Source organism: Streptomyces sp. NPDC005722 (genome assembly GCF_040630935.1).
In the GTDB taxonomy this organism is placed as follows: domain Bacteria; phylum Actinomycetota; class Actinomycetes; order Streptomycetales; family Streptomycetaceae; genus Actinacidiphila.
This window is the reverse complement of sequence record NZ_JBEXYN010000012.1, coordinates 1-57,671: the sequence shown is the minus strand read 5'-3', so window position 1 is coordinate 57,671 and position 57,671 is coordinate 1. Positions and strand designations below refer to the sequence as shown.

Here is a 57,671-nt window from a genome sequence, read left to right as displayed (position 1 = left end):
CGCAGCAGGTGCTCCTCCAGCTCGGCGAAGCGCGGCCGCAGGTCGCCGATCTCCACCCCGACCGCGTCGCCGTGCAGCGCGGCCTCCTCCTCGGCGGGCGGCGCCTCCGGGTCCTCCGTCGTGTCGGGCCGCTCGGCGCGGGCGTCCCACTGGAAGACGTGGTCGGAGGAGCGGTCGACCAGGACGAGTTCCACGCCCGGGGTGTCCAGCGCGTAGGCGATCGCCTGGTACTCCGCCGAGGCCTCGGTGATCGGCGCGACCACCGACAGTGGGGCCCAGTCGGCGGGGAAGCCGTCGACCTCGCTCGCGTACGCCTGGACCGCGACCGGGAGCCGGCAGTTGCGCAGCTCGGTGAGCAGCGGCGTCATGTCCTCGCACAGCTCCAGGTACACGACCTTGGGCTGCTTCTCGCGCAGGCGGCGCGCCATGGCGACCGCCGAGGCCGGCGAGTGGTGGCAGACCGGGAAGACCTCCAGCGGCTCGCGCACCGCGCGGTCGACGTCGTCGACCATGCCCAGGAGGATGCCCTCCAGGGCGTCGGGGCCGTCGGCGAACGTCGTGGCCGCTTCGCGGAGCTGGGTGCGCAGCGCCTCGAAAGTGCCCTCGTGGGGGCCCTGGGTGGCGCTCATGACAGGGTGGCGATCGCGTCGCGGCCGCCCTCCAGGAACTCCGGCCAGGCGCCGCCCTCGTCCTTGCTGCGCGGCTCTACGACGCCGTGCAGGTACTTGTTGAGGATCGCCAGGTCCTCGGGCTCGCGCCGGGCCAGCGAGCCGACGAGCGAGGAGGCCAGGGTGCGGGCGGTCAGGGCGCGCTCGCCGAAGAAGTTGCTGTGCAGGATGGAGTCCTCCAGGACGCCGATCTGCTCGGCGGTGGACAGGGCGGACTCCAGCTTCTCGTCGTCGCTGCCGGCCGCGGCGGCCGAGGCGCGCAGGTCGGCGAAGCTCTGCAGCAGCACGTCCAGGAGGGTGGGCGGCACGTCCAGCTCTATCTGGTGGCGGCGCAGCAGCTCCTCGGTGCGGAAGCGGACGATCTCCGCCTCGCTCTTCTTGTTCGTCACGACGGGGATGCGGACGAAGTTGAAGCGGCGCTTGAGCGCGGAGGAGAGGTCGTTGACCCCGCGGTCGCGGCTGTTGGCGGTGGCGATGATCGAGAAGCCGGGCTTGGCGAAGACGATGTTGTCGCTGTCGCCGTCGAGTTCGGGAACCGAGATGTACTTCTCGGAGAGGATGGAGATCAGGGCGTCCTGGACGTCGCTGGTGGAGCGGGTGAGCTCCTCGAAGCGGCCGATGGCGCCGGTCTCCATGGCGGTCATGATCGGCGAGGGGATCATCGACTCCCGCGACTGGCCCTTGGCGATGACCATGGACACGTTCCAGGAGTACTTGATGTGGTCCTCGGTGGTGCCGGCCGTGCCCTGGACGACGAGGGTGGAGTTGCGGGAGATCGCGGCGGACAGCAGCTCGGCGAGCCAGCTCTTGCCGGTGCCGGGGTCGCCGATGAGGAGCAGGCCGCGGTCGGAGGCGAGGGTGACGATGGAGCGCTCGACGAAGCTGCGGTCGCCGAACCACTTCTGCGCGATCTCGCGGTCCAGGCCGTCGGAGGGCTCGGAGCCCAGGACGAACAGCCGGACCATCTTGGGCGACAGCCGCCAGGAGAACGGCTTGGGGTTGTCGTCGACCGACTCCAGCCAGTCGAGTTCCTCGGCGTACTTGGTCTCGGCGGGGGCGCGCAACAGGTCGGACATGAGGGGCCTTTCGGGCGTGGTGGGTTGTTCGGGTTACCTGGGTTGCCTTGCGGTGTCTTTGAGTGCCCGGCGGCGCTCAGGCCAGGAACGTCTTCAGCTCGTTGACGAGCTTGCGTATGTGGCCGGAGATCACCGGTGTGCCGAGGTCCTTGAAGCGCTCGCGGAACCACGGGTTGACGCTGCCGCGGCCGGAGCTCGTCACCGAGCCGACGGGGATGAACTTGACGCCCGAGCGGTGGAGGGCGGCCATGCTCTCGAACAGCGGCTCGGTGCGCCACTCGTAGAAGTCGGAGATCCACACCACGACGGTGTTGCGGGGCTCGGCGACCTTCGGCTGCGCGAGCGCCATGGCGACCGTGCCGTCGGTGCCGCCGCCGAGCTTGGTGCGCAGCAGTGTCTCGAAGGGGTCGTGGACCCAGGGCGTGAGGTCGAGTGCCTGCGTGTCGTACGCGATCAGGTGGACGTCCACCTTCGGCAGGCCCGCGAAGATCGAGGCGAGGATGGTGCAGTTCACCATGGAGTCGACCATCGAGCCGGACTGGTCGACGACGACGATCAGCCGCTGGGGCGTCGTCTTGCGCGCGGTGTGCCGGTAGTAGAGGCGGTCGACGTAGAGCCGCTGCTCCTCCGGGCTCCAGTTGGTGAGGTTCTTCCAGATCGTGCGGTCGAGGTCGAGGTTGCGGAACACCCGCTTGGGCGGGACGGAGCGGTCGATCGCGCCGACCGTGGCCTTCTCGACCTGGGTGCGCAGCACTTCGCCGACCTCGTCGACGAAGCGGCGGATCAGGGACTTGGCGTTGGCGAGGGCGACGCCCGAGAGGTTGTTCTTGTCCCGCAGCAGTTGCTCGATCAGCGACATGCTCGGGGTGAGCTGCGCGGCGAGCTTGGGGTCGGCCAGCACCTCGCGCAGGTGCATGCGCTTGACGAGGTCTGCCTCGATCGCGCCGAGTTCGGGGCCGATCGCCGGGATCAGACGGCTGAGGTCGGGGGTGGTGCCCCCGCCGCCGGTGCCGGTGGGGCTGACGCCTGGTCCAGCCATGCGTCCCCCGGCGCGGCCGCCGCGCAGCTCACCGGGCCGGCAGCCGAGCGCGCGTTCCAGCCAGCCCGCGTCGGCCTGCCAGCGTGCCAGCTGCCCGGCGGTGACGGTGCCGGAGCCGGAGGCGAAGACGTTGAGCAGCACCTTCGAGACGAGCGCGGCACGGCGGACTTCGGCGGCCCGGTCGCGTGCGCCGTCCTCGGCATCGGGCTCGGGTGCCATCAGGCCGTCGAACTCGGCTGCCAGCTCCGGGTGGCGCTGCACGATGGAGTCGACGGAGGTCTGCGGGTCCAGCAGGGCGGGCGGCAGGCCGATGTCCTCGACGACGGCGAGGCTCGCCGATTCCAGGCCGGCCTGCTCCTCGTGGTCGAAGAGCCGGGCGAGCAGGCGCCAGTACAGGACCTGACGGCGGTTGTCGTGGGGGTCGGCCACGGGAGACCCGTCCGTGACGTCGGTCTTCGCGGTGGTTCCCTCGGTGGTCTCGGTCATTTGCGCAGCAGCCTTCCCGCGCGTTCCCGCAGGACCTGCACGGCGTCGGTGGCGGCCTTCTCGGCCTTGACGCCGTTCTTGTCGGTCGTCCCGCCCGCCCACGCCCCGGCGTGGACGGTGACGGCCTTCTTCCGCACGGTCGTCTCGACCGCCAGCGGCTGGACCCGGTACGCGCCGTCGTCCCAGCGGAGCAGCGCGATGCAGGCGCCCGACGCCGTGACGGCCTCCGGGGTGAGTGGTCCGGCGGCCGGCACGCGGTCGGTGCCGACGGCGAGGGTCTGACCGGCGACGGTGAACGTCACCGTGTCGTCGGCGATGGCGGCGGCGTAGCCCTCCAGGAAGACGGGTACGGCGATGCGCGCCGGGTGGCGGTCCAGCGGGGCGACGACCGGGTCGGCGGCGGTGGGCAGCGCGACGCGGGCGGTGACGAAGGCGTCGGCGGGCTCGCCCGCCTGGGCGTGCGCGTCGTTCCAGAGCAGATCGCCCTCGGCGGTGACCGGCATGCCGGCGAGGTCCATGGAGCGGCCTTCGCTGACGGCCGCGAGCAGGGACATGTGCGGGCGGAGCAGTTGCCACAGTCCGGCGCCGACGACGGTGTCCGGCTTCGGCACCGACACGCTCGCGCGCACCAGGTGGGCCGCCCCGCCGTCCGCGGGTTCGAGTACGGCGTGGACCTGGGCCTGTACGGCGGTGGCGTGCTCCTGCACGTCGACGCCGAGGGGCAGGAGGCGGCCGGTCGCCGTCCCGGTGCCGGAAGCACCGATCGCGCCGGGCAGCGTCAGCAGCATCCCGCGCGACCACAGGTCGGCCCAGCGGCGTACCGGGAACCCTTCCATGGTGGCGCCCGGGCAGGAGGCGGCGAGTTCGGCGGCGAAGCCGTCGAGGAGCGTGGCCAGCCGGCGCAGTCCCGGCTCGGGCAGCATCGCGGAGACGATCTGCGCCGCACCCGACACCAGGTCGTGGTCGATGCCCTGCCAGCCGGCGCGGGCCAGGTCGGACAGCCAGGACCGGGCGGCGGCCAGCACGTTCGGGGCCTGTGCGTCCTCGGGCTCCGGGACGGTACCGTCACCGCGGGTCCGGCCGGTGGCCTCCTGGATCCGGGACGTCAGCGCGTCGTGGACGGAGCCGAGCAGCGCGGTACGGGCGGCGGCCAGGACCACCAGGTGGTCCTCGCTCGCGGCGCCGGCGGCCGCCTTCTCGGCCGCCTCGGCGACCCTCGCGGCCAGCGGGGTCCCCGCGACGGCGTGGACGAGTTCCGTCAGGCCGGCCGCCTGGGCGGGCTGCGGGCGCAGGAGTCCGCCGACGAGCGTCGCGTCGAAGGCGTCGACGGCCGCGAGGGCCTCTTCGAGGCCGGGGACGTCCTCCGTGAGCAGGTCGATGCGCATCACGCCACCGCCCTGGTCGGCGGGAACCACTGCATCTCGGGCAGGGGGGCCGTGGTGGGGGCGAGTTCCAGGTAGGCGAGGTGGCGCAGGAACCGGCTGAAGACCGGCGCCGCCGCCTGCTTGTCGCCCGGTGACGGGCGCGCGCTCGTCATGGCGGCCGTGACGCTCTGCGCGTCCGACTCGCCGGACGCGCTCTCCACCTTGACGTAGCGGGCGACGCGCTCGGCGCCGTACTGCAGCACGGCCTCGACGATCAGGGCCCTTATGTGGTTGCAGAAGCCGCCCCGTGCGCCGCCGCAGGGGCGGTTGTTGTTGGTGCTGCAGGTGTAGGCGTAGCTGCCGGCGGCGACCGACGAGACGTAGACGCGCTCGATGTCCGAGCCGCTGGACACCACGCCCTGCAAGCGTCCGTCGGCGAGTTCGACGAACGGAACCTTGGCGAGCTTGCGCGGCCGCGCGGGTGCCGTCACCCGGGCCGTGCTCGACCTCTCCCAATCTGACAACGCGCCATCTCCTGTGCAGCAGGGGGTATTCCGCGCCGGATCGGCGGGACGTCATTGAACATATCCGCGATCACTGACAATGCCGTCCGGTCGTGCACAGGCCCAGGTCAGGGGCACGAGGGCGCTCGGTGTGGGTGTTCCGCGGTGGATCGCGGCAGGGCCGCGCGGCGCCGCCTCCGCGGGCCCCGGACCGCGTCACCGCGGCAGCCTGAACCCGCCCCGTTCCGGCAGTGGCGCGGTGAACCCCCAGCCGCGGGCGAGCAGGGCGTCGACGGCCGCCACGGCCGTCTTCAGCCGCTGCTCGTGCGGTCCGGTGAGCACCTCGTACGGCAGGCCGCGGCGGGTGAGTTCGGTGCGGAAGCGGCCCGTCATCCAGGAACGCAGGTGCTCTCCGTCGCGCAGCCCGTCGTCTTCGAAGGGCACGCCGGCGTCGTCGGTGAGCAGCCACAGGTGCTGCCGGCCCCGGGCGGCGACGGCCTCGACGCGTGGGGCGGGGCCGCCCATGTAGCGCTCGTGCCAGATCGTCGTGGCCATGGCGTCGGTGTCGCAGAACAGGACGGGCGACCCGGTGCGTGCGGCCGCGTCCTCGTCCGCGGCCTGGCGTTCGGCGATGAGCTCGAACTCGTCCGAGTCCCACTCCACTTCGTCGAACGTGGCGTCCGGACGGGTCGCCAGCAGCCGGGCGTACTTCTCCTCGCTGAGGGTGCGCCCGTACTCGGGCACCCACCGCGTCTCCTCCCAGACGCCTCCGCGCGCCCGGTAGTGCTCCGCGAGGGCGCGGGCCATGGTGGTGGTGCCGGTGGACTCGGCGCCGACGACCACCACCCGGCGGGCCAGGCCCGCCCGTACCGGCGCGGCCAGGTGGGGCCAGCAGGCGACGGGGTCCGCGCGGACGGCGGTGCCGGAGACCGGGTGTGCCGTGCGGTGCAGGTCGACCGTCACCGGCACCGCGCCGAAGCGGCGGGCGAGTTCGTCCCCGTACGGCTCGGAGGTGAAGACGGCGTCGACGGGATCCGGTACGGCGGCCTTGAAGACGGCCAGGTGGGCGTCCCAGACGGCCGGGTCGGTGTAGTCGACGTGGATGTCGTCCACGGCGCCGACGACGTCGACGCCCGCCTCCGGGTGCTCCTCGCGCATCCAGGCGACGCGGTCCTCGAGCGGGACCGACTCCACGGCGGAGGCACAGACCAGCACCGTGAGCCGGCGGCACCGCGCGGCGGCGCTGCGGACGAGGTGGTGGTGGCCGGCGTGCGGCGGGTAGAACTTGCCGAGCACGAGACCGTGGTCGAACTCGCTCACGCCACGACCTCCACCCGGGTCTCCGTGCCCTCCGCACGGGAGGCCGCCTCCGCCCGCCAGCCGCGCAGGCCGGCCAGGCACAGCAGCAGGAAGCCGGCGTAGAGGAGCGAGGTGAGGTGGAGGCCCTTGTAGGCGTACAGCGGGATGTAGACGAGGTCGGCGGCGATCCACAGGTACCAGGACTCGATCTTCTTCCGGCACTGTCCGTAGGTGGCGGCCAGTGACAGCGCGGTGGTGAGCGCGTCCCAGAAGGGCACCGTGGAGTCGGTGAACCGGTCGAGCACGACGGTCAGCAGCACGGTGGCGACGGCCGTGGCCGGGGCCAGCAGCGCCCAGGTGCGACGGTCGGTGCGGCTGATCGCGAGCCGCCCGGCGGCGGGGCCGGCGGCCGCCCAGGACCACCATCCGTACACCGCGAGCACCACGTAGACGACCTGCAGCGCGGCGTCCGCGTAGAGCCCGGCGCCGCCGAACAGCAGGATGAAGAAGAGGTTGTTGGCGATGCCGACGGGCCAGTTGGCGATGTGCCGGCGGGCCACGAGCCACACACACAGCGCACCGCTGCCGAAGCCCAGCACCTCCACCCAGCTGACGGGGGTGTCCAGCAGGGTGAACAGCGGCTGCTGGAGCGGGGCGAACAAGTCCGCGAGAGCCACGCGGCGACCTCCTGTAAACGTCATATTGACGATAACGAGGTCACCGGGGGGTCGCAAGAGGTTTTCCACGAGACGCCGTACGCCGTCGACCAGCGGACGTGGCCCTTGCTTCCCGTCCCGCCCACGCCCGCGGCGCGCTCCGGGCGTCCGGCACAATGCCCACGTGCTCCTCCTCTCCCGAACCCGTGAACGTGCCCCCGACCCGGTACGGATCCGTCTGGCGGCGGCCGCGGCCTCGGTGGTCACCGTCGGCGCGGGGCTGGCGCTCAGGGCGGTGGCCGACGGGAACGTCGCCAAGTACGGCGGCGACGCGCTGTACACCGTTCTGGTCCTCGCGCTCGTCGTCCTGCTGGCCCCGCGGGTCACGCCCCTGACGGCCGCCGTGAGCGCGCTGGCGTTCAGTTGCGCTGTCGAGTTCCTGCAGCTCAGCGACATCCCGGCCGAACTCTCCCGGCGCAGCGGCATCGCCCGCCTCGTGCTCGGTTCCACCTTCAACGCGCCGGATCTGCTCGGGTACGCCGCCGGCGCCGCGGCGGGCTGGCTCATCCACACGGCCCTGCGGATCCTGCTCTCACTCCGCTGACCTGGCTTCGCTGATGCCGTGCTCCGACCGGCGCGCATCACCATGAGCCGCCTCCGAACCTCGGGCACAACCAACGGCAGCCCGCTTGGCCGGGGGCGAGGAAGCAACAGTCGTGACGCCAGTGTGTTACTCCGCAGGAACCCCGCCGCTCCCAGTGCCGTCAGGTGGCTACTGCGAGGTGCCCTCACCGGCGGGCTCCGAGTGGGCTGCGATCCTGCGGTACTCCGTCCGTAGGTCATCGATCAGGACGGGCCCTGCCGGCAAGTGCGCCAACCAGAATGTCCAACCGTTGACTTTCCAGCCGACAGCGGCAGCAGCGGGTGAGGGGGAATCGTAGGACCCTCCCTCGACAACGATGCAGCCGTCGACGCTCAAGGTTCCCTCTGCTTCGACGCCCGTCGGCTTAGGGGTGAGTCGCGTGCCGGGCGCGAGGAGACCCTGTTCCAGGAGGTCGGTCAGGCGGATCCAGGGCACTGCCTGCCGGGCCGCCGGCAGGGTGGGCGGGCCGGACGGCGTCGGAGGGCGGTAATCCGAGTCGCCGAGTTCGACAAAGGCGTCGCGCACAACTGTCGCGATGAGTGAGCGGCGGGCCGCGAGGAAGTCGTCGTACTCCATCCGCTCCCAGTTGGTTGGGAGCGCGTGCCAGTACCCCTGTCGAGCGATGCGGTCGGCAGACAGCCGCTTGGCCGCCACCTGCTCGTGCCAGTAATCGGTTGGCGCCTTGTCGGAGATGGCGATGTTGTCGCTCCACTCCACCAGGGCCATGTTGGCGATCTGGTTGATCCGCTGGGTCTCCGGAATGCCTCGGTTCTTGAGGTGGTTCTTCGGGAAGAGATGGTGGCGTTCGATGCCCTTCTTCACGATGACCGCGGGATCAAGGCGGGCCCGGACCTTCCCGGTGGACAGCAGGGCGTCGGCGTCCAGGATGTTGAGGGCCGCGATGTACGCCATGAGCGCCGGCGATTTGGCTGCTGCCGTGTCCAGGGCATTGGGCAGGGTGATGGACCAGTAATCCTGGGTGAGAGTGTCGTCGATGACCTTGTTCAGGGTGGCGAGGTACGCCTCGGCGTCGCCCGCCGCGACACTGCCCAGCCGGCCGAGATCCTGTTCGACGCGTGTCTCGAAGGACCCCGAATAGCGGCTGGTGGTATGGGCCATGAAAAACCATCGCGCGATGGTCTCGCGTAGCCTGTCCAGCGAGACTTGGTAGTCGACGCGCCCGACCAACCAGAGCGCGTAACTGTAGATCACCGCGTTCTCGGAGCTGATCATCTTGCTGCCGCGGAATCCGGCCCGCTCGAGGCACTGCAGGAACTCATGCCAGTGGGTCAGATCCAGCACATGTTTCTGTGCCGCTTGGAGCCGGCCGAACTGCTCCTCACGTACGTCGGCAGATGATCTTCCGGAGTCTGCGTCCCGGCCGCGCAGCACGGCATAGACCTGTTTGAGGACCGCGCGGCGGAGGGCGAGTACTGCGGTGACGCGCAGCAACTGCGCCGGGTCGGGTTGGATGTGCCAGTTGAAGGGGGACGGCCCACCGGAGCTGGGACTGCGGGACTCGCGACAGAAGTCCTCCAGAGCGCAGCGGCCTTCCTCCCAGTAGACGGAGAGAAGCGTGAGGATGAAGTCGGCCTGGTTGAGGGTGACACCGTTGCTGTTGATCCGGACGAAGATCTCGGCGACTTCCTCCTCCTCGATACTCTCGGCCAGTTCGACGATCTTGAAGGGATAGCTCTCGAGGTTGTAGAGGTCGTCGAGCGCGGTGTCCAGTCTGTCCTTCTCGGCCTCGTCCAAGTCACGCTTGAGTGAGAGCCGTTCGAGGAAGCCGCGAACGGCCCGCTTGCGATTGCCGGGTTCCCAGAGGGTGCTGATGTCCGACAGGTACTCCGGGTCTTTCTCAACGGCGGCGTCGGTGACGGCGAACGTGGCGTCGGTGGGCCGGAAGGCGATCCTGATACGACGGTGGGTGAAATCGTTCGCCAGCACATGGGATGCAGTGATCACCGCGTAAAGCGAGGTCAAGCGCTGTTGCCCATCGACGATGAGATGCTGAGGAACGGCTGTGTGCTTGGCGTCGGTGCCGATGCGGCGGGCGCCGGGTTCTGCCCCGGTCTTCCAGAACAACAGGTTCCCGACGGGAAAGCCCTTGTACATGGAATCGAAGAGGTCGCGCGCCTTTGCGGCGGGCCAGACGTACGGGCGCTGCAGCTCGGGCAATGCCAAGGCACCGCACTCAATGGCGTGCACCAGATGGGACACAGCAAGCGTCGTGTCGCTGTAGAGAGGCTTGGCCATGGAAGAGTCCCCCCGGAACAACAGAAAGAGTCGCAACAGATCGACACTATAGAGCCGGACCCGCCATTCGACGTCGAAAAGCTCAGCAACCCGCAGCTTGGGGAGCAGACGTGGCCTCGGGCCCAACACCGTTCCACGCGCAGGCACTTCGTGAATCCCAAGACGGAACGGACCACCAGGGAGGCCACAGCGGGCAGCGACCTGCATGGCTTCTCGCCGCCACCCGGACGGGTGAACCTTGCGGGCCCCGCCACCCCGGGACCGGCGGCCGCCCCAGGCTCAGCGCCCCGCCGTCAGCAACGCCGCCATCTCCCGTGCCGAGGACGGGACTCCGCGCACCGGCTCGCCGTACTGCGGATGTGCCTGGTCGAGCGTGGGCACCATCGGCCGCGACCGCTCCTCCGGTACGCGTTCCAGCACGGTCGTGCCGGTCTCCGCCTCCAGGGCCGGGGCGTAGCCGGCGGCGCGCAGGGCGGCGAGCGTCTCGTCCGGCGCCGCCGTGGAGATCAGCACCGTCGGCGCGATCTTCCGCAGCCCCAGTCCGGCCAGACCCCGCGCCCGGGCGACCTCCTCGACCAGGGCCGTGTCCTCGGAGCGGATGCAGCACGCCGAGCGCACCACGCGCAGCCGCCCGTGGCTCCGGGCGACGTCCTTGACCGTGTACGTCAGCGGCTGCGGCAGCCCGGTTCCCTGGTGTGCCACGGCGGTCAGGCGCCCGAGGATCCCGTCGGCGTCCCATCCCGCGTCGAAGGCGCGGCGCAGCGAGGCGGGCGTGATGCGCCAGACCACGGCGTGCCCCTCGGACTCGATGTCGCCGACCGCGGACAGCAGTGCCGCCAGCTCGGGCGCCGGGGTGCCGGTGACTGTCGCCGTGGAGTCGGCCTGGAACCGGGCCGTGGTGCTGGGTGCGGGCAGCGTCGAGCGCAGGGCTTCGCGCAGCGCGGCCACCGCCTTGGCAAGGGCCGGGCGTTCGGCCAGGCCCTCCCCCAGCCGGTCGGTGCCCTCGGCCGCCGGGTCGGCGTCCGCGCCGGGAACGGCCGGGTAGTGGCGGGCGGCCCCGGCGTCCAGGAGGCCGGCGACCGCCCGGCCGACGTCGGTGAGCGCGCCGTGGGCCACCAGGCCGAGCAGCTCCGCCTCGGCCAGCGTGGCCTCGAGCCACCCTTCCAGGTCCTCGTCGTCGTAGGGCGCCATCAGCGCCGGCCGGAACCAGACGGCCCCTTCGAGGAGTTCGCCGTGCCCGTCGTCCCCGGCGGTCAGCCCTGACCCGTCCGGCAGGGTGGCCAGCGCCTTCAGTACGCCGTGCCGCAGTGGCACCGCGTACGGGTCCTGAGGGCTGACCAGGGCGACCGGGGTCTCGTCGTCGTCCGGCCAGTAGGTGAACACCAGCGGGACGACGGCCCAGGCCGCTGCCAGCGGCAGCAGCTTCCCGGCGGGGGTGGCCGCGGCCCACGCGTCGTAGCGCTCGCTCGGCAGCAGCCGGGCCGGCCGCGGCGGAGCGGCGGGTCGCCGGCGCCCCCGGCCGCGAGCGGCGGGTTTCTCCTCCTCGGCCTGAGGAGCGGCAAGCCCCGCGTTCACCGCCAGGTCGAGCCACAAGCGGGTGTGTTCCTCGCTCGTCCCGGCCGCTTTGGCAAGCCTCCTGGTGTCGCGCACCGCGATGCCCCCCGCCTTGCGCACCGCGACCGGATGCGCGGCGAGTTCGCGCATCACCAGTTCCGCGCGCCATGCGGCGGCCCCTGCCGCCGCCGCGCCCCGGTCCGCCCAGTCGCGGGGCAGCGGCGCGACGGAGGTCAGCGGTTCCGGGTCCAGGCTCGGCGCGGGGGCGGGCTGCTCGCCGCGCAGTGCGTGGCCCACCTCGTACGGCAGTTCCACCAGATCCGTGCCGACCGGCACGACCATGCCGTGTTCCGCGAGCCAGTCGGTGCCCTCGTCGCCGCTGCCCCCCTCCCGGAACGTGTACTTGCGGTCCGGCCCGCCGTAGCCGCCGGACCGGGAGACGAAGCAGTGCGTACGCAGCAGCGGCGGTCCCTGCAGCATGTGCTCGAGCAGCTCGTGGGACGCCGCCGGGGCAGTGGCCACCAGTTCCCTGACCCGGCCGGTGTCCTGGAGCACGGCGCCGATCGCCGTCTGCGCGTCCGCGCGGGTGCGGTGCTCGATACCGAGGGCGGCGGCGATCCGTTTGATCTCCGGCGCGTTGTAGGCCTGTGTGAACAGCAGGTCGGCCGGCCTGCCGTAGCCGTCCATGCGGGCCGCCGACGCGTGCAGGATCGACGGCAGCGCCAACTGGCCGCGCGGCGCGGGGAGCAGCAGCGCCCGGTCCCGCAGCCGTTCCAGCGCTCGAACGATCGACTCGCGCGGCGTGCCGCCCTGTTCGAGCCAGTCAAGCACCTCCGCCTCGGGCACGAGCCGGGTGTAGGGGTCCACCGGCGGTGGCGCGGGGCGCCAGGTGTACGTCTGCTGCTCGGCCGCGGGCACCGGCCCGTACGTCTCCAGCGCCCGGGCCGCCACGCACGCCAGCAGCTGCGCGTCGCCTCCCGTCCCCGCGGCGACGGCCCGGTCCACGGAGTCGTCGGTGAGGAGGTGCTCCGCGAGCTGCCGGAGCGTGGTGAGCGGCGTGTAGCCGGCGGCACGCGGCAGTTCGCGCTCTTCCAACAGGACGGTCAGGCGCTCGACGGAGAGTCCCGCGAGCCAGTTCTCCAGGGCGGTACGCACATGCACCCTGCCGAGCCTAGAACACAGCGAGTCGGCCCCTGTGGCGCCCGGAGCGATCCCAGGCCCGGCGGGTGGACGAGAGGGTGCGGCCCTGCGGTACGGCGCCGGGCCGTGTCGTGGAGCCGCGCCCCCCAAAAGGGTGGGTCAGAAGCCCAGGTTCCAGGTGTCGAGGTAGCCGGGGAGGACATGGAAGTTGCCCGGGGTGTTGTCCCTGACCCGCAGCTTCCGGGTGCCGTTCGCCGGGACCGCGGAGGCGTCGACGGTGAACGTCTCGTGGAGCTCCGGGATCGCGACGGGGCCCTGCGGCCAGTCCCGCTTTCTGCGATCGGGCGCTCCGCGCCACGTGGTTTCCCGGTCCGGTTTCGCAAGCGCCCCGCCTGCCGCTTCCAGCACGGGACGCCCGACACCCGATATGCTTGACTAGTCAACGACCCGCCGGGAAGTCCGGAGTTGACCTCACTTTGGCGTTCCCCAGTGCTGCGACATCCCCTTCACCCGGGACGTTCGAGCACTGCCTACCATGGGAGAAAAATTGACGTATAAGGTCATCCAGTGGGGTGCCGGCGACAACGGGCAGGCCCTCATCCGCGCCGTGGCTCGCCATCGTGATCTCGAACTGGTCGGCTGCAAGGTCTGGAGTCCCGCGAAGGACGGCGTCGACGCCGGCGTCATCGCGGGCATCGAGCCGATCGGCGTCCTCGCGACCACCGACCGCGAGGAACTGCTCCGCACGGACGCGGACGTCGTCCTCTTCTGCACCCGGCTGCGCCCGGACGAGATGGACGCCAACGACCAGGACATCGCCGACCTCCTCCGGTCGGGCAAGAACGTCATCTCCGTGACGGGCCAGCACTCGATGCCGTCCGCGATACCCGGTTACGCGGAGAAGTTCGAGGAGGCGTGCCGCGAAGGCGGTTCGACCTTCACCGGCGCCGGCCTCAACCCCAACTTCATCGCCTCGCGGCTGGCCCCGACCATCACGGGCCTGTGCGCGGACGTGGAGTCCCTCCACATCCGCGAGACCTACTCCGTGGCCGACGACGGGCCGGAGATCGTCTTCACCGCGGTCAACTTCGGCGCGAAGCTGGAGGACTGGCACGAGGGCACAGCCCTCAAGCAGCAACTCGACCACCTCTTCGTCCAGTTGACCCACAATGTGGCGCACTCCCTGGACATGGAACTGAAGACCGTCGAGATGAGCACGGAGCTCACGCCCGCGCACCGCGACATCGAGATCGCGGCAGGGCTCATCGCCGAGGGCACCGTGGCCGTGGTCACGCTCACCTACGCGGGTGTCCCGGTCGACCCCGACCAGATCCGGATCACCGTGCAGGTGCGCTGGGCCGTGTCCGACGACATCCCGGGCGTCCCGATCACCTCAGGGTGGCGCGTCAAGGTCGAGGGCAAGCCCAGTCTGGTGATGGAGATGCGCCCGGATCCGGCGGAGGACCGGACCTACCACCCCGAGACGATGGTCGGTTCCGCGATCCCCGTCATTCCCGAGGTGATCAACGCGGAGCCCGGTCTCCTGCTGCCGCGCGTCTACGGCGCGTACAAGCGTCGTTTCGTCGGGGCCTGATCACTGAGGCGGCGGGCGCGTCGCGCCGGGGGACGACGGGGCGAACCCGGCGCTCCCCCGGCGCGACGCGGCCGCCGCCGCCGCCGGAACGACCGGCGCACCGCCGCACGGCCGGTTCACGACGTCAGCTCAGATGGGCGTTCTTGGCCGCCATGACCGCCTTGGCGCTGTTCCAGCCGACCACGCCGACGGCGCGCCCGTCCTTCTCCGCCAGCATGACGAACTTCCGGGATTCCACGGTGCCCTCGATCAGCCGCATCTCCGCGTCATCGGGCAACGTGCCGAAGACCTGGATCCTGACGTCGTACTGGTCCGTCCAGAAGTACGGGACGGACCGGTAGGCGTCCTGGCCGCCGGTGATGTCCCCCGCGACGAACACGGCCTGCTGCACGGCATTGGCCCGGTTCTCCAGGCGGGTGCCGACGCCGTTCCGCCCGTCCGACCAGCGGGCCACGTCCCCGACGGCGTGGACGTCGGCCGCGGCGCGACCGCGTTCGTCGCAGACGATGCCGTCGTCCAGGACGAGGCCGCTGCCGACGAGCCAGGCGGTCGCGGGAAGGGAGCCGATGGTCACCACCACCGCATCGGCGGGAACCGTCCCGCCGCCCTCCGTAGTCACGCCGGCGACCCGTCCGTGGTCGTCGAGCAGCCCGTTGACGCGGGTGTCCATCAGCAGCCGTACACCGCGCTCGGCGTGCAGCCGGGACAGCTCCCGGCCGACGGCCGCACCTGTCTGTCGCCACATCGGAGCCGGGTTCGGGTCGACCAAGGTGACGTTCAAGCCCATCTCCCGGGCAGTCGCGGCGACCTCGCACCCCAGCACTCCCGCCCCGATGACCGCCGCATCGCGGGCCTCGAGCAACTGCGCGCGCAGCCCGGCGGAGTCCTCCAGGGTCCGCAGGACCCACGTACCCCGCAGCGCGCCGGTGCCCGGCAAGGCACGCGGTGTCAGGCCGGTCGCGATGACGAGCCGGCCGTAGTCCAGCTCGCGGCCGTCCTCCAGGACGACGGTGTGCGCCCCGACGTCCAGGCGCACGGCTCGGCGGCCCAGCAGGAATTCGGCGTCCAGCCGGTCCAGTTCCCGTCGGTCGCGCAGGCGTACCTGTTCCTCTCCCCAGGCCCCCGAGAGGACCTTCTTGGAGAGCGGCGGCCGGTCGTAGGGGAGGTGGGTCTCCGCCCCCACGACCTGGACCGTGCCGCGGAAGCCTCTGCTGCGCAGCGCCTCCACGGTCGTCAGCCCGCCGACCGACGCGCCGATCACCAGCACGTCGGCGGTCACGGGTGCAGTCGCTCCGCCAGCCGGATGGCGGCGGCGGGGCAGATCGTCGCCGCCGTCCGCACCCGCTCGAACTCCTGCGCGGGAGGTCTTTCCTGAAGCAGGACCACGACCCCGTCGTCGTCCCGCTGGTCGAAGACCTCAGGTGCGGCCACGACGCACTGGCCGCCGGCGACGCACTTGTCCTCTTCCACGGTAATGATCATGAATCATCCTTCGAGAATGCGTACCGAGGACTCACCAGGCGACAGGCAGGGCGTCCAGGGCGTAGACGTTCGGGCCGAAGCGGTGGAAGGAGAGCTCCTCGGCGGGAACCGCGAGCCGCAGCCCGGGGAACCTGCGGAAGAGGGGGGCCAACGCCACCTGAAGTTCCGCTCGGGCCAGGTGCTGTCCCGGGCACTGGTGGATCCCGGAACCGAAGGTCATGATCTGGATCGGTTCCCGGGTCAGGTCGAGGGTGTTCGGGTCCCCGGAGACCACCTCCGGATCGCGGTTGGCGTTGAGCGGTGAGGCCAGGACCCACTCGCCCGCCTTCACGACGTGGTCGCCGATGGTGACGTCCTCGGTCGACATGCGGGGGAAGCCGCCCGAGACGCTCATGTAGCGGAGCAGTTCCTCGGCGGCGTCGGCCGTGGAGTGGGCGTCGTCGAGCAGGACGGCGAGCTGCTCGGGCTGCTGCATCAGCGCCAGGGCACTGAGCGCGATCGTCGCCGCGGACGTCTCGTGCCCCGCGAGAACCAGTGCGCTGACCATGCCGACGATCTCCTCGTCGGTGACCTCACCGTGGCGCTGGGCCACCAGGGCGCCGATCAGGCCGTCGGTCGGATTCCGGTGGTTCTGCGCCACCAGGTCGCCGACGTAGTCGTTCAGGCGCATGAAGTTCTTGAAGGCCTCCTCCGGCGGCAGCGAGAAGTCGACGATGCCCGCGCACAGCCGGTTGAAGTCCCGGTGCTCGGAGCCGGGGATGCCGAGTATCTCGCCGATCACGATGGAGGGCAGCGGGAGGGCGTAGGCCTCGAACAGGTCGACGCCGGGGCCGGCTTCCTCCACCTCGTCCAGCAGTTCCGAGACGATGGCCTCGATCCTGGGCCGCAGCTGCTCGACCCGCTTGGGCGTGAAGGAGCCGGCCACCATGCGGCGCAGACGGGCGTGGTCCGCACCGTGGTAGCGCGGGAAGAAACCGGGCAGCGCGCTGTCCATGGCTCCGTCCGGCGTGGGGATGAAGCTGTGGTCGAGACGCGGCTCGTTGTACAGCGCCCGGACGTCGGCATAACGCGAGAACATCAGCACGTCGACCTCGCCGTACTCCCGCTCGACCATCCGGAGCCGGGTGGGCCCTTCACGCCGCGCCATCTCCGCGAGCCGCTCGGAGGGGTCGAACGGACACCGGGCATCACGGTCCGTGACGGCGAACCCACGCGTCAGTTTTTCAGGCATGTCGAGCTCCAAGGAGGTGCAGACCGGACGTATGCGGGCGCCCACGTCCCCCGGCCGCGGTCGCACGCTGGGACACGTGGCCGAACGGGTCGTGGATGTGGGGCCCATGGCTTTCGGCCCGGCGAGGGAAGCCGCACGCCGAACCGGCATGCCCCAGGCCCCATTTGCCGGGATCCGGAGTCATTCAAACACAAATTTGCTTGACGCGACAAGTGAATTCGGAGGCTGCACCCGATGCCGGAGAGGGAGGGGCGACAGTATCCTGCATACGATCAGTCCAACGGCTCGACACCGGAGGCGACATGGAGCATCTGGACCCCGAGGTAGTGCTCGGCATGACGGCGCAGGCACCCGACGGCGTGGTCATCATCGATCGTGAAGGGCTCATCCGTTACTGGAACCACGGCGCCGAGCGGATCTTCGGGTTCTCCGCCGCCGAGGTCGACGGCCGCAGCCTGGACGTGATCATCCCGGAACGGCACCGGCAGCGGCACTGGGACGGCTTCGACAAGTCCATGGCGAGCGGCACCACCAAGTACGGGGACGACGACCTGCTGGCCGTCCCCGCCGTGGGCGCCGGCGGCCGGAAGCTGTCGATCGAGTTCAGCGTGGTGCTGCTGAACGACGCCGAGGGGCGCCCGGGTTACGTCGGCGCGGTCATCCGCGACGTCACCGAACGGCGCGCCCACGAGAAGGAGCTCTACCAGCAACTGGCGGCCGCCAAGGCCGCCGCCAGAACGCCCAGCTGACCTCCACCCCTACAGGGCGAAACTCCTGGCCCGGAGAAGACAGTGCGGGTAGGTCCGACCGTGCTCCTGAAGGCGAGTCCGGCGATCCGAGTGCTGCGCTGCACGGGCCGGTAGCGCAAGAGGTGCGCGGCGAACCGTATCCGCGCCTGCTCGCCCGCAGGTGCCACCGGACGGCCCCACCCCGTCCGGCCTGGGACCGCGCATCGCCAAGACGCCGTTCGCGATGGCGAGATGAGAGGCGGCAATCCCTCATGGAATCCTGCGACGCATGCGGATGTCTCCCACCCGAAAACCGCTGCAGTCAAGGAGGAGGGGCGAGTCCGCCTCCTCGTCCCTTCCCTCCGCAGGTGCGGTCAGAACGGGCAGTCATCATCGAAACCATCAACGGTATCGACAATGGAATCGCGGTCGACGCGCTGGCCGTTGAAGTGCCCAGCGACCCATTCGACGCACTCCGGCCGATCACCTGTGCCAACCCGGCAGAACTCTTCTACCGCCTCACGCACCAGGCGGATCGGCAGGGCACTACTACGGTCATGGAATAGTGGATAACCAGGATCCGAGACCAACACGGGGTCAAAGTTCGGAGGTTCCGGGTTGTCAGAGATCCACACCGAATCATATATCCCACCCTTTCTGGGGCTTCGCATCGTCAGCCCCCACACAAGAGCCCCAAACCCGGTCGAAGCGTTGATCGCAACCCGCAGATGATTATCCGCCACTGGATTTGTATCGGTGTGAGGCTGCTCCGACAAACAAAACCACACATTCACTCCGACGGAACCGGTCTCCTCGACACCGCCCCCCAATTCTTCGCCGTCAAACACTCTGGCAACAAGGCGCGCAGCTTCGTCCATATTCGTGCCATGGTGCCACTCGCCATCGAAGTGAACGCTAAGAATTGCCAAAACCCTCTCCCTTCAGGGATTTACACACAGTAGCAAAAGGAGTCGGGGGCCGCCCTCGCGGACGAGCCCCCGACCTTCTTGCGTCGATTCCTCAGCGGCGTCCCCTCAGCGGGAACATCGTCATTGCGCCATCTGCACCACGGTAGTGGACCCTCAACTCATAGCCTTGCGGCAGAATGAGCGGAACTGCGGTTTGACACGAGTACGGACCCGAACACGGTCCGCCGCGATGGTTGATCACGATGTCCAACGATGTCACGCCCTTCAGATCCATATACCAGGCGATCTTCGTTTCCACGTGCGTGGCAGCATCGAACGGCCCGGATCGCGGATAGTCTTCAGCAGCGCCCTGGAGAAACCCGTCGATCATATCAGCGAGATTTCCACCACCGCTTCTCATCCTGTGACCGACCGGCGTAGCCGTGCCGTCTTCGGCGATGCTCACTACCTGACCCACCGTCGGATCGTGATCACCACGCACCGGCAGGCCGGCTTCGATGTCTCCAACGCCGCAGTTGTGAACGAGTACAGACACACTCGCTGACACGACATAGTACGTATGGACATCGGAGACGGTCAGGTTGTGGACCGTGGCGCCCTGACTGGTCCAACGCTTGACCGCCGCGATCTGGACGTACGTGCCCGCGCTGGTCTGCAGCCACTGACCGGACTTCAGGTCGGTGGCGTCGACCCACTTGCCGAGCTCCGCCACCCAGAAGGGGTGCCCGTCGGTCGCGGTGACCTGGGCCGTCCTCGAACCCGCCTTGCCGTCGACGTCGATCGTCAGCCTGACCAGGTGCTTGAGGCCCTCGCCCTTGATCGCGGCACTGACCGTCTCGACCCGGGTCTCGCCCGTCCTCGGGTCGGTCACCTTGACCTTGTCACCTGGCTTGACCTGCTCGATCGGCATGATCGAGCCGTCGGCCATCAGAACCTTCGTACCGGGGACGAAGCTGTTGCCGACCGGGCAGGAACCGCCCTCCCCGGCCTTGCCGGAGCCCGAGCCGCCGCTGCTGCCTCCGTGGCTGCGCGAGGAGCCGCCGGACTTGCCGCCGCCTCCGCCGCCACCGCCGCCCTTGCCCCCACCGGAGTGCGAGGAGGACTTGGGTGCGGCCTTGGCCTGGGACTGCTTCTGGACGGGGTTACCCGTCTTCCGCTTCGCGGCAGCCGCTACATCGGCTCTTCTCTTGGCTGCCTCGGCCGCCTTCTTCTTGGCCCTTTGCGCGGCTTCCTTCTTCGCTCTCTCGATGGCCAGCTTCTTGGCCCTGAGCGCGGCCGACTCGGCTGCCTTGGCCGCCTTGAGCACCGCCTCGGCGGCCCGCTTGGCGACCTTGAACGCCTTGATGGCGTCGATGGTGCGGTTGACCGCCTTGATCACGGCCGGGATCTTGCCGAGCTTGGCCCACGGGATGGCGTCGACCGCGATGCTGACGCAGGACCACATGTCGCCGCCGAAGCAGGCTATGGCGTCGTTGATGCCGATGAAGTCCTTCAGCGTCTCCCACGCGACCGCCAGGATGACGGAGGTGAGGGACTTGCCCTGCATGGACTGTGCTTGCGCGACCTGCGCCGCGGACAGACCCGCGCCGGCAAGGGCCGCGGCCTTCTCCGAAGCGGTCAGGACGATCGACTCACCGGTCGGGTCGGAGTACGTGACCGGGTTGTTCTGCGCGTACCCGTACCCGTTGGACTGCAGCGGGTCGTTCAGGTCGAGCAGCGGGTCGACGGACAGGAAGCGTCCGACCACCGGGTCGTAGAGACGGACACCGAGCGGCTGGTAGCCGGAGGAGTCGTCCCGGGTCTGGCCCAGGAAGCCCCTGTGGCTCTGCCGGCCCGCATTGGCGGTGCCGCGTTCGTTGCCGAACGGGTCCTGCTTGCGGACGCGCACCGGCATGGAGCCGTAGAGACCGACCTCGGTGTACGCGCTGCCCTGGTGGTCCGTGGTCTGGGCCACCAGGACGTCCGCGCCGGTGCCGTAGGCGTAGCGCACGACGGAACCACCGGGGACGCCGTAGGTGCGCTCGGTCTTGACCAGGACGCCGCCCTTCTGGACGGTGACCTCCGCGTCGCCCAGGTGCAGCGTGGCCTGCTTGCCCTGGATGGTGAGCAAGCGGGAACCGTCGGGGCCGTAGATGTGACGGGTGTCGTTCTGCGGCTCCCACAGTTGCGCCGCGGAGGAGCCGTCACAGGTCGCCAGCACGACCGGGGTGGAGTTGGCGTTGACGGCGCCCTGGACCGCGAGGCACAAGCTGGGGGTGCCGGCCAGCATGAGCTGCCCGACGGCGTTGCGCTGCAGATCCTGCGCGGCGGAACCGTCGCACTTGCGGATCTGGAGCGCCGCCCCGATCGACGCCGCGGTGGGCTGCAGGCACCAGGTGTCCTGCGTCGAGAGGGTGCCCCGGTTGGAGTTGGTCTGCCCCGGCGTGGGGGTGAACTTGAAGTTCTGCGCGCCCGACAGGTTGCACGAGTAGAGCTGGATCACCTGGTTGGCCGACGGAATCCCGCCCTTGAGGTCGAGGCACTTCTGCCCCAGGCCCACGTACGGGGTCTTGCCGCCGCTGCCCTGGCCGGTGATCCGGTCGACCTGACCGTCGTAGGTCCAGGTCAGCTCCTGCTTGTCGCCGTTCTGGATCGAGGTGACGGTCTTGGTCTCACCGGTCAGCTCGTACAGTCGCGTGGCCTCGGCCGTGACCTGCGCACCCGCCGGGGTCTTGTACGTCTTCGACACCTTGGTCAGCGTGTGCGGCTGGTCCTTGGCGGCGTTCTTGCCGTACGCGTAGCTGGTGACGGCGTTCTTGGCGGTGTCGCCGGTGAGGTCGTTCTCGGTCAGTTCGGTGCGGTTGCCGAGCAGGTCGTACTCGTACTCCTGCCAGTAGCCGGAGGCGTCCGCGCCCGCGGCGACCGGGAGCGTGCCGTCCGCGTTCTTGTTGAGCGAGCCGTCGGGGTTCCTCGGGTTGACGCAGGCCGCCTGGTCCTTGGCGGTCCAGGCCGACTTCAGCTGGCCCATCGGGTCGTAGACGAAGCACTGGCGCTCCGCGATCCCGTCGGACTTCTCCTGGATCGAGGTGACGTTGCCGGCCGGGTCGTAGGTGTACGCCCGGTTGGACACCAGGTTGTCGCCGACGACGTTCTTGTCGTCCGTCTTCTCGCGGTAGACCGACTGCTCGGTGAGCTCGCCGCTGCCCTCGTCGTAGGCGTTCTGCGTCCACACACGGTACGGCTGGGCGCCGAGCGTGGAGCGGAGCACCTGGCCGTAGGCGTCGTAGGCGGTCTCGGAGCCGTACCAGTCCTTGCCGGAGATCGAGAGCGGATTGCCGTCCTTGTTGTAGCGGACGACCAGCTTCTCCGCATCGAAGTTGCCCACCGCCGGGACGGTGGACTCGTCCAGCATGCCGTTGTCGTTGTACGTGTAGTCGTACCTGTATTCCTTCTTCAGGCCCCAGGTGTCGACGATGGACTGCGGCAGGGACAGCGTGGTCGAGGTCGGCTGGTAGTCCTGCGTGTAGCCGTTGACCGTCTGCGTGTACGCGAGGCCGTCGGTGTACCGGGTGGCGGTGGCGGGCATGCCCTTGCCGCCCGTGGCGGAGTCGTACGTGAACTCCGAGAGCAGGGTGCCGGCGGCGTCGTTGAGACGCTGCTGCTTGGGCCGCGACAGCTCGTCGTAGCTGTTCCAGACCTTGACACCGCGGTCGTTCGTGGTCGTCTGAGGCCGGCCGAAGGCGTCGTACGTCGTACGGGTCGTCCCCGAGTCGGGGTCGGTCGCCGTCTCCACCTGGCCGCTGTGGTTGTACGTCCACGACCACGGGTGCGACTCGTCCGCCGAGGCGGTCGCCGTCTTGACCTGGCCGCGAGCGTCGTACTCGTAGTCAGTCGACGTGAACCCGCCCGGAGCCTCCGGGTTGATGGTGTCCGTCCGGACGGTGCGGCCGAGCGCGTCGGTCCAGACCCGGTAGGTCGAGTCGCCCTGCGGCTGGATGACCTTTGACCAGTCCTCGCCGTACTCGTAGCGGACGGCCCGGTCCTCGTACGCCTTGGAGAAGGACTCCTTGGTGTTCGGGTCGACCCACTTGAGGTACGGCGTCTCCTTCAGAACGCGGCCGAGGCCGTCGTAGGTGTAGCGCGTGATGTTGGGGACGGCCGTGTCGGCGAGCGGGCTGAAGAGCTCGCCGGGCTTCGCCTCCTGCGTCAGGTAGGCGTTGTTGGTCTGGTAGACCTCGCCGGAGGGGTTGTACAGGGTGTCGGTGATCAGCCAGCCGGCGCCGTTGTCGGCCTCCTCCTGCGTCTGCCGCTCACGGCCGAGGCCGTCGTAGAGGGTGACGGACTTCTCGATCCGGTCCTCGTAGCCACGCGCGTACGTGGTGACGTACGGAGGCTTGCGGATCTTGATCTTCGGGTCGGTGGGGTCGGTCTCCTCCGCCGGAACCGTGTAGACCGCACGGAAGTCCGCCACGCCGGAGCTGGGGGTGCGGCCCGGCGCCCAGGCCTCGGCGAGCCGGCCCAGGGGGTCGTACACGGCCTCGCTGACCTGGAGGTTGGCGTCGGTCGTCTTGACGGTGACCGAGCGGCCCGGCTCCAGTTCCTGGATCTGGCTGTGCCCGAGGACATTGGTCGTGGTGATCTTGAAGACCTGGCCGGTGGCCGGCCCCATGGACTCGTAGGCGATCGTGGCGGACTTCGGGGTCTGCTGGGTCAGCTGATCCGCCGGAGTCTGCTTGACCACGCGTCCGACGTCGTCGAACTCCGTCCTGCCGGTGGTCTGGAAGCCGGTGCCAGCGCCGTTGAGCGTCCACGACTCGGTGGCCAGCCCACGGGTGGTGGCACCGGGCTCCGTGCCGTAGGACGTGCCGTCGTACGCGGTGCGCTGGCCGCCGCTGAGCGTCGACAGGTCCGACCAGTCGGCGTTCTCGCAGGTCGTCGGTGAGACCAGGACCTGCTTGGACAGACCGATGAGGTTCTTGTCGGTCCGGTGCAGGTACTCCAACTTGGTGCACGACTCGTCACCGGTCTTGTTGGCGGCGGTGTCGCCCAGGGACTCGACCAGGGTCGGCAGCCCGTAGGTGGAGTCGTACGTCGTGGCCGTCTTGACCGTGCGCAGGGTGCGTGGGTCCTCGGTGTTGGTGCCGGACGACCTGGTGTACGCGATCTCCTCGGGCTCCGTGACCCGCCAGGCCCGCAGCGGGGTCAGGCCGTCGTCGCGGTCGCGCTTGCCGAGTTCGGTGGCCTCGGGCTTGGTGACCGAGCGGGACAGCCATTCGGAGTCGGCCTTGGTGGAGTCGGTGTACGTGATCTCCTCGGCGATCCGGCCGGCGAACGGCTCCTCGTCCTTGGCGATCTCGGCGCCGGTGATGTCCTTGACGGACACACTGCCGCCGAGGCCCCGGAAGAACCGGGTGACGGACTTGGAGCGCTGGTCGGCGGTGTCCGGGGTGTCCTCGACGACCGGGCCCGTCAGGACCGTGGTCTGCTCGACGCCCGCGAACTGCGAATAGGTGCGCTGGGACTTCTTGGTGAACTCGGCCTCGGCGAGCTTCCAGGCCGGGTTCTTGTACCGGTACTCCGTCCTGGTGGTGAAGTTGCCGTCGATGTTGGGCAGTTCCTCGACGGTGTCCACGACGTACTTGTGGAACCAGTCGATGTCCTCGACCTCGGGGTCGGGGTTCCAGAACGACGGGAAGCAGAGCCGGTCGTTCACCTTGAGCTGGGCCTGCAGCCGGGCCATGGCCGTGGCCCTGTCCTCGCCGGGCCGCTGGTCGAGCACGGGAAGGTCGCCGGTGGCGCAGTCGCCCTCGATCGGCTTGTACGTGACGATGGTCTCGCCGCCGTACTCGTTGACGACACGGCCGATGCGCAGCCGGGAGAAGCCGGGGCGCGTGGGGTGGACCTCCTTGACACGGTTCGGCATGTCCTCGGCGTTGGGCTCGAACCGCACCGTGTTGAGCTTCACGCTCGCGTCGGTGGTGCCCTTGCGGGCGTAGCCGGTGCGCTGGACGGACTCCAGCCACAGGGCCGTGTTCGGGCCGGTCACCAGCCTGGCGAAGCTCTGCTTCAGCTGGTACTCGTCGACGACCTGGCGGGCGACGGTGTCGGTGCGCCGCTGGGCCGAGGTCGTGATCTTGTCGAGGCGCTTGCGGGTCCAGAAGGACGGACCGGCGTTCCAGCACTTCTTGCCCTCATCGCAGCGCAGGTCGACCGGGGTGTCGAACCAGGGCCGGTAGTTCCGAGGGTCCTTGGAGATGAAGTTGTCGTTGGAGCAGGTGACGTCGTCGACGGTGTAGCAGCGCTCCTCCACCTTGAAGCCGACCCGGGCCGGTGCCTCCGCCGTGAAGATGGTGTTGCTGCGCTGGCCGTAGTCGATGTGGTCGAGCCAGCCGTCGCGGTCGTAGGGGACCGGGGCCTTGAAGTTGAAGTTGCGGGCGTAGTGGTTCGGGGCGTCCTTCTTCCACCACAGCGACATGGCGTTGCCGTGGACGTCCTCGATGTAGTCGAGGCCCCAGCGCCAGCCCTGCGTGCACCAGGAGTTCGTCCAGTCGGTGGTCGTCGGGCCCTTGTAGCAGTCCTCGTCCGCGTGGTTGCCGTAGACCGGGACCGTGAGCACCGAGTCGGTGGTCGGGTCGTCGGCGGCGGTGCCGTGGTCGGACCAGCCGGGGAGCTTGTTCTTGCCGAAGTGGTACTTCGTGCCGTCCTTGGTGGTGACGACCCAGTACTCGCCTTCCCTGGCGCCGTTTCCGGTGGCCTCGCCCTTGACCAGCCGGATGGTGGAGCCGTCGCCGTTGGCCGTGAACCACTTGCCCTTGGTCTTGTCCCAGACCAGCTCGGTGGTCATGCCGCCGAGGGAGAGGGTGGCGTTCTCCGAACCCCAGCACAGGTCGGCGGTGCGGTGGGTGGCGTTGTTGGAGCCGGCCTTCTTGGAGTCCTGGCGGCAGTTGGCGTACGTGCGGGTGATGGACCCCGCGTTGTAGTCCCAGCCGTCGCCGATCCAGGAGGCCTGGTTGTTCGTCGAGGACGTGCGGCCGTCGACGGACTGCGAGGAGTACGCCAGGTTGACCTTCGGCATCAGGCCGCCTGCGGTCTCCGGGACCTGGATGTCGTACGAGTAGGTGAAGGCGCCGGAGGAGGAGCCCGACGACCAGGAGCCGGAGGACAGCAGCGGCGAGGCCGTGAAGTCACCGGTCGCCGACGAGCCGGTGTCCAGGCCGCCGATGGCGGCGCCGCCGCCTGCGGAGACCGCGGGCTGGACGCCCTCCCGGTAGGAGGCCTTGGTCGCCCCGGAGGGGACGGAGTCCTCGTCGACGAGGCTGGAGACCGGGACGGTGCCGCTGAGTATCTTGTGGGTGGGGACGTACTTCGCCGTCTTGGCCTTGGTCGGCGCGTCCTCGGCGGCCACGGTCGTCACCGTGCTGCGCAGGCGCTGGAAGTTCTTCTTGCCGTTCTTGACGTTCTTGTCCCCGTCGGAGAGGGACATCGTGCTCGCGCCGCCGCCCTCGGCGCAGTCGCCCGCATTCGGGTCGGAGTAGACGCACTCGGGCAGCAGCATCAGGCCGAAGCGCTCGACGGCCTGCGGTCCGTACAGGTCGGCGAAGCCCGCGGTGTCGATGCTGACCGCCACTTCGGCGGCCGGATCGACGGTTGCCGGCGGGGTGAGCTTCATGATGATGCCGGACACGCCCGCGGTCTGCGAGGTCGTCTGCGGGGCGACGCCCACGGTCCATTCACCGGCGAGGGCGGCGGCGTCGCCGCCCTCGGGGACGCCGATGGCGACGGGCAGGTCCTCGACCGGCTTGGTGGTACCGGGTTCGCTGGTCGCGTCGAGCGTGACCGGACGGGTCCCGGAGGTCCACGGCGCGGTGGCGGTGGGGGTGTACGACGTGACCGGGTTCTCGGGCGCGAGGGTCAGGGTCTTGTCGGCAAGTTCGTCGCCCTCGACCTCGGTGGCCTCCGGCAGATCCGGGAGGTCGACCTCGGCAATCGACTTCTCGCGGTTCATGCCGGGTCCGGGAACGGCGAGCGCCTCACTGCCCAGGCTGGTCATCGTCAGTGTCGAGGACAACAGGAGTACGACCCCCGTACGGCTTCGCCGCCGGCGCCATCGTTGTGACTCCGTCATGGCTGGGCGTCCCCGCCACAGCCATGACAGCCGACCTGAAGCACGCATACGCGTCGACTCCCACCCTGGCAATTCAGACAACGGACGAGGTGCGGAAACACCGAAAGGCACACCCCTGGCTCAGGCGCATGCGTGTGCACCTTCTGTCATGTCCGCCGCATACGCAAGATCGACGCGGGGCGGCAAAGGCCCGCGGAAGTGATCTGGGACACGGGCCGTAACGGATCAGATCGCTTCAGTAACGGCCAATCAGAAGGATGGCGAAAATCCAGTGATCACCACCAATGCGGCCCCAGAAAAGCCCTGAACCGGACTCAGCCAACAGCCGGTCAAGTGCGCTCCACACCCAGGTAACGGATTCATAAAATCTTCACCCGTGGACGTAAATGCTTCACATGTGTGATCGTGTGCGCGCCTTCTGCCCCGCGGCCTGCCGACCGGGGCTGTCTGTGCTGTCCTCAATCCGCTTGGTTCCCACGGGAGTAGACCGCCGTGACCGCGCCGCCTCGCTTTCTCAGCCCATTCGTGCGCACGCGCACGCGGCTGTCCCTGACCCTCGGCCTCATGCTGGCTGCCCTGACCGCCGCCCTGTTGCCCTCGTGGCAGCAGGACGCCACTGCCCCGACCGTCGCCGGCGGCCGCACCACCGACGTCACCCCCGCCTCCACCGGCCCGCGCGACGAGGCCGCCGCGATGGCCCAGGCGCGGCGCACGCACAAGCAGGTACGCGTCGACACGGCGACCAGCGCCACCACGCTGACATGGGCGCTGCCCGACGGCCACTTCAAGACCCGGATCACGGCCGCACCGACCCGGGCGAAGAACGCCGAAGGAGAATGGGCCCCGATCGACAACACCCTGAAGCGAACGAGCAAGGCTCCCAAGGGCCTTGGCATCTCACCCGCGAACCCGGCCGTTCCCGTCCGCTTCGCGAGCGGCGAAGCCGGGAAGACGCGCGCCGACCGCTCGTTCGCCCGCACCGAGACGCCGGGTGAGACAGTGCTCGCCGAGGTCGAACTCGACGGCCACACCGTCGCGTACACCTGGCCGGGCGCGCTGCCCGAGCCGGTCCTCGACGGGCCGCGCGCCCTGTACTCCGAGGTCCTCCCAGGCGTCGACCTGCTGCTCGTCGCCCGCGAGGAGGGCGGCATGGCACAGGTCCTGATCGTCAAGACGCCTGAGGCCGCGCGGCAGGAAGCGCTCAGGACCGTCTCGTACGGCCTGCGCTCCGCCACGGCCGTGTTCCGGCAGGACCGCAGGGCCAGCCGGGTCCAGGTCCTGGACAAGGGCGGCAACGAGGTCGGCACGATCCCGACGCCGTTCGCGTGGGACTCCAGCGGCCGTGACCCCGAGCTGCCCGAGGGCACCGCGGACCGCACGTCCGTCGCCACCGCAGCCGACGTGCTGAAGCTGTCGGGCCTGACCGGCATCGAGCCCGGCGCGCAGTCCGCACCGCTGCCGATCACCCTGGACGGCGAGAACACCCACACGGCCAGGCTCGCCCTCGGCTTCGCCGCCTCCGGTCTCGCGGCGCGCAAGGGCGTCACGTACCCGCTGTTCGTCGACCCGCCGCTGAACCCGGGCTGGGACGCGTGGACGGTGGCCTACAAGCCGTACCCCAGCACCAGCTTCTTCAACGGCACCAATTTCTCCTCCGGCACCTCCGACGCCCGCGTGGGCCACGAGGACGACACCGGCGGCACCGCACGCTCCTTCTGGCGCATGGACTGGAACAAGGCCATCAAGGGCGCGGACATCACCAGCGCGACCTTCAAGGTCCTCAACAACCACTCCTGGTCCTGCACCACCCGCGAGTTCCAGCTGTGGCGCACCGGCGCGATCTCATCCGGCACGACGTGGAACGCACAGCCGAGCTGGTCCGACGAGATACAGCGCAAGTCCTTCGCGCACGGCTGGTCGTCGAGCTCCTGCCCGGACGAGTACGAGGCCTTCAACGTCAAGGACGCCGCCCAGTACGCCACCGACCGGGGCGATTCGACCGTCACCCTGGGCATGCGGGCCACGAGCGAGTCGGACACCCAGACCTGGCGCAAGTTCAAGGCGACCTCGGCGACCATCGAGGCCGTCTACAACCGCAACCCCTCCGAGCCCACCGCCGGTTCCTCGAAGCCCGGCGGTCCCTGCACGCCCGGCCCCGGTGCGGGCGTGACGGTCGGCAAGACCAACATCACCCTGACGGTGACCGCCAAGGACCCCGACAGCAACATGAGCAAGGTCCGCTTCCGGTTCTGGAAGACCGGCGGCACGGTCCCGGCCGGTGTCGAGAAGACGATTGCCGCCACCGGCGGCACCGCCTCGCACACCATCCTGGCCACCGATCCGCTGCTGAAGGACATCACCGCCAACACCACCTTCTCCTGGGACGCCATGGGCAAGGACTCGGCGGGTGCGACGTCCACCGTCTACCCGCCGGGCACCGAGCCCTGCCGCATCACGGTGGACCCGAGCGGACCGTCGCAGCCCATCGTCACCAGCGACGTGTTCCCCAGGGCCACGTCGGACGGCGCCACGTGGGCGACGGTGAAGTTCGGCAAGACCGGACCGATCACCTTCGAATCACCGGGGGCCGCGAGGTTCACCTACGCGTGGGGCGGGGTCGGCGCGGTCCCGGTCAACGCCGACGCCGACGGCATCGCCACCGTACCCAACCTCCAGCCGCCGAACGCCGGCCCCAACACGCTCCAGGTCTACGCCTACGACAGCGTCGGCAACGCGAGCGTGCGGACGGACTACACGACCTACGTCCCGCCGAGGGACAACGCCGACTCGCCGGGTGACACGGGCGGCGACGGCACCGCCGACCTGCTCGTCATCGACAACACCGGGGTCCTGCGGACGTATCCGGGCCAGCCGGGCGGCGAGCTGTACGGCCAGCTCACGTCCTCGTACAGCATGGACGCGGGCGGCAAGCCCACGCTGAACCCGGCCGGTCACTGGTACGACGCGACGACCGGCAAGGCCGCACTCATCGCGCACTACCAGGACGCCTATCCGGGCGACGGCACCACGGACCTCTTCGCCGTCAACCCCGACGGCGTGTTCCGGCTCTACCCCGGCGACGGCTACGGCTCCTTCGACGTCGACCAGCGGATGAAGATCCGCCTCCCGTCGAACGCGCCCGCGCCGTCCACCTGGACCCAGCTCAAGGCCATCGGAGACATCACCGGCGACAAGCTGCCCGACCTCGTCCTGCGCAGCGGCACGAGCTTCTGGGTGCTCTCCGGCTACAGCGGGGCGACCTTCCGGACCGCCACCATGATGAACCCCGACGCCTGGGCCCGCCGCGACATCGTCAACCTGGCCGACATGAACAAGGACGGCACGCCCGACCTGCTCTGGCGCAACCTGGACAACGGCAACATGTACGTCCGGCACGGCAAGCCCGGCTCCGTCGCCGGCAGTGTCGACCTCAACTCCCTGATGCTGGCCAACAACTCACTCAACGGCGACGTCCCGTTCGGCACCAGCTGGACCGAGGCCAACGTCAACTCGGCCATCGGCATCCCGGACATCAACCAGGACGGCATCCCGGACATCTGGGCCCGGTTCGCGTCGGACGGCCACATGGCCATCTACAACCCGTCCACCACCAACACCAACGCACCGGTGAAGACCGTCATCGGTTCCGGCTGGAACGACAAGCTGGTCTTCGGGTGATCCGGCCCGTCTGACCCGGCCCGTTCCCCACGGGTTCCCGGCCCCGCCGAGCTCCGGCTCGGCGGGGCCGTGTGCTGCGCCGTGACGGGAACGGTGCCGGGGGATCCGCCCGACTGCACGTATCCCCCGGCGTCGACGTCGGCCCGCGAGACCCGGCCCGGGTCCTGGAGGCCGACACCACACCAAGAAGCCCCCGTGCCGGGACGACACGGGGGCTTCGCCGTACGCGGGCGCGGGGCCCGCTGGTACGGCGGCACGGGGCGCCCCGCGCGCACGGATCGCGCGGAGCACCCGTGGGACTGTCCGGGCCGGCGGCCGGGTCAGACGATGATCTGCTTCTCGCGCAGGGCCGCGATCTCGTTGCCGTCGTACCCGAGGTCCGCCAGGACCTCGCTGCCGTGCTCGCCCAGCAGCGGGGCGCCCTTGATCTCGGGCGTGAAGTTGGAGAACTTGATGGGGCTGCCGACCGTCAGGTAGGTGCCGCGGTTCTTCTGCTCGACCTCGACGATGGTGCCGCTGCGGCGCATGTCGGGGTCCTCGGCGAGCTCCTTCATGCTGAGGACGGGCGCGCAGGGCACCTCCCACTTGCGCAGGATGTCGACGGCCTCGTACTTGGTCTTGTCGGCCAGCCACTTCTCGATCTCGCCGAAGATCTCGAAGATGTGCGACTGACGCGCCTTGGCGGAGGTGTACTCCGGGTCCTCGACCCACTCGGGGTGGCCGATGGCCTCCGCGGTGCGCTTCCAGTTCTGCTCCTGGATCGTGAAGTAGATGTAGGCGTTGGGGTCGGTCTCCCAGCCCTTGCACTTCAGGATCCAGCCCGGCTGGCCGCCGCCGCCGGCGTTGCCGCCGCGGGGCACCGCGTCGCCGAACTCGCCGTTCGGGTACTGCGGGTACTCCTCCAGGTAGCCGACCTTCTCCAGGCGCTGCTGGTCGCGGAGCTTGACGCGGGTCAGGTTGAGCACGGCGTCCTGCATGGACACCGAGACCTTCTGCCCCACGCCGGTCGCGTTGCGGTGGATGATCGCCGTCAGGAGGCCGATCATCAGGTGCATGCCGGTGTTGCTGTCGCCGAGGGCGGATCCGCTGATGGTCGGCGGGCCGTCCCAGAAGCCGGTGGTGGACGCGGCGCCGCCGGCGGCCTGGGCGACGTTCTCGTACACCTTGAGGTCGTTCCAGGACGACTCGGCGTTGAAGCCCTTGACCGAGCCGAAGATCAGGCGCGGGTTGAGCTCGTGGATGTGGTCCCAGCCCAGGCCCATGCGGTCCATGGCGCCGGGGGCGAAGTTCTCCACGAGGACGTCGGCCTCGCGGATCAGCTTCTCCATGACCTCCTTGCCCTCGGCGGTCTTGGTGTTGATCGCCAGCGAACGCTTGTTGCTGTTGAGCATCGTGAAGTACAGCGCGTCGAGGTCGGGGTCGTCACGGAGCTGGTTGCGGGTGACGTCGCCGCCCTGGGGACGCTCGACCTTGATGACGTCGGCGCCGAACCAGGCGAGCATCTGGGTGCACGCGGGACCGGCCTGGACCCCGGTGAAGTCGATCACCTTGATCCCGGCGAGCGGCTTTTCACTCATGGTGGCTTCCTTCTTGTCTGTTCGCGGTGCGCGGGTGTGCGGTGCTGGGGAACGCTGCTTCGGGGTACGGGGCTCCGCCGGGCGAAGCGGTCACTTCTTGGCCGGCACGATGTTGCCGACGGTGATCCCCTTGGGGTTGAGGTGCGCGATGTGGCCGCTCTCGGTGCCCGCCGACGGGTCGATCACGCAGTCGATGAGGGCGGGGCCGCCGGAGGCGAGCGCCTCGGTGAGGGCGGCGGTGACCTCGGCGGGGGTCGTCGCGCGGTAGCCCTTGCCGCCGAACGCCTCGAACATCACGTCGTGGCGCGCCGCGGACATGAGGGTGGTCGGCGACGGGGCGTCGTCGTAGGGGTTGACGTCGTCACCGCGGTAGACGCCGCCGTTGTTCATGATGACCGTGACGACCGGCAGCTTGTAGCGGCAGATCGTCTCGATCTCCATCCCGCTGAAGCCGAAGGCGCTGTCGCCCTCGACGGCCACGACCGGTGCCCCGCTCTCCACGGCGGCGGCGATCGCGTAGCCCATGCCGATGCCCATGACGCCCCAGGTGCCGCTGTCGATGCGGTGCCGCGGTACGTGCATGTCGATCACGTTGCGCGCGATGTCCAGCGCGTTGGCGCCCTCGTTGACGAGGTAGATCTCGGGGTTCTGGTGGATGACGTCGCGTACGGCCTTCAGGGCGCCCATGAACTGCATCGGGTGCGGGTCGGCCTTGAGGCGCTCGGCCATCTTGGCGACGTTCTGGGCCGAGCGGGCGCCCAGTTCCTCGCGCCAGGCGGTGGGCGCGGCGATCCGGCCCGGCTTCGACCGCTCGATGAGGGCCTCGACGACCGACTCGATGTCCCCGACGAGCGGGGCGGCGATGGGCTGGTTGCTGTCCATCTCCTTCGCCTCGATGTCGATCTGGACGAACTTGGCGTCCGGGTTCCACTGCGGCGCCTCGCCGTGGCCCAGCAGCCAGTTCAGCCGGGCGCCGATCAGCATGACGACGTCGGCCTTCTTCAGCGCCAGCGAGCGGGCGGTCGCCGCGGACTGCGGGTGGTCGTCGGGCAGCAGGCCCTTCGCCATGGACATCGGCACGTAGGGGATGCCGGTGGACTCGACGAACTCGCGGATCTGCGCGTCGGCCTGGGCGTAGGCCGCGCCCTTGCCGAGGACGATCAGCGGCCGCTGCGCGCCGGCCAGCAGCTCGATCGCGCGGTCCACCGCCTCCGGGGCGGGCAGCTGGCGCGGCGCCGGGTCGACGAGACGGCTCAGCGTCTTCGCGCCCTCCTCCGCGTCCATGATGGAACCGAGCACCGCGGCGGGGATGTCGAGGTAGACACCGCCGGGGCGCCCGGAGACTGCGGTGCGCAGGGCGCGGGCGATGCCGCGGCCGATGTCCTCGACGCGGCTGATGCGGTAGGCGGCCTTGCAGAACGGCTGCGCGGCGGCGAGCTGGTCCATCTCCTCGTAGTCGCCCTGCTTGAGGTCGACGAGGTGGCGCTCGCTGGAGCCGGAGATCTGCACCATCGGGAAGCAGTTGGTCGTCGCGTTCGCGAGCGCCACGAGTCCGTTGAGGAAGCCCGGGGCCGACACCGTCAGGCAGATGCCGGCCTTCTTGGTGAGGTAGCCGGCCGCGGCCGCCGCGTGTCCGGCGTTGCTCTCGTGGCGGAAGCCCACGTAGCGGATGCCCTGCGCCTGGGCGAGCCGTGCGAGGTCCGTGATCGGGATGCCGACCACCCCGTAGATGGTGTCGACGTCGTTCATCTTGAGCGCGTCGACGACCAGGTGGTACCCGTCGGTGAGCTCGGCCGGTGCGTCGGCGTTCGCCGCGGTCTCCAGTGGTGAGGGGGCGGTCATGGTCCGAGGTCCTCCTTGGGCAAGTCATGCGTGCGGCTGCTTCCCCCACCATCCGCAGCCCGCTCCCCCGCGTCCAAGACCTATCGGCGACCAGCCGATAAACGGCGTTTATCGACGCACGCCACAGGGGCGTTGAGGTGGGTTGATAGACCTCCGCTATCGACCGTTCGGCAGCGCGTATTGGACGGCTGCTCGGCGCCCGCGCAGTCTCGCTGAGGACGGTTCATCAGACATTCCCGGCGCGAGGAGGTGCGGCCATGGCCGTTCCGGCCGCAGCATCCGTGCGCGACCCCGACCGCTACCGGCCGCCGGCGGTGACGGGCCTGACCGATCTGCTGGACCGGCCTGCGCGCGGGCGCCCGCAGGCACCCGCGCTGATCGCGGGCGCCGACCGCGCGGAGGTCTCCTACCGGGCCCTGGACGAGCTGGCCGACGGGGTGGCGGCGCGCCTGACCGCCGCGGGGCTGCGCCCCGGGGACCCGGTGGGCCTCGTCAGCGCCAACACCGTGGAGTTCGTGGCGGCGTTGCTGGGCGGGGCGCGGGCCGGGCTGGTGGTCGCCCCCGTGGACCCCGCGCTGCCCGGGCCGCGGATGACGGCCCGGCTGGAGGCGCTGGGGGTGCGGGCCGTCCTGCTGGGCCCGGTCGCGGGCGGCGCCCCCGCGGCGGCCGTGGGACCCTCCGTCCCCGCCTGGACGCTGCGGGTGGACCTCTCCCCCGCCGGGACGGCGACCGCGGTGCTGGACACACGCCCGGGTACGGGTTCGGGCGCACCGGCCGCCGCGCGGGGCGCGGCCGGTGAACTCGTCGCGCAGGACGCCCTGGTGCTGTTCACGGCGGGCACCACCGAGGCGAAGATGGTGCCGCTGACGCACGGCGCGGTGGCCGCCTCGGTGCACGGCGTGTGCGCCACGTACGAGCTGGGTCCGGGCGACGCGACCGTCGCGGCGATGCCGTTCTTCCACGGGCACGGGCTGTTCGCCGCCCTGCTGTCCACCCTGGCGAGCGGGGGCTGCGTGCTGCTGCCGGCGCACGGACGGTTCTCGGCGCACACCTTCTGGGACGACATGCGGGCGGCCGGCGCCACGTGGTTCACCGCGGTGCCCACCATCCACGAGATCCTGCTGGAGCGGGCCGCGACGGACCTCCCGGGCCCCCAGACGCCGCCGCTGAGGTTCCTGCGCAGTTCCAGCGCGCCCCTCAACACGGCCACCCAGCGGGCGCTGGAACGCACCCTGGGCGCGCCCCTGCTGTCGGCGTACGGGATGACCGAGTCCGCGCACCAGGCGACGAGCGAGCCGCTGCCGCAGCACGGGTCGCTGAAGCACGGTTCGGTCGGCCGGCCGGTGGGCGTCGAGCTGCGGGTCCTGGACCCGGACGGGAAGCCGTGCCCGCCCGGCGGCGAGGGCGAGGTGTGGGTGCACGGGCCGACGGTGACCCGCGGCTACCTCGGCAACCCGGCGGAGACCGCGCACGGCTTCGCGGACGGCTGGTTCCGCACCGGCGACCTCGGTTCGCTCGACGAGGACGGCCACCTGTTCCTGACCGGGCGGCTGAAGAACCTCATCATCCGCGGCGGCGAGAAGGTCTCGCCCGAGCACGTCGAGGACGTCCTCGCCGGTTGCCCGGGGGTGGCCGAGGCCGCGGTGTTCGCCGTGCCCGACGCGACGTACGGGCAGCGGGTCGGCGCGGCCGTGGTCCTGTCCGGTGCGGAGGCGCCGGGGTCCGAGGTGCCCGGGCCCGAGGAGGTGCGGCGGTACTGCCGCGGCCGCCTGGCCCCCTTCGAGGTCCCGGACCGGATCCGGGTCGTCGCCTCGCTCCCGCACACGGTGAAGGGAGGGCTGGACCGGGCGGCGGTGGACCTGCTCTACGCACAGGACCCCGGGTGGCCGGGGCTCATCTGACGCGGTGCTCGGCCGGCAGCGGCTGGTCGAAGAACTCGTCCAGCGACAGGCCGGCCGCGGCGTTCATGAACGCCCGCGCCGCGACCGAGCCCGGGGTGGCCGCGTGGATGGCGACGGAGACCTTGGCCCTGGCGTCCGGCTCGACCAGGCGCACGGCCCGCATCCTGCCGAGCGGCGGCATCGCCCGCAGCCAGGTGTGCGGGACGATGCTCGCGCACGCGCCGGCGCCCACGCTGGCGTAGAGCGCGGCCACCGAGTCGGTCTCGACCTGCGGGGTCACCACGACCCCGCTCTCGGCGAAGGCGTCGTCGATGACCTGGCGGATCCTCATGTCGGGGGTCAGCAGCGCGAGCGGCATCGTGGCCGCGTCCGCCCACTTCATGGTGTCGGTGTGCGGCAGCAGCTGGTCGCTGGAGGCGAGGAGCATGTACCGCTCCTCGTACAGCGGCATCATCTGCAGGTTCTCGCGGTCGTGCGGGGCGAAGTGGGCTATCGCGGCGTCCAGTTCGAACGCGAGCAGCTGACGGTGGAGTTCGGTCGTCGACAGCCGGGAGCGGACCTGGACCTTGGCCAGCGGGTGGGCCGCGCAGAAGGCGGCGACGGGGAGGACCAGGGTGGTGGACGCGGTGGGTTCGGTGCCCAGCCGCAGGGTGCCGGTGATGCCCGACTGGACGGCGGCCACCTCGGCCTTGAAGGCCTCCTGCTCGGCGAGGATCCGCTTGGCCCACACCACGAGCCGTTCGCCCTCGGGGGTCAGGCCCTGGTAGTTGTGGCCGCGGTTGATCAGCGTGACGTTCAGCTCCCGTTCGAGCTTGGCTATCGCCGCCGACAGCGCGGGCTGCGACACGTAGCAGGACTCCGCCGCCCGGGCGAAGTGCCGCTCCCTGGCGACCGCCACGAAGTACTCCAGCTGACGGAACAGCATGAACGACTCCTCTCTGCCTGGGGCCGCGGCCCTGCCGGCACTTCCCGCTGGAGTCGCAACGCCGTCGGTGCCGGCCGACCGACGCTCCCGGGGCGGCGGACGTCCCCGGGCGGCCGGCGGCGGACGAGCTGTTTGCGGTGTGACCTGGCAAAGCCTACCGAGCCGGATCGCGGCCCTCGTTCGTGCCCGCGAACCGGTGCGGGCCCCCGCCCGGGGCCCGGTTCCGTCGCCGCCGCGACGGGACCGGGCTCGGGGGGTACGGCCGCGGTCGTCCGGCGGTGGGCCGGCGTTCCGCGGGTCGGGTGTGTACGGGATCGGATGTGCGGGACGGGAGGGACACGGGATCAGGATCAGGATCGGGATCGGGATCGGGTGCGGGGAACGGTCGAGCGCGGCGGACGGCGGGACGGTCGGGCGGCGCGGAAGGCCGGGGTCAGGCGGCGGGGGCCGGGTCCGGCGCGGTGGCGCCGTTCTCCTGCCCCGCGATGACGCCGCGCGCCAGCAGGTCGGTGGCGGCGTGGACGGCCCGCAGGTTGGGGGCGTCCGCGCCGGAGATGTCGGCCATCTCCACGACGGCCGTGACGATGGCGTCGAGTTCGAGCTGCTTGCCGGCCTCGAGGTCCTGGAGCATCGAGGTCTTGTGGTGTCCCACCCCCTCGGCGCCCCGAAGCCGCTTCTCGATCGAGATGTCGGGGGTGCTGCCGACCCTGGCCGCGATGTCGAGGGTCTCCTCCATGAGCTGGCTGACCAGCCGCCTGGTGTGCGGGTGCTTGCAGATGTCGACCATGGTGGCCCTGGTGAGGGCGCTGATCGGGTTGAAGGCGACGTTGCCCATCAGCTTGATCCAGATGTCGTCGCGCAGGTTCGGCTCCACCGGGCACTTGAGGCCGCCGGCGATCATGGCCTCGCTCAGTTGCGTGCACCGGTCCGAGACGCCGCCGCCCGGCTCGCCGATGGAGAACCGGGTGCCCTCCAGGTGCCGGATGACACCGGGGGACTCGATGACCGTCGCGGGGTAGACGACGCAGCCGATGGCGCGCTCCGGCGCCAGGACCTCGCTGGTGGCGCCGCCGGGGTCGACCGCCTCGATCCGGCGCCCCTCGTAGGGGCCGGCCAGCTTGTGGAAGTACCACCAGGGGATGCCGTTCTGACCGGCCACCACCGCGGTGTCGTCGCCGAGCAGCGGGGAGATCAGCGGTCCCGAGCTCGCGTAGGAGTGTGCCTTGAGGCCCAGGAAGACGTAGTCGACGGGGCCTATCTCCTCCGGGTCGTCCGTGGCGTGGGGCTTGGCCACGAAGTCACCGCGCGGGCTGTTCACCCGGACTCCGTGGGCGCGTATCGCCTGAAGATGCTCACCCCGGGCGATCAGGTGGACGTCGGCGCCACCACGGTGCAGTGCCGCGCCCACGTAAGCGCCGATCGCACCGGCTCCGAGGACTGCGATTTTCACGGCGACTCCTCTCCATTCGAAGGGGGAGTGAATACTGTATGCAGTACCCTCTGGGGATGTACAGTCCCCTCACGGGAAGTCGCGCTCTCGGAACCGGACAGCACCCCGGCCGGCACCGCGGCGGAGGTCTCCGGCGTCTCCCCCGGCCATGAACCGGGTCACACAGGCCCCGGACAGGTTGATCGAGCACGAAGCAGGGGAACGCTTCGCCGCACACGCGGTCCCGGGCCCGCACGGCCGTACCAGGAGGCCGGGGAACACGCACTGCGGACGACGGCCCGGCCGGGCAGCCGAAGGCGTCGGCCGGTAGCGACGGAAAAGGAGAGCGATGTCGGATTCACCCCCTCAGCAGATCGGTGTCGTCACGGAGTCCACCGCCGGGGAGACGCGGGTGGCGGCCACACCGGACAGCGTCCGCCGGCTCCTCGGCCTCGGCTACGAGGTCGTCGTGGAGTCGGAGGCCGGAGCCGCCTCCGGCTTCCCGGACGAGGCCTACGTGGACGCGGGCGCGCGGATCGGCGACGCCTGGCAGGCGGACGTGGTCCTCAAGGTCAACGCCCCCTCGCACGAGGAGATCGAGAAGCTGCGCGAAGGAGCGACCCTCATCGGGCTGATCGCTCCGGCCCACAGCCCAGACCTCGTCGAGGAACTGGCGGCACGGCCGATCACCGTCCTGGCGCTGGACGCCGTCCCGCGCATCTCCCGGGCCCAGTCGATGGACGTGCTCAGCTCGATGGCGAACATCGCCGGGTACCGGGCGGTGATCGAGGCGGCCCATGTCTTCGGGCGCTTCTTCACCGGACAGGTCACGGCGGCGGGCAAGGTGCCCCCGGCCAAGGTCCTGGTGGCCGGCGCGGGCGTGGCGGGCCTCGCCGCGATCGGCGCAGCAGGCAGCCTCGGCGCGGTGGTCCGGGCCACCGACCCGCGGGCCGAGGTCGCCGACCAGGTCCGTTCCCTGGGCGGGGAGTTCCTCGCCGTCGAGGTGGACCAGGAGGCGAGCAGCGACGGTTACGCCCGGGCGACCTCCGAGGAGTACGACCGGCGTGCCGCCGAGATCTACAGCGAGCAGGCGGCGGACGTCGACATCGTCATCACCACCGCGCTGATCCCCGGCCGCCCGGCCCCCCGGCTGATCACGGCGGCCGACGTGGCGTCGATGAAGCCCGGCAGCGTCATCGTCGACATGGCCGCCGCGCAGGGCGGCAACGTCGAGGGCACGGTCAGCGGGAAGGCGATCGTCACCGACAACGACGTGACGATCATCGGCTACACCGACCTGGCGGGCCGGCTGCCCGCCCAGGCCTCCCAGTTGTACGGGACCAACCTCTTCAACCTGCTCAAGCTGCTGACACCGGGCAAGGACGGGCGGCTGACGCTCGACTTCGACGACGTCGTGCAGCGGACCGTCACGGTGGTGCGGGAGGGCGAGAAGACCTGGCCGCCACCGCCCGTCCAGGTGTCGGCGGCACCCGCCGGGCAGACCCCGGCGCCGACGGCGCCCGCGCCCGCCCCGAAGGAGTCACGCCCGAAGCCGGCCGTCCGCTACGGACTCGTCGGCCTCTGCATGATCGCGATGTTCGTCCTCGTCGCCTTCTCCCCGGCTCAGCTCATCGGCAACTTCACGGTGTTCGCGCTGGCCGTCGTCATCGGTTACTACGTGATCGGAAAGGTCCACCACGCCCTGCACACCCCGCTGATGTCGGTCACCAACGCCATCTCGGGGATCGTGGTGATCGGAGCACTGCTGCAGATAGGCCACGCCGGGCCGGCCGTCACCGTGATGTCGGTCGTGGCGATCATGTTGACCACCGTGAACATCTTCGGCGGATTCGCCGTCACCCGCCGCATGCTCGCCATGTTCTCGAAGGGCTGAGGATCGATGAACGCAACCACGGCCGCACAGGCCGCCGACATCGTCGCCGCGCTGCTGTTCATCTTCAGCCTGGCCGGACTCTCTCAACACCGCACCTCCCGCGCCGGGGTGGCGTACGGCATCGGCGGCATGGCGCTGGCGCTGGTCGCCACCGTCGTCGCCGCGGCGCAGAGCATCCCGGGGTACGCCGTCGTGCTGATCGTGGCGGCCACGGCCGTCGGCGGCGCCGTCGGCCTGTGGCGGGCGCGCCGGGTCGAGATGACCCAGATGCCCGAACTCATCGCCGTCCTGCACAGCCTGGTGGGCCTCGCCGCCGTGCTGGTCGGCTGGAACAGCTACTACGAGGTGGAGGCACACGGCGCGGAGCAGACCCGGGTCGCCGGCGACCTTCTCGCCATCCACCACGCCGAGGTGTTCATCGGCATCTTCATCGGCGCGGTCACCTTCACCGGTTCCGTCGTCGCCTTCCTGAAGCTGTCGGCGCGCATCAAGTCCCGTCCGCTCACGCTGCCCGGGAAGAACGCCCTCAACCTGGGGGCGCTGGCCGCCTTCGTGGCCCTGACCGTGTGGTTCACGGTGACCCCGAACCTGGGCCTGATGATCGCCGTCACCGTCCTGGCGCTCGCGCTCGGCTGGCACCTGGTCGTCTCGATCGGCGGCGGTGACATGCCGGTCGTCGTGTCGATGCTCAACAGCTACTCGGGCTGGGCCGCGGCCGCGGCGGGCTTCCTGCTCAACAACAACCTGCTGATCGTCACCGGCGCGCTGGTCGGCTCCTCCGGCGCCTACCTGTCGTACATCATGTGCAAGGCGATGAACCGCTCCTTCCTCTCGGTGATCGCCGGCGGCTTCGGTGTCGAGGCGGCGACGGGCGGCGACGAGGAGCAGGGCGAGCACCGCGAGACCTCCGCGGAGGAGACGGCCGAACTCCTGGAGAACGCCACCTCGGTGATCATCACCCCCGGCTACGGCATGGCGGTGGCCCAGGCCCAGCACCCGGTGGCGGAGCTGACCCAGGCCCTGCGGCGGCGCGGGGTGCAGGTGCGCTTCGGCGTCCACCCGGTGGCCGGCCGGCTGCCGGGGCACATGAACGTGCTGCTCGCCGAGGCCAGGGTGCCGTACGACGTCGTGCTCGAGATGGACGAGATCAACGACGACTTCGGCGACACCACGGTGGTGCTGGTCATCGGGGCCAACGACACCGTCAACCCGGCCGCGGAGGAGGACCCGTCGAGCCCGATCGCCGGCATGCCGGTGCTGCGGGTGTGGGAGGCGGAGAACGTCGTCGTCTTCAAGCGGTCCATGTCCTCGGGGTACGCGGGGGTGCAGAACCCGCTGTTCTTCCGCGAGAACAGCCGCATGCTCTTCGGCGACGCCAAGGAGAGCGTGGACGCCATCCTGCGGTCGCTCGGCACACCGGAGTCCGGTTCGGCAGCGGCACGGGGGCTGCGCACCGACCAGCAGCCCGCGCCCGCCTGACGGGCACTCCACCCGCGGCGGCGGGGCGGGGGAAGCACGGCTTCCCCCGCCCCTTCCGCTCTGCGCCGGTGCCCGCGCGGTCGGTCTCCGCACACCGACTGCCAATTTCCGACAAAGCCTTGTTCAACCCTGCTCCTGAATTGCATACCAAAATCTGTATTCTTGGCACTGTGCAAAGAACTCAGCCGACAGGGGGGCTCATGCGCGAGACACGTACCGCGGCCGCCGTCGTCCGGGTCACCCGGCCGGCACCACTGCGCCAGGCCGTCTACGAGGCCCTGATCGACCTAATCGTCAACGGCACCCTCAGACCGGGGCAGCACCTGGTGGAGGCCGAACTCGCCGACCACCTCGGCGTCAGCCGCCAGCCGGTGCGCGAGGCCCTGCAGCGCCTGCAGACCGACGGCTGGGTCGACCTGCGCCCCGCCCAGGGCGCCTTCGTCCACTCCCCCACGCAGGAGGAGGCCACCCAACTCCTCAGCGTCCGCGCCGTGCTGGAGACCCACTCCGCGTACGGCGCCGCGCTGCACGCCACGGACGGGGACGTCACCCGACTCTGGGACCTGCAGGACGCCGGCATCGCCGCCCTGGCGGCGGACGACGCCCGCGGGATCGTCGAGGCCAACGCCGCGCTGCACGGGTTCATCACCGAGCTGTCCCGCAACCGGGTCCTCGCCGAACTGATCCTTCAGGTCGACCGGCGGGTGCGCTGGTACTACATGCCCATCGCCCGGCCCCGCGGCCGGGACGCCTGGAACGAGCACGCCACCATCATCGAGGCCATCGCCCTGGGTGACGCGGACCGCGCCGAGGAACTGATGCGCCGCCACACCCGGAACACCACCGACTTCTACTGCCGGCAGATCGCCGCCGCCGTCGACGCCGGGCGCGCCTGAGGGCCACCGGCCACCGGGCCCCGGGAACGCCGGACGGCCCGGGGGCAGGGGGGGCACCCGGGCCGTCGTCGAGGGGGAGGAACAGTCGGCGGGAGGAACGTCGTGCGGGGAAGAAGCGGCTGGTGGAGGGGCGGGCGGGGCCGGGCGGAGCAGGGGGCGCACCCCACCGCTCGGCCCCGCCTCCGTGTCGCGGGCACCCGGTCCGGAACTGCCGCCGCCCCGGTCCGGGCCCTTGCGCCCGCGCACGATCCATGGGGGGCTCCTGACGGAGCCCCGGTACCGCAGCCGTCAGGTGGTGGCCTCGGCGGGAGAGGGGGTACGGCTGTCCACCTCGGCCACCGGGCTCCCTTCGCCGCTCCGGCGCGGGGCGCCGGGCTGCCGCAGGAACACCGTGATCAGCGCGGAGAGGAAGGCGATGCCCCCGGCCAGGTAGTAGGCGCCGGAGTAGCCCCAGGCGGCGACCACACTGGCGGCCACACCGCCGCCGCCCACACCGCCGACCAGCTTGGCGCTGTAGACCAGGCCGTAGTTCTGCGCGTTGTTGTTCTCACCGAAGTAGTCCGGCGTGAGCGAGGCGAACAGCGGGTAGAACGCCCCGCCGCCGAAGCCGTTGAGGAACGCGAAGAACAGGAACAGGGGTTCGTTGTGCGCCTGGCCCGACCACAGCACGCCGAACTGCGCGAGTCCCGCCACCACCAGGACCAGGCCCAGCGTCTGACGCCGGCCCAGGTAGTCCGAGAGCCACCCGACGATGGCCCGGCCTACGCCGTTGACCACGGCGAGCACACCCGCCGAGGAGGCCGCGACCAGCGGGCCGAAGCCCAGGCTCTTGGCGAACGGCACCTGGAAGTTGATGCCGAAGAGCGACACACCGCCGATGCAGACCAGCGCGAACCACATCAGCGGCAGCTGCCCGGTCCTGATCGCCTCCATCGGGGTGAACTGGCCCTTGGCGGGCGGGTTCTTGGCCAGTCGCTTGGCCACCCGCTTCGCGTCCTCGCTGACGCCCCGGTTCAGCGGGTCGACGTCGTGCGGCCACCAGCTCTTCGGCGGGTCGCGGAAGAACATGCCGCAGAAGGCGACGACCAGCACCATGCCCAGCGCGATCAGGTCGAGGACCATCTTGTAGTTGGACGGGTGGAACCAGTAGTTGAAGACGAAGATGAGCGGCAGGGTTCCGTAGGCGAAACCGCCGTTCACGAACCCGGTGCGGGCGCCCTTGTTGTCGGGGTACCACTTGCCGACCATGTTGATGCAGGTCGCGTACACCAGGCCGGCGCCCGTGCCGCCCAGCACCGAGTAACCGGCGATCACCACATAGGGGTTGCTCAGGTGCGAGAGCGCCAGGAAGCCGAGTCCGGAGAAGGCCGCTCCGGCGAGCATGGCCGTCCTGGCCGGCAGGACCCCGGTCTCCCGCAGCCGTCCCGCGGGGAACGCGACGCCCGCCTGGAAGACCGCCCAGATGCTGGCGATCCAGAACGTCTCGGTCAGGGTCCATCCGTGGGCGTGCTCCAGCACCGCCTCCGCGGAGCTGTAGCCGTACTCGTAGACGCTGACGCCCATCATCGCGATCCAGGGGAGCCAGACCATCCAGGCCCGGGGCCTCCCCAGGAGGGAGCGGTCGGTCTCCCCGACCCGGTAGACGCGGCCGTTCGCGTCGCTGACCTCCCGGTACTGCCCGGGAACCACGTGCGGTGTTACTGACATCGGTGCCTTCCCTTGCGTGAAAAGAACCTGGCGTGCGCCCCCTGGGCCCTTCTCTTCATGCGGAGGGGTGGAGCGGACCATCCCTGCGGCTCGGCCCGGCATCGCCGGGCCCGGTGGTACGCCGTCCGGGCAACTGAGGTCCAGGGCGGCAACCCGGACGTGACAGCGCGCAGGCGGGTGACACGGTGGTGCGACGTGGTACGACCCCGGGGCATGGCGAAGCAGCCGTGCTCAGGGGGTGTGGAGAGGAACATTCAGCTGGTCAGCGCGATTCTCCATACTGGAGATTGCATACGGTATGGACCGTCGAATCGGGGTGTCCAGGGGATGACGGGAAGATTGACCAGTGCATTACCAACCGGTGGGGCCCGCTCCGCGCCCGTCCGGACGGCCGACTCCAGCCACTGCTGGGCGCGTTGTCCCTGGTCGGAGAGGTAACTCCGGCTGACCGCCGAATGGTTGCCTGCGGCACCTGATGCGTCCGGACCGTCGGACGCGCGAGGCGCGGGTAAAGGACGGGCAAGGAAGACCACGAGAGCGCAAAATCCGGTGCCGGGCGTCCCGGGGCGGGCCTGCCGCCCCGGGACCGGAACCGCTACGCGCTCAGGCGCCCGAACTTCCGTACCGCCAGCGGCAGGAAGACCGCCAGCAGGGCCAAGGGCCAGGCCACGGCCGCCCAGACGTGACCGGGTTCGCCACCGGGGCCGCCGAACAGCTCGCGTACCGCCGTCGCGGTGTGGGACATCGGGTTCCACTGGACCGCGGTGCCCAGCCAGCCGGGCATGGACCCGGGGGCCGCGAAGGCGTTGGAGAGGAAGCCGACCGGCCAGACCAGGATCTGCACGGCCACCACCAACTCCGGCTTCCCCGCCACCAGCGCCAGGTGGATGCCGATCCACAGCATCGCGAAGCGGAACAGCAGCAGGAGACCGACGGCGCCGAGGAAGCCGGCGGCACCGCCGTGCGCGCGCCAGCCGAGCGCGTGCGCGACGCCGGTCAGGACGGCCAGCCCGGCGGCCGACTGGAGCATGTCCGCGGCTGAACGGCCCACCAGGACCGCGCCGTTGGTCATCGGCATCGCGCGGAAACGGTCGATCACGCCCTTGTTGAGGTCCTGGGTGACGGCGAGCATCGTGCCCTCCAAGCCGAAGGCCATGGTGAGCGCGAGCATGCCGGGGACGAGGTAGCCGAGGTAGTCGCCCGTCACCCCGCGGCCGCCGCCCACGAGGTAGCCGAACATCAGCAGCAGCATCACCGGGAAGACGAGGCCGACCAGCACCTGGACCGGCTGCCGGGCCCAGTGGGCGAGTTCGCGCCGGGTCATCGTCCAGCAGTCGGCGAGGACGTACGCGCCCCACGCGCTCCGGACCGGTCCCCGGGTGGTGTACGCGGCGCTCACACGGCCTCCTTCGTCCGCGCGTTCTCCCCCGTGAGGTGCAGGAACACCTCGTCGAGCGTCGGACGGCGCAGGGCGATGTCCTCCGCCTGTATGCCGGCCGACTCCAGGGCGCGGACGACCCCGGTGAGCGCCGCCATGCGGTCCGTCACCGGGGCGCTGAGCAGCCGCCGGTCGGCGTCCACCGACACCTCGCCCCCGGTCGCGGGCAGCAGGGCCCTGGCCGCGGCGAGTTGCCCGGCGTCGCGCAGGACCACGTCGATGCGGTCGCCGCCCGTCCGGGCCTTGAGTTCGTCCGCCGTCCCGTCGGCGATCACCCTGCCGTGGTCGACGACCGAGATGCGGTCGGCGAGCTGGTCGGCCTCCTCCAGGTACTGCGTGGTGAGCAGGACCGTCGTGCCGCCGTCGGCCAGGGAGCGGACCGAGGCCCACACCTCGGCGCGGCCGCGGGGGTCGAGCCCGGTCGTCGGCTCGTCGAGGAAGAGCACCTCGGGCTCGGTGACGAGGGACGCGGCGAGGTCGAGGCGGCGCCGCATGCCGCCGCTGTAGCGGCCGACCGCCTTGCGTCCGGTGTCCGCGAGACCGAAGCGCGCGAGGAGTTCTTCGGCGCGTTCGCGCGCCCGCCGGGCGCCGAGGTGGTGGAGCCGGGCGAACATCTCCAGGTTCTGGCGGCCGCCGAGCTGCTCGTCGAGGGCCGCGTGCTGCCCGAGCAGGCCGATGCGGAACCGCACCTGCGGGGCCTCGGTCACCACGTCGTACCCGGCCACCTCGACGCGGCCGCGGTCCGGCCGCAGCAGGGTGGACAGGATCCTGACCAGCGTCGTCTTGCCCGCGCCGTTCGGGCCGAGCACCCCGTGCACGGTGCCGCGCGCGACCGTCAGGTCGAGCCCGTCCAGCGCCGGTCTGCCGCGGTACCCCTTGTACGCCCCTTCGACGGCGATCGCTGTGCCTGTCACGGCGGCTCCTCTGCTGTGGTCGACTAGTCAAACTTGACTACTGGCGCAAAGTAGCGCCCGCGGAGTCCACCGGTCAAATGACTTCAGCGGGCGTCGCCGGGATGCGGCTCGCCCGTCGCGTACGGGTTCTCCTCGCCCTCCGTGAGCACGCCCACGAACGGCTCGCCCTCCCCGGCGAAGGTGTACGCGCCGCCCTCGATCCGCTCGACGAGCCCCGAGGTCCACGCGGCGTCGGAGTCGGCCGTGTGCACCCAGAGGTTCATGATCTCGCCGATGTGGCCGAGCTGGGCGGGGCCGTCCTCGGGGACGTAGTGCTCGGTGACGGCGGACCGCCACTCCCCGATCCTGCGGATCCGCTCGCGCAGCAGCTCCAGCGCCTCGTCCCGGCGCAGGTCGACGATGAAGCCGATGGCCGCGGACTGGATGTCCATCTTCTGGTCGTACGCCACCAGCGACTCGTGCAGCAGACGCAGGAACTCCTTCGTCCCCTCGTCCGTGATCTCGTACTCGGTGCGGGGCGGGCCGCCGGCCGTCGACGGGGCGACCTCGTGGGCGTGCAGCAGTCCCTGCTTCGCCATCTGCTTCAGGGCGTGGTAGATCGAGCCGGGCTTGGCGTTGGACCACTCGTGCGCGCCCCAGTACTCCAGGTCGTTGCGCACCTGGTAGCCGTGGGCCCGCCCGTGCTGGCGGACGGCGCCCAGGACCAGGAGACGGATCGCTGACATGCGGTCCAGGTTAGGCGGACCGGCGCGGGGGCCCGCACGCGCCCCGCGCCCGTCCGTGTCCGTCCCTCGTGCGGTCAGCCCGCGGGGTTGCGGCGGGCGCCGCGGCGGCCCTCGCCGCCGGAGGCCGTACGCCGTCCCGAGCCGCGGCTCCCCGTACCGGAACCGGTGCCGCCGGACGCGCCGGCTGCACCCCGGCGGTCGGATCCCCGGCCGCCGGAAGCCCCCGCAGCGCCGGACGCGCCGCGCGGGGAAGCCGCCCGGCGGACGCCACCGGCCGCAGCCGTCCCGGCCGCGGACCGGCGCTCCCCGGACCGGCCGGTCGTCCCGGTGGCGGCACCCGACGGCGCCGCTCCGGTCCCGCCGCCACTGCGGCGCCGGCGGGCGGGCCGCCCGCCGTTCCCGGTGCCGCTCCTGCCGTCCTCGCGGGACGCCTTCGGTGCGGCCGCCGGCTGGGGCACCTCGATGGTGACGGCGATGCCGGACGGCTCACGCGCGCCCGTGAGGGTGCTCAGCTCCTCGGCCCCCGACGTGATGCGGGCCGTCCGGGGCCGGATGCCGGCGTCCGACATCAGCCGCGTGACGTCCCGCTTCTGCTCGGGCAGGACCAGCGTGACCACCCGGCCGGAACCGCCGGCGCGTGCCGTGCGGCCGCCGCGGTGGAGGTAGTCCTTGTGGTCGGTGGGCGGATCGACGTTGACGACCAGGTCGAGGTCGTCGACGTGTATGCCGCGGGCCGCGACGTTCGTGGCGACCAGCGCCGTCACGTGGCCGCTCTTGAACTGCTCCAGGGTGCGGTTGCGCTGCGGCTGGGAGCGGCCGCCGTGCAGGGCCGCCGCGCGGACGCCGACGGCCAGCAGCCGCTTGGCGAGCCGGTCGGCGGACCGCTTGGTGTCGAGGAAGAGGATCACCCGGCCGTCGCGGGCCGCGATGCGCGTGGTGACGGCCTTCTTGTCGGTCTCGTCCAGCACGTGGAGCACGTGGTGCTCCATGGTGGTCACCGCACCCGCGGACGGGTCCACGGAGTGCACCACGGGGTCGGTCAGGAACCGCTGCACCAGGCGGTCGATGTTGCCGTCCAGGGTGGCCGAGAACAGCATCCGCTGCCCGTCGGGCCGCACGCGCTCGATCAGCCTGGTGATCTGCGGCATGAAGCCCATGTCGGTCATCTGGTCGGCCTCGTCCAGCACCGTGATGCCGACGCTGCCGAGCACGCAGTCGCCGTGTTCCACCAGGTCGTTGAGGCGGCCGGGGGTGGCCACGAGCACCTCGACACCGCGCCGGAGCGTGGCGGCCTGCTTGGCCATGGACAGCCCGCCGACCACGGTGGCCATGCGGAGGTTCACCGCCGTCGCGTACGGCGTCAGCGCGTCCGTCACCTGCTGGGCGAGTTCACGCGTGGGCACCAGCACGAGGGCCAGCGGTGCCTTCGGCTCGGCGCGCAGTCCTGCCGTACGGGCCAGCAGCGCCAGCCCGAAGGCGAGGGTCTTGCCGGAGCCGGTGCGGCCGCGCCCCAGCAGGTCCCGGCCGGCGAGCGAGTTGGGCAGCGTCGCGGCCTGGATGGGGAACGGGGTCGTCACACCCTGCGCGGCGAGGGTCTTCAGCAGCCCCGCGGGCATGTCGAGAGCCGCGAAGTCCTCGACGGCGGGAAGTGCGGGCGTCGTGCTTTCCGGCAGCCGGAATTCCCTCGGCGCCGATGCGGCCGGTCCGGACGACGACACGCGCCGATTCGATTTCTGGGGCCTGCGGGACATGCGGTTGTTGCCTTCCTGGAACAGCGCAAACCGGGGTCCGCACCATGACGGTGCGGACCCCGGTGAGCGGGTACGCGTCCGGCGGTCAGGCGGGGACGATGTTCTCCGCCTGCGGGCCCTTCTGGCCCTGCGTGACGTCGAAGCTGACCCGCTGGCCCTCGAGGAGCTCACGGAAGCCCTGGGACTGGATGTTCGAGTAGTGGGCGAAGACGTCGGGGCCGCCGCCGTCCTGCTCGATGAAGCCGAAACCCTTTTCGGCGTTGAACCACTTCACGGTTCCCTGTGCCATGACATTCTCCTTCTGTAGGCAGAGGGCCCATCCGGAGAAGCCGGTAGAACAAATAATGCGCCTGCGGGAGAAGAATTCCGTCAGGCGCACATAGGTCATATGGGTACCACAACTGCAATGCCCAAACCCTAGCACAGGACGCCCCGGAACGACGGCCGGGGCCACGGCGGCCACCGTCGGTCACGGCCCCCGCACAGGGCAGCGCGAAGCGCCCACCCGTCCGTGTGCCGCGCCCGGCACGGTACGCGCAGGCGTGCCGCGGCGGCCGCGCAGGGCGTCCGGCCGCGTCGGCTGCACCGGGGACGCCTTCCGTGCGGCGCCCCCGGTGAGGCGGGGCCCCGGCCGGCTGCCTGGGCCGGCCGGGACCCCGTGTCGTCAGCGCAGCAGTTTCACCGCCGCGACCACCAGGGGGTCCAGGCCGTCCGCTCCGGAGTCGACGAAGTCGAACAGCCGGGTGCGCATGCGCGGGTCCCAGAACCTGCCGATGTGCCCGGCGACGGCCTCGGCCGCCCGGTCACCCGGCAGGTGGACGAGGTTGGCCGCGATGTCGTTGGCCATCCGGCGCTCCGCCGGCACTGCGTCCGCCATCTCAGTCCACCACCGTCAGCAACCGGTCGCGGTCCTGGCCACGGTCCTCTTCCCCGCCCTCGGCCCGCCGCGGGCGGGCGAGCCCCACTTGGACGGCGGTCACCTTGTACTCCGGGCAGTTCGTCGCCCAGTCCGAGTTCTCCGTGGTCACCACGTTGGCCCCGGTCACCGGGTGGTGGAACGTGGTGTAGACCACCCCGGGCGGCATGCGGTCGGAGATCTCGGCCTTCAGCGTCGTCTCCCCCACCCGGCTCGCCAGGGTCACGGTGTCGCCGTCCACGATGCCGCGGACCTCCGCGTCGTGGGGATGCAGCTCCAGCACGTCCTCCGGGTGCCAGGCGACGTTGCCGGTGCGGCGGGTCTGCGCACCGACGTTGTACTGGCTGAGGATGCGTCCCGTGGTCAGGATCAGCGGGAAGCGCCGGGTGCTGCGCTCGGCGGTCGGCACGAAGGTGGTGACGACGAACCGGCCCTTGCCCCGCACGAACTCGTCCACGTGCATGATGGGCGTGCCCTCGGGGGCCTCCTCGTTGCACGGCCACTGGACGCTGCCCAGCTTGTCGAGCAGCTGGAAGGAGACACCGGTGAAGGTCGGCGTGACCTGGGCGATCTCGTCCATGATCTGACCGGGGTGGTCGTACGCCATGGGGTGGCCCATGGCGGTGGCGATCTCGGAGACGATCTGCCACTCGTGCTTGCCGGTCTTGGGCTTCATCACCGCGCGCACCCGGTTGATGCGGCGCTCTGCGTTGGTGAAGGTGCCGTCCTTCTCGAGGAAGGACGCGCCGGGCAGGAAGACGTGCGCGAACTTCGCCGTCTCGTTGAGGAACAGGTCCTGCACGACGACCAGTTCCATGGCCGCCAGCGCGGCGGTGACGTGCTTGAGGTTGGGGTCGGACTGGGCGATGTCCTCGCCGTGCACGAACAGGCCGCGGAACGTCCCGTCGATGGCGGCGTCGAACATGTTCGGGATGCGCAGCCCGGGCTCGGCGAGGATCGTGCCGCCCCAGAGGTTCTCGAAGACGGTGCGCACGGCGTCGTCGGAGACGTGCCGGTAGCCGGGCAGCTCGTGCGGGAACGAGCCCATGTCGCAGGAGCCCTGCACGTTGTTCTGGCCGCGCAGCGGGTTGACCCCGACGCCGTCGCGGCCGATGTTGCCGCAGGCCATCGCGAGGTTGGCCATGCCCATCACCATGGTGGAGCCCTGGCTGTGCTCGGTGACGCCGAGGCCGTAGTAGATCGCGCCGTTCGGGGCCTGGGCGTACAGCCGGGCCGCCGCGCGCAGTTCCGCGGCCGGTACGCCGGTGAGCTCCTCGGTGGCCTCCGGGCTGTTCTCCGGGCGGGCGATGAACTCGGCCCACTCGTCGAAGTCCTCGCACCGCTCGTCCACGAAGGCCCGGTCGGCCAGTCCCTCGGTGACCACCACGTGCGCCATGGCGTTCACGACGGCCACGTTGGTGCTGGGCCGCAGCTGGAGGTGGTGCTCGGCCTGGATGTGCGGGGAGCGCACCAGGTCGATGCGGCGCGGGTCGACGACGATGAGCTTGGCGCCCTCGCGCAGCCGGCGCTTCATCCGCGAGGCGAACACCGGGTGCCCGTCGGTGGGGTTGGCGCCGATCACCATGATGACGTCGGCCTCGGCCACGGACCGGAAGTCCTGGGTGCCGGCTGACTCGCCGAAGGTCTGCTTGAGCCCGTATCCCGTCGGGGAGTGGCAGACCCGGGCGCAGGTGTCGACGTTGTTGTTGCCGAAGGCGGCGCGCACCATCTTCTGGACGACGTACACCTCTTCGTTGGTGCACCGCGAGGAGGTGATGGCGCCGATCGCGCCCGAGCCGTAGGTCTGCTGGAGTTCGCGCATCCGGCGGGCGACGGTGCCGATGGCCTCGTCCCACTCGACCTCGCGCCACGGGTCGGTGATCTTCTCGCGCACCATGGGCCTCAGCACCCGGTCGGGGTGCGAGGCGTAGCCGAAGGCGAAGCGGCCCTTCACGCAGGAGTGGCCCTCGTTGGCGCCGCCGTCCTTGTAGGGCACCATCCGCACCAGCTCGTCGCCGCGCAGCTCGGCCTTGAACGAGCAGCCGACGCCGCAGTACGCGCAGGTGGTGACCACCGAGCGGGTCGGCATGCCGAGTTCGACCACCGACTTCTCCTGGAGCGTGGAGGTCGGGCAGGCCTGCACGCAGGCCCCGCAGGAGACGCACTCGGAGTCCATGAAGCTCTCGCCCGCGCCGGCCGAGACCTTGGAGTCGAAGCCGCGTCCCTCGATGGTCAGCGCGAAGGTGCCCTGGACCTCGCCGCAGGCGCGGACGCAGCGGGAGCAGGCGATGCACTTGGACGCGTCGAAGTCGAAGTACGGGTTGGAGGTGTCCTTGGGGGCGTCGAGGTGGTTCTCGCCCTCGTAGCCGTACCGGACCTGCCGCAGCCCGACCACGCCGGCCATGTCCTGCAGTTCGCAGTCGCCGTTGGCCGGGCAGGTGAGGCAGTCCAGCGGGTGGTCGGAGATGTAGAGCTCCATGACGCCCTGGCGGAGCTTCTCCACCTTCGGTGTCTGGGTGCGCACCTGCATGCCCTCGGCCACCGGCGTGGTGCAGGAGGCGGGGGTGCCGCGGCGGCCGTCGATCTCCACCACGCACAGCCGGCAGGAGCCGAAGGGCTCCAGGCTGTCGGTGGCGCAGAGCTTGGGGATGTCGATGCCGGCCTGCGCGGCGGCGCGCATCACCGACGTGCCCTCGGGCACGGTCACCGGCATCCCGTCCACTTCCACCGAGACCGTCGCCGCGCCGGGCCTCTCCGGAGTACCGAAGTCGGGTTCCTTGAGCAGTGTCATGCCGTGCCCTCCGTCCTGCTTCCATGGGCGTGCGTACGTGGGATCGCCCGGCCGGGGTCGCGGGCGAGGAAGTCGTCGGGGAAGTGCGCGATGGCGCTGCGCACGGGCATCGGGGTGAGCCCGCCCATCGCGCACAGGGAGCCGTCGGTCATCAGCTCGCACAGGTCCTCGAGCAGGGCCAGGTTCTCGTCCCGCTGCTGGCCGGCCACGATCTTGTCGATCACCTCGACGCCGCGGACCGAGCCCACCCGGCAGGGCGTGCACTTGCCGCAGGACTCCTCGGCGCAGAACTCCATCGCGAACCGGGCCTGAGCGGCCATGTCGACGCTCTCGTCGAAGACGACGACGCCGCCGTGGCCCAGCATGGCGCCCGCCTGGGCGAACGCCTCGTACTCCATCGGCAGGTCGAACATAGACGTCGGCAGGTAGGCGCCGAGCGGCCCGCCGACCTGCACGGTGCGGACCGGGCGTCCGGAGAAGGTGCCGCCGCCGAACTCCTCGACCAGTTCGCGCAGCGTGATGCCGAAGGCGGTCTCCACGATGCCGCCGCGCGCGACGTTGCCGCCGAGCTGGAACACCTGGGTGCCGCGGGAGCGTTCGACGCCGAGTTCCTGGTACGCCTTGGCGCCCTCGGCGAGGATGACCGGCACGGTGGCGAGGGTGAGGACGTTGTTGACGACCGTCGGCTTGCCGAACAGCCCCTCGATCGCGGGGATCGGCGGCTTGGCGCGGACGGTGCCGCGCTTGCCCTCCAGGCTCTCCAGCATGGAGGTCTCCTCGCCGCAGATGTACGCTCCGGCGCCGACCCGGACGTGCAGGTCGAAGTCGAGCGGGGAGCCGAGGACGCCCTTGCCGAGCCAGCCCTGCTCGCGCGCGACGTCGATCGCCGCGCGCATCGTGGCCACCGCGTCCGGGTACTCGGAGCGGATGTAGAGGTAGCCCTCGCTCGCGCCGACGGCGTGCGCGGCGATCGTCATGCCCTCGATGAGCATGAAGGGGTCGCCCTCCATGACCATGCGGTCGGCGAAGGTGCCGCTGTCGCCCTCGTCGGCGTTGCAGCAGACGAACTTGAGTTCGTCCACGCAGTCCATCACGGTCTTCCACTTGATGCCGGCCGGGAAGCCGGCGCCGCCGCGGCCGCGCAGTCCGGAGTCGGTGACCTCGGTGACGACGTCGGCGGGGGCCATGCCGAGGGCGGTGCGCAGGCCGGCCAGGCCGCCGTGGCGCAGGTAGTCCTCGGGCGAGAGGGGGTCGGTCACCCCGATGCGGGAGAAGGTGACCCGGGTCTGCCGGGCCAGCCAGGGCAGTTCGTCGACGACGCCGAGGCGCAGCGGGTGCTCGGCGCCCTCGAGGAGGCCCGCGTCCAGCAGTCCCTCGACGTCCTCGGGGGCGACCGGACCGTAGCCGACGCGGCCGGCCGGGGTGACCACCTCGACCAGCGGCTCCAGCCACAGCATGCCGCGGGAGCCGTTGCGCACCACCTCGACGGGCGCCCCCCGCTCCGCCGCGGCGCGCCGCAGGGCGTCCGCCACCTCGTCCGCGCCGACCGATCTGGCCGCCGAGTCGCGGGGGACGTAGACCGTCACCGCGGAGTCGGAAGAGTCCTTCATCATGCCACCGTCCCCTTGAGGATGGAGCCCAACCGGGCCGTGCCCACTCGTCCGTACAACCGGCCGTCGACCTCGACCGCCGGCCCCAGGGCGCAGTTGCCGAGGCAGAAGACCTGCTCGACGGTGACCGCGCCGTCCGGGGTCGTCTCCCCCAGCGCCATCCCCGCCTCCCGCGCGTAGCCCACCAGCGCGTCGGACCCGAGGGACTGGCACGCCTCGGCCCGGCAGATGCGCACCGTGGTGCGTCCCGCCGGCTCGCGGCGGAAGTCGTGGTAGAAGGTCACCACTCCGTGGACGTCCGCCCTGGAGAGGTTGAACTCGTCGGCGAGCACGGGTATCGCCTCTTTCGGTACGCACCCCAACTCGGCCTGCAGGGCGTGCAGTACCGGCAGCAGCGCACCTCGCTGATCCCGGTGGTCAGCAACAACCGTCCGGACCACCTCTTCGACCGTCATGTCACTCCCGCCGATCGTCATTGACCACTCCGCCTTCGTCAGGTCAGGGAGTTCCAGCGCGGGATCGTCACAGAGCCGCTTCGCCTTCCCGACGGTGCCGGCCGTACACGGCGACGATACCGCATACAAACTTCTGCATACAGAATCCTGCGGCCCGGACTTTCCCCGACTCCCGGCAGCCGACCGGCAGCCGGGCACCACCATGCCGCGGTACAAGGCATGTTGCATACCAAAACCTGTATACTGAATCGTCCCGCCGCCCGCGACCCTCCCGGCGGCCCCGAGTCCAGAGCCGTCGGCCCGCGGGCTCGGTGGCAGAACGGGGGAACCATGCGCGAGGCCCTGACGGCCGCGGCGACCCGCCGGGTCGCCCGCCCCGCCCCACTGCGCGAGGCCGTGTACGACGCCATCGTCGAACTCATCATCAGCGGGTCCCTCACGCCCGGTCAGCACCTGGTGGAGGCCGAACTCGCGGAGCATCTCGGGGTGTCCCGCCAGCCGGTGCGCGAAGCCCTGCAGCGCCTGCAGACCGACGGCTGGGTCGACCTGCGTCCCGCCCAGGGCGCCTTCGTCCACTCCCCCACCGAGGAGGAGGCCGCCCAACTGCTCGGCGTCCGCTCGGTGCTGGAGACCTACTCGGCACGACTCGCCGCCGAGAACGCCAAGCCCGAGGACGTCGAACGCCTCTGGGAGCTGCAGCAGGACGGGGTGGGGGCGCTCGCCGCGGGCGACGTGGAACGCCTGGTCACGGCCAACACCGCGCTGCACTCCTTCATCACGTCCATCGCCGCCAACGCCGTGCTGGCCGAGCTGATCTCGCAGGTGAGCCGGAAGGTGCGGTGGTACTACACCCCCATCGCCAAGCCCCGCGGCAAGGACGCCTGGAACGAGCACGCCCAGCTGATCAGGGCCATCGCCAAGGGCGACGCCGACCGCGCCGGCGAGATCATGCGCAAGCACACCGAACGCACCGGTGACTACCGCAAGGCGGTCGCGGCGGGCGCCACGGCACTGAGCTGAGCCGCCCCGCCGGCTGCCGGAGGGACCTGTTCCGCGGCCGCCACCGACGGGTGGACGGCCGCGGCGCCCACGGCGTCCCGCAGTTCGCGCAGCCACGGCAGCACCGCGCGCAGCACGACCTCGTACCCCGCGCCGTCCTGCCCGAGCATCGCGTCGGCGGGGACGAGGACGGGGTCGGCGAGCACCGTCGAGGTGGCGCTGCCGTGCGGGCCCGTACCGTCCGGCCGGGCGGGGACGAAGAGGTCGGGCGCGTGCGCGGGCACCAGCCACAGGGTCAGCCCGTCCGGGGCGGAAAGCGGCAGTGACGACCAGACGTAGCTGTCGGCCTCCCCCGCCGCGACCACCTCGTGCTTGCGGGCGCGCAGGGCGACCACCTCGCCCGAGCGGGTCGCGGTCCCGGCGCCGGCCGCGCCGGACGCCCCGTCCGCCAGGGCGAGGCTGCTCAGGTGGCGTCCGGCGGCTATCTCACCGCGCACCCAGGGGCTTCCGCACGTCTCGATCACGGCGACCGCCGCGTAGTGCGACTGGAGCACGGCCGCGGTCACCGGGCAGCTCGCGGCGATCCGCGCAACGACGTCGGCGGCCTCGTCCGGGCCCCGGCCACCGCCGCCCAGGCCGGCGGAGACGGTCAGCCCGAGCAGCCCCGCCTCGCCCAGGGCGGTCACCGCGCCGCGCGGGAACCTCCCCTCCCTGCCGGTCCGTTCGGCGCGGGGTGCGATGACGTCGCTCAGGACACGGGAGAAGGCGTTGCGGTACGACACGAGGTGACCCCCTCGGGAGCGGTTGCTGATCTGCCGTCAGGCAGCGGACGTGGGCACGACGACGGACGGGGCGGCCGGGAACGCGGGTGTGCGTTCGCCGGCCACCCCGCCGGCGTGCGCGCGGACCAGCCGCCGGGAGCAGCCGTCCCGCGTCTCCCGGCAGGTTGCCGTCCGCCGGTCCGCGCGCAGGTCCTGGACGGGGCGTCGGTGCCCCGGGGGGCTCAGGGCCGCGGGTCGATCTCCCGCAGCAGCCCCGTCGTGACGTCGAAGACAAAGCCCCGGACGTCGTCGGTGTGGAGCAGGAACGGGGAGGTGCGCACCCGTTGCATCGACTGCCGGACGTCCTGGTCGACGTCCTGGAAGGCCTCCACCGCCCACGCGGGGCGCTGGCCGACCTCCATCTCCAGTTCGTGCCGGAAGTCCTCGGTGAGGGTCTGCAGACCGCAGCCGGTGTGGTGGATCAGTATCACGCTGCGGGTCTTCAGGGCGCGCTGGCTGATGGTCAGCGACCGGATGGTGTCGTCGGTGACCACGCCGCCGGCGTTGCGGATGGTGTGGCAGTCGCCCAGTTCCAGGCCGAGGGCGGCGTGCAGGTCGATCCGGGCGTCCATGCAGGCCACCACGGCCACCTGGAGCACGGGCCGGGCACCCATGCCCGGGTCGGTGAACCCCGCGGCGTACTTGCGGTTGGACTCCACCAGGCGGTCGATGACCGTCTCCTCGCCCGGGGCGCCGCCGCCGGGCTGTGCGGAACCGTACGTTGACGTCGACATGACTCCGGTGCGCTCCTTTTCTGGTGCGGCCCCCCACGTGATCCGATCATCCACGTGAACGGCCGGTTCGGGGTGGACCACGGCGGTCGCCGCCGCCCCCGTTTCCTCCCGTCGGTCGATAGACGGGGTGAATCAACGCAGGCCGGACCCGAGGGCACAGCGGCCCCGGTACGGCGGCGGGGTCCGTCGCGCCGACGGGCCGTGCTCGGGGCGCCGCCCGTACGGCGGCGGCTCGCAGCGCCGGGTGTTGTCGGTGGCGGCCGGACGGCGCGTGTGGTCCGCGGTCATGGTCAGATCACTCCTTGTGCCTTGAGCGTCGGCAACTCGTCTTCTCGGAGGCCGAGTTCGCCGGTGTAGATGTCGTGGTTGTGTTCGCCGAGGAGGGGTGAGCGGTGGATGGTGGTGGGTGAGTCGGAGAGTTTGAGGGGGTTTCCGAC

At 70.8% G+C, this 57,671-nt stretch carries 41 protein-coding genes and 1 pseudogene (1 of these 42 running past the window's edge); 9 read left to right on the top strand and 33 right to left on the bottom strand.

Annotated elements, in window-relative coordinates:
- From ABZ479_RS16325 to pnuC, 7 genes are all read right to left on the bottom strand, one after another.
- A protein-coding gene (locus tag ABZ479_RS16325) for a DUF5682 family protein (protein WP_500462222.1) crosses the window boundary here: on the bottom strand, positions 1 to 629 show its start. It extends 2,167 nt beyond the left edge of the window; 629 of the gene's 2,796 nt are visible here — the first part of the coding sequence; it begins with the start codon at positions 627 to 629; its stop codon lies beyond the left edge, outside the window.
- Positions 626 to 1,744, bottom strand: coding sequence for an ATP-binding protein (locus ABZ479_RS16320; protein ID WP_500462221.1), 1,119 nt, complete (start codon positions 1,742 to 1,744; stop codon positions 626 to 628). Before ABZ479_RS16320 ends, ABZ479_RS16325 begins: the two co-directional genes overlap by 4 nt.
- A 76-nt stretch (positions 1,745 to 1,820) precedes the next feature.
- Positions 1,821 to 3,269, bottom strand: a complete 1,449-nt coding sequence (locus ABZ479_RS16315) for a VWA domain-containing protein (RefSeq protein ID WP_500462220.1) — start codon at positions 3,267 to 3,269, stop codon at positions 1,821 to 1,823.
- Entirely contained in the window at positions 3,266 to 4,654 is a 1,389-nt protein-coding gene (locus ABZ479_RS16310; RefSeq protein ID WP_500462219.1) for a hypothetical protein, read from the bottom strand. Before ABZ479_RS16310 ends, ABZ479_RS16315 begins: the two co-directional genes overlap by 4 nt.
- A complete protein-coding gene (locus ABZ479_RS16305; RefSeq protein WP_500462218.1) occupies positions 4,654 to 5,124 on the bottom strand; it encodes a hypothetical protein in 471 nt (156 codons plus the stop codon). The genes ABZ479_RS16310 and ABZ479_RS16305 overlap by 1 nt, the downstream gene beginning before the upstream one ends.
- Before the next feature lie 228 nt (positions 5,125 to 5,352).
- The gene (locus ABZ479_RS16300; protein ID WP_500462217.1) at positions 5,353 to 6,456 is read right to left on the bottom strand and encodes an AAA family ATPase; all 1,104 of its coding nucleotides are present in this window, start codon (positions 6,454 to 6,456) and stop codon (positions 5,353 to 5,355) included.
- Positions 6,453 to 7,112: a nicotinamide riboside transporter PnuC gene (gene pnuC / locus ABZ479_RS16295; RefSeq protein WP_500462216.1), complete on the bottom strand. Its 660-nt coding sequence runs from the start codon at positions 7,110 to 7,112 to the stop codon at positions 6,453 to 6,455. Before pnuC ends, ABZ479_RS16300 begins: the two co-directional genes overlap by 4 nt.
- A gap of 163 nt (positions 7,113 to 7,275) precedes the next feature.
- On the opposite strand from pnuC, the gene ABZ479_RS16290 reads away from it, so the two are divergent.
- Positions 7,276 to 7,695 carry a ribosomal maturation YjgA family protein gene (locus tag ABZ479_RS16290; protein ID WP_500462215.1) on the top strand — a complete coding sequence of 140 codons (420 nt, stop codon included), beginning with the start codon at positions 7,276 to 7,278 and terminating at the stop codon, positions 7,693 to 7,695.
- Positions 7,696 to 7,863: 168 nt separating this feature from the next.
- Here ABZ479_RS16290 and ABZ479_RS16285 read toward each other — a convergent pair whose 3' ends face one another.
- The 3 genes from ABZ479_RS16285 to ABZ479_RS16275 all read right to left on the bottom strand — a co-directional run bounded on the left by ABZ479_RS16285 (position 7,864) and on the right by ABZ479_RS16275 (position 13,092).
- Complete coding sequence (locus ABZ479_RS16285) at positions 7,864 to 9,990, bottom strand: GmrSD restriction endonuclease domain-containing protein (RefSeq protein WP_500462214.1); 2,127 nt, start codon at positions 9,988 to 9,990, stop codon at positions 7,864 to 7,866.
- A 279-nt stretch (positions 9,991 to 10,269) separates the two neighbouring features.
- Complete coding sequence (locus tag ABZ479_RS16280; protein ID WP_500462213.1) at positions 10,270 to 12,705, bottom strand: helicase-associated domain-containing protein; 2,436 nt, start codon at positions 12,703 to 12,705, stop codon at positions 10,270 to 10,272.
- A 138-nt stretch (positions 12,706 to 12,843) separates the two neighbouring features.
- Positions 12,844 to 13,092: a hypothetical protein gene (locus ABZ479_RS16275; RefSeq protein WP_500462212.1), complete on the bottom strand. Its 249-nt coding sequence runs from the start codon at positions 13,090 to 13,092 to the stop codon at positions 12,844 to 12,846.
- A 139-nt stretch (positions 13,093 to 13,231) separates the two neighbouring features.
- Here ABZ479_RS16275 and ABZ479_RS16270 point away from each other — a divergent pair, with 139 nt between their 5' ends.
- Positions 13,232 to 14,278: a hypothetical protein gene (locus ABZ479_RS16270; RefSeq protein WP_500462211.1), complete on the top strand. Its 1,047-nt coding sequence runs from the start codon at positions 13,232 to 13,234 to the stop codon at positions 14,276 to 14,278.
- Between the two features lie 124 nt (positions 14,279 to 14,402).
- On the opposite strand, the gene ABZ479_RS16265 is transcribed toward ABZ479_RS16270, so the two are convergent.
- The 3 genes from ABZ479_RS16265 to ABZ479_RS16255 are packed head-to-tail and all read right to left on the bottom strand — an operon-like array spanning position 14,403 to position 16,991.
- Complete coding sequence (locus ABZ479_RS16265) at positions 14,403 to 15,557, bottom strand: NAD(P)/FAD-dependent oxidoreductase (protein ID WP_500462210.1); 1,155 nt, start codon at positions 15,555 to 15,557, stop codon at positions 14,403 to 14,405.
- Positions 15,554 to 15,760: a ferredoxin gene (locus ABZ479_RS16260; protein ID WP_500462209.1), complete on the bottom strand. Its 207-nt coding sequence runs from the start codon at positions 15,758 to 15,760 to the stop codon at positions 15,554 to 15,556. Before ABZ479_RS16260 ends, ABZ479_RS16265 begins: the two co-directional genes overlap by 4 nt.
- 31 nt (positions 15,761 to 15,791) lie before the next feature.
- On the bottom strand, positions 15,792 to 16,991 hold the full coding sequence (locus ABZ479_RS16255) for a cytochrome P450 (protein WP_500462208.1): 1,200 nt from the start codon (positions 16,989 to 16,991) through the stop codon (positions 15,792 to 15,794).
- 302 nt (positions 16,992 to 17,293) lie between these two features.
- Here ABZ479_RS16255 and ABZ479_RS16250 point away from each other — a divergent pair, with 302 nt between their 5' ends.
- The gene (locus tag ABZ479_RS16250; RefSeq protein WP_500462207.1) at positions 17,294 to 17,740 is read left to right on the top strand and encodes a PAS domain S-box protein; all 447 of its coding nucleotides are present in this window, start codon (positions 17,294 to 17,296) and stop codon (positions 17,738 to 17,740) included.
- A 353-nt stretch (positions 17,741 to 18,093) separates the two neighbouring features.
- Here the strand turns inward: ABZ479_RS16250 and ABZ479_RS16245 are convergent, their stop codons facing one another.
- Together ABZ479_RS16245 and ABZ479_RS16240 are read right to left on the bottom strand one after the other, a co-directional pair.
- The gene (locus ABZ479_RS16245; RefSeq protein WP_500462206.1) at positions 18,094 to 18,648 is read right to left on the bottom strand and encodes an Imm1 family immunity protein; all 555 of its coding nucleotides are present in this window, start codon (positions 18,646 to 18,648) and stop codon (positions 18,094 to 18,096) included.
- A gap of 91 nt (positions 18,649 to 18,739) precedes the next feature.
- Positions 18,740 to 26,677: a polymorphic toxin-type HINT domain-containing protein gene (locus ABZ479_RS16240; RefSeq protein WP_500462205.1), complete on the bottom strand. Its 7,938-nt coding sequence runs from the start codon at positions 26,675 to 26,677 to the stop codon at positions 18,740 to 18,742.
- Between the two features lie 567 nt (positions 26,678 to 27,244).
- Here ABZ479_RS16240 and ABZ479_RS16235 point away from each other — a divergent pair.
- Positions 27,245 to 30,430, top strand: a complete 3,186-nt coding sequence (locus tag ABZ479_RS16235) for a DNRLRE domain-containing protein (protein WP_500462204.1) — start codon at positions 27,245 to 27,247, stop codon at positions 30,428 to 30,430.
- A gap of 320 nt (positions 30,431 to 30,750) precedes the next feature.
- Here the strand turns inward: ABZ479_RS16235 and frc are convergent, their stop codons facing one another.
- Entirely contained in the window at positions 30,751 to 32,007 is a 1,257-nt protein-coding gene (frc, locus tag ABZ479_RS16230; RefSeq protein ID WP_500462203.1) for a formyl-CoA transferase, read from the bottom strand.
- A gap of 90 nt (positions 32,008 to 32,097) precedes the next feature.
- Complete coding sequence (oxc, locus tag ABZ479_RS16225) at positions 32,098 to 33,849, bottom strand: oxalyl-CoA decarboxylase (protein ID WP_499610687.1); 1,752 nt, start codon at positions 33,847 to 33,849, stop codon at positions 32,098 to 32,100.
- A 257-nt stretch (positions 33,850 to 34,106) separates the two neighbouring features.
- Between oxc and ABZ479_RS16220 the strand changes: the two genes are divergently transcribed.
- The gene (locus ABZ479_RS16220) at positions 34,107 to 35,750 is read left to right on the top strand and encodes a FadD7 family fatty acid--CoA ligase (protein ID WP_500462202.1); all 1,644 of its coding nucleotides are present in this window, start codon (positions 34,107 to 34,109) and stop codon (positions 35,748 to 35,750) included.
- Here ABZ479_RS16220 and ABZ479_RS16215 read toward each other — a convergent pair.
- The gene (locus ABZ479_RS16215) at positions 35,743 to 36,675 is read right to left on the bottom strand and encodes a LysR family transcriptional regulator (RefSeq protein ID WP_499610691.1); all 933 of its coding nucleotides are present in this window, start codon (positions 36,673 to 36,675) and stop codon (positions 35,743 to 35,745) included. The genes ABZ479_RS16220 and ABZ479_RS16215 overlap by 8 nt on opposite strands.
- Before the next feature lie 433 nt (positions 36,676 to 37,108).
- Positions 37,109 to 38,125, bottom strand: a complete 1,017-nt coding sequence (locus ABZ479_RS16210) for a 2-dehydropantoate 2-reductase (RefSeq protein WP_500462201.1) — start codon at positions 38,123 to 38,125, stop codon at positions 37,109 to 37,111.
- A 328-nt stretch (positions 38,126 to 38,453) separates the two neighbouring features.
- On the opposite strand from ABZ479_RS16210, the gene ABZ479_RS16205 reads away from it, so the two are divergent.
- The 3 genes from ABZ479_RS16205 to ABZ479_RS16195 all read left to right on the top strand — a co-directional run bounded on the left by ABZ479_RS16205 (position 38,454) and on the right by ABZ479_RS16195 (position 42,373).
- Entirely contained in the window at positions 38,454 to 39,998 is a 1,545-nt protein-coding gene (locus tag ABZ479_RS16205) for a Re/Si-specific NAD(P)(+) transhydrogenase subunit alpha (protein ID WP_500462200.1), read from the top strand.
- A 6-nt stretch (positions 39,999 to 40,004) separates the two neighbouring features.
- A complete protein-coding gene (gene pntB / locus ABZ479_RS16200; RefSeq protein ID WP_500462199.1) occupies positions 40,005 to 41,477 on the top strand; it encodes a Re/Si-specific NAD(P)(+) transhydrogenase subunit beta in 1,473 nt (490 codons plus the stop codon).
- 200 nt (positions 41,478 to 41,677) lie between these two features.
- Complete coding sequence (locus ABZ479_RS16195; RefSeq protein ID WP_499610699.1) at positions 41,678 to 42,373, top strand: GntR family transcriptional regulator; 696 nt, start codon at positions 41,678 to 41,680, stop codon at positions 42,371 to 42,373.
- 288 nt (positions 42,374 to 42,661) lie between these two features.
- Here ABZ479_RS16195 and ABZ479_RS16190 read toward each other — a convergent pair whose 3' ends face one another.
- The 10 genes from ABZ479_RS16190 to ABZ479_RS16145 all read right to left on the bottom strand — a co-directional run bounded on the left by ABZ479_RS16190 (position 42,662) and on the right by ABZ479_RS16145 (position 54,680).
- A complete protein-coding gene (locus tag ABZ479_RS16190; RefSeq protein ID WP_500462198.1) occupies positions 42,662 to 44,080 on the bottom strand; it encodes an OFA family MFS transporter in 1,419 nt (472 codons plus the stop codon).
- 595 nt (positions 44,081 to 44,675) lie between these two features.
- A complete protein-coding gene (locus ABZ479_RS16185; RefSeq protein WP_500462347.1) occupies positions 44,676 to 45,404 on the bottom strand; it encodes an ABC transporter permease in 729 nt (242 codons plus the stop codon).
- A 71-nt stretch (positions 45,405 to 45,475) separates the two neighbouring features.
- Positions 45,476 to 46,432 carry an ATP-binding cassette domain-containing protein gene (locus ABZ479_RS16180; protein WP_500462197.1) on the bottom strand — a complete coding sequence of 319 codons (957 nt, stop codon included), beginning with the start codon at positions 46,430 to 46,432 and terminating at the stop codon, positions 45,476 to 45,478.
- An 83-nt stretch (positions 46,433 to 46,515) separates the two neighbouring features.
- On the bottom strand, positions 46,516 to 47,157 hold the full coding sequence (locus ABZ479_RS16175; protein WP_500462196.1) for a PadR family transcriptional regulator: 642 nt from the start codon (positions 47,155 to 47,157) through the stop codon (positions 46,516 to 46,518).
- 74 nt (positions 47,158 to 47,231) lie between these two features.
- Positions 47,232 to 48,908: a DEAD/DEAH box helicase gene (locus ABZ479_RS16170; RefSeq protein WP_500462195.1), complete on the bottom strand. Its 1,677-nt coding sequence runs from the start codon at positions 48,906 to 48,908 to the stop codon at positions 47,232 to 47,234.
- 85 nt (positions 48,909 to 48,993) lie between these two features.
- Complete coding sequence (locus tag ABZ479_RS16165; RefSeq protein ID WP_499610711.1) at positions 48,994 to 49,197, bottom strand: cold-shock protein; 204 nt, start codon at positions 49,195 to 49,197, stop codon at positions 48,994 to 48,996.
- A gap of 375 nt (positions 49,198 to 49,572) precedes the next feature.
- Entirely contained in the window at positions 49,573 to 49,785 is a 213-nt protein-coding gene (locus ABZ479_RS16160) for a formate dehydrogenase subunit delta (RefSeq protein WP_499610713.1), read from the bottom strand.
- A gap of 1 nt (position 49,786) precedes the next feature.
- The gene (fdhF, locus tag ABZ479_RS16155; RefSeq protein ID WP_500462194.1) at positions 49,787 to 52,615 is read right to left on the bottom strand and encodes a formate dehydrogenase subunit alpha; all 2,829 of its coding nucleotides are present in this window, start codon (positions 52,613 to 52,615) and stop codon (positions 49,787 to 49,789) included.
- A complete protein-coding gene (locus ABZ479_RS16150; RefSeq protein WP_500462346.1) occupies positions 52,612 to 54,225 on the bottom strand; it encodes a formate dehydrogenase beta subunit in 1,614 nt (537 codons plus the stop codon). The genes fdhF and ABZ479_RS16150 overlap by 4 nt, the downstream gene beginning before the upstream one ends.
- Positions 54,225 to 54,680, bottom strand: coding sequence for an NAD(P)H-dependent oxidoreductase subunit E (locus tag ABZ479_RS16145; protein WP_500462193.1), 456 nt, complete (start codon positions 54,678 to 54,680; stop codon positions 54,225 to 54,227). The genes ABZ479_RS16150 and ABZ479_RS16145 overlap by 1 nt, the downstream gene beginning before the upstream one ends.
- 330 nt (positions 54,681 to 55,010) lie before the next feature.
- On the opposite strand from ABZ479_RS16145, the gene ABZ479_RS16140 reads away from it, so the two are divergent.
- A complete protein-coding gene (locus ABZ479_RS16140) occupies positions 55,011 to 55,700 on the top strand; it encodes a GntR family transcriptional regulator (RefSeq protein WP_500462192.1) in 690 nt (229 codons plus the stop codon).
- On the opposite strand, the gene ABZ479_RS16135 is transcribed toward ABZ479_RS16140, so the two are convergent.
- The 4 genes and pseudogenes from ABZ479_RS16135 to ABZ479_RS16120 all read right to left on the bottom strand — a co-directional run.
- Positions 55,658 to 56,461, bottom strand: coding sequence for an acyl-CoA dehydrogenase family protein (locus ABZ479_RS16135; RefSeq protein ID WP_500462191.1), 804 nt, complete (start codon positions 56,459 to 56,461; stop codon positions 55,658 to 55,660). The two genes, ABZ479_RS16140 and ABZ479_RS16135, sit on opposite strands and share 43 nt — an antisense overlap.
- A 221-nt stretch (positions 56,462 to 56,682) precedes the next feature.
- Complete coding sequence (locus ABZ479_RS16130; RefSeq protein ID WP_499610727.1) at positions 56,683 to 57,234, bottom strand: beta-class carbonic anhydrase; 552 nt, start codon at positions 57,232 to 57,234, stop codon at positions 56,683 to 56,685.
- Positions 57,235 to 57,366: 132 nt separating this feature from the next.
- Entirely contained in the window at positions 57,367 to 57,522 is a 156-nt protein-coding gene (locus ABZ479_RS16125) for a hypothetical protein (protein WP_499610730.1), read from the bottom strand.
- Between the two features lie 2 nt (positions 57,523 to 57,524).
- A pseudogene (locus tag ABZ479_RS16120) lies at positions 57,525 to 57,671 on the bottom strand (formyl-CoA transferase); the annotation flags it as partial.

Bases quoted from the DNA above. Each gene is read 5' to 3' on its own strand.
- ABZ479_RS16215 (WP_499610691.1), bottom strand. From the start codon at position 36,675: ATGCTGTTCCGTCAGCTGGAGTACTTCGTGGCGGTCGCCAGGGAGCGG.
- ABZ479_RS16175 (WP_500462196.1), bottom strand. From the start codon at position 47,157: ATGTCAGCGATCCGTCTCCTGGTCCTGGGCGCCGTCCGCCAGCACGGG.
- ABZ479_RS16205 (WP_500462200.1), top strand. From the start codon at position 38,454: ATGTCGGATTCACCCCCTCAGCAGATCGGTGTCGTCACGGAGTCCACC.
- ABZ479_RS16145 (WP_500462193.1), bottom strand. From the start codon at position 54,680: ATGACGGTCGAAGAGGTGGTCCGGACGGTTGTTGCTGACCACCGGGAT.
- ABZ479_RS16190 (WP_500462198.1), bottom strand. From the start codon at position 44,080: ATGTCAGTAACACCGCACGTGGTTCCCGGGCAGTACCGGGAGGTCAGC.
- ABZ479_RS16250 (WP_500462207.1), top strand. From the start codon at position 17,294: ATGGAGCATCTGGACCCCGAGGTAGTGCTCGGCATGACGGCGCAGGCA.
- ABZ479_RS16320 (WP_500462221.1), bottom strand. From the start codon at position 1,744: ATGTCCGACCTGTTGCGCGCCCCCGCCGAGACCAAGTACGCCGAGGAA.
- ABZ479_RS16195 (WP_499610699.1), top strand. From the start codon at position 41,678: ATGCGCGAGACACGTACCGCGGCCGCCGTCGTCCGGGTCACCCGGCCG.
- pntB (WP_500462199.1), top strand. From the start codon at position 40,005: ATGAACGCAACCACGGCCGCACAGGCCGCCGACATCGTCGCCGCGCTG.
- ABZ479_RS16170 (WP_500462195.1), bottom strand. From the start codon at position 48,908: ATGTCCCGCAGGCCCCAGAAATCGAATCGGCGCGTGTCGTCGTCCGGA.
- ABZ479_RS16255 (WP_500462208.1), bottom strand. From the start codon at position 16,991: ATGCCTGAAAAACTGACGCGTGGGTTCGCCGTCACGGACCGTGATGCC.
- ABZ479_RS16165 (WP_499610711.1), bottom strand. From the start codon at position 49,197: ATGGCACAGGGAACCGTGAAGTGGTTCAACGCCGAAAAGGGTTTCGGC.
- oxc (WP_499610687.1), bottom strand. From the start codon at position 33,849: ATGACCGCCCCCTCACCACTGGAGACCGCGGCGAACGCCGACGCACCG.
- ABZ479_RS16130 (WP_499610727.1), bottom strand. From the start codon at position 57,234: ATGTCGACGTCAACGTACGGTTCCGCACAGCCCGGCGGCGGCGCCCCG.
- ABZ479_RS16160 (WP_499610713.1), bottom strand. From the start codon at position 49,785: ATGGCGGACGCAGTGCCGGCGGAGCGCCGGATGGCCAACGACATCGCG.
- ABZ479_RS16240 (WP_500462205.1), bottom strand. From the start codon at position 26,677: ATGACCAGCCTGGGCAGTGAGGCGCTCGCCGTTCCCGGACCCGGCATG.
- ABZ479_RS16125 (WP_499610730.1), bottom strand. From the start codon at position 57,522: ATGACCGCGGACCACACGCGCCGTCCGGCCGCCACCGACAACACCCGG.
- ABZ479_RS16185 (WP_500462347.1), bottom strand. From the start codon at position 45,404: ATGACCCGGCGCGAACTCGCCCACTGGGCCCGGCAGCCGGTCCAGGTG.
- ABZ479_RS16315 (WP_500462220.1), bottom strand. From the start codon at position 3,269: ATGACCGAGACCACCGAGGGAACCACCGCGAAGACCGACGTCACGGAC.
- fdhF (WP_500462194.1), bottom strand. From the start codon at position 52,615: ATGACACTGCTCAAGGAACCCGACTTCGGTACTCCGGAGAGGCCCGGC.
- ABZ479_RS16260 (WP_500462209.1), bottom strand. From the start codon at position 15,760: ATGATCATTACCGTGGAAGAGGACAAGTGCGTCGCCGGCGGCCAGTGC.
- ABZ479_RS16220 (WP_500462202.1), top strand. From the start codon at position 34,107: ATGGCCGTTCCGGCCGCAGCATCCGTGCGCGACCCCGACCGCTACCGG.
- ABZ479_RS16140 (WP_500462192.1), top strand. From the start codon at position 55,011: ATGCGCGAGGCCCTGACGGCCGCGGCGACCCGCCGGGTCGCCCGCCCC.
- ABZ479_RS16310 (WP_500462219.1), bottom strand. From the start codon at position 4,654: ATGCGCATCGACCTGCTCACGGAGGACGTCCCCGGCCTCGAAGAGGCC.
- ABZ479_RS16285 (WP_500462214.1), bottom strand. From the start codon at position 9,990: ATGGCCAAGCCTCTCTACAGCGACACGACGCTTGCTGTGTCCCATCTG.
- ABZ479_RS16150 (WP_500462346.1), bottom strand. From the start codon at position 54,225: ATGAAGGACTCTTCCGACTCCGCGGTGACGGTCTACGTCCCCCGCGAC.
- frc (WP_500462203.1), bottom strand. From the start codon at position 32,007: ATGAGTGAAAAGCCGCTCGCCGGGATCAAGGTGATCGACTTCACCGGG.